Source organism: Allobosea eneae (genome assembly GCF_042657265.1).
Taxonomy (GTDB): domain Bacteria; phylum Pseudomonadota; class Alphaproteobacteria; order Rhizobiales; family Beijerinckiaceae; genus Allobosea; species Allobosea eneae.
In genome coordinates, this window is sequence record NZ_JBHSLW010000005.1 from 280,043 (window position 1) to 335,748 (window position 55,706).

General features: G+C 66.1%; 54 protein-coding genes and 2 tRNA genes (1 of these 56 cut by a window edge). 28 read left to right on the top strand and 28 right to left on the bottom strand.

The window, feature by feature from the left end; genetic code table 11:
- The 4 genes from ACFPOB_RS02680 to ACFPOB_RS02695 all read left to right on the top strand — a co-directional run.
- Positions 1-253: the 3' portion of a LuxR C-terminal-related transcriptional regulator gene (locus ACFPOB_RS02680; protein WP_377795706.1), read on the top strand. The gene continues 428 nt to the left of window position 1, outside the view; 253 of the gene's 681 nt are visible here — the last part of the coding sequence; the start codon falls outside the window, past its left edge; its stop codon occupies positions 251-253.
- Positions 254-575: 322 nt separating this feature from the next.
- Positions 576-1,304: a LuxR C-terminal-related transcriptional regulator gene (locus tag ACFPOB_RS02685; RefSeq protein ID WP_377795708.1), complete on the top strand. Its 729-nt coding sequence runs from the start codon at positions 576-578 to the stop codon at positions 1,302-1,304.
- Between the two features lie 29 nt (positions 1,305-1,333).
- Positions 1,334-2,146 carry a glycosyltransferase family 2 protein gene (locus ACFPOB_RS02690; RefSeq protein WP_377795710.1) on the top strand — a complete coding sequence of 271 codons (813 nt, stop codon included), beginning with the start codon at positions 1,334-1,336 and terminating at the stop codon, positions 2,144-2,146.
- 260 nt (positions 2,147-2,406) lie between these two features.
- Positions 2,407-2,856 carry an RrF2 family transcriptional regulator gene (locus ACFPOB_RS02695; protein ID WP_377795712.1) on the top strand — a complete coding sequence of 150 codons (450 nt, stop codon included), beginning with the start codon at positions 2,407-2,409 and terminating at the stop codon, positions 2,854-2,856.
- Positions 2,857-3,087: 231 nt separating this feature from the next.
- Here the strand turns inward: ACFPOB_RS02695 and ACFPOB_RS02700 are convergent, their stop codons facing one another.
- Positions 3,088-3,294: a hypothetical protein gene (locus tag ACFPOB_RS02700; RefSeq protein WP_377795714.1), complete on the bottom strand. Its 207-nt coding sequence runs from the start codon at positions 3,292-3,294 to the stop codon at positions 3,088-3,090.
- A 292-nt stretch (positions 3,295-3,586) separates the two neighbouring features.
- Here ACFPOB_RS02700 and ACFPOB_RS02705 point away from each other — a divergent pair, with 292 nt between their 5' ends.
- From ACFPOB_RS02705 to ACFPOB_RS02760, 12 genes are all read left to right on the top strand, one after another.
- Positions 3,587-4,741: a transporter substrate-binding domain-containing protein gene (locus tag ACFPOB_RS02705; RefSeq protein ID WP_377795716.1), complete on the top strand. Its 1,155-nt coding sequence runs from the start codon at positions 3,587-3,589 to the stop codon at positions 4,739-4,741.
- 55 nt (positions 4,742-4,796) lie between these two features.
- Positions 4,797-5,447, top strand: coding sequence for an ANTAR domain-containing response regulator (locus tag ACFPOB_RS02710; protein WP_377795717.1), 651 nt, complete (start codon positions 4,797-4,799; stop codon positions 5,445-5,447).
- 237 nt (positions 5,448-5,684) lie between these two features.
- The gene (locus ACFPOB_RS02715; RefSeq protein ID WP_377795719.1) at positions 5,685-6,932 is read left to right on the top strand and encodes a transporter substrate-binding domain-containing protein; all 1,248 of its coding nucleotides are present in this window, start codon (positions 5,685-5,687) and stop codon (positions 6,930-6,932) included.
- A 64-nt stretch (positions 6,933-6,996) separates the two neighbouring features.
- Positions 6,997-7,866 (top strand): urea ABC transporter permease subunit UrtB, encoded by an 870-nt coding sequence (gene urtB, locus ACFPOB_RS02720; RefSeq protein WP_377795720.1) that lies wholly within the window; start codon positions 6,997-6,999, stop codon positions 7,864-7,866.
- 25 nt (positions 7,867-7,891) lie between these two features.
- Positions 7,892-9,010 (top strand): urea ABC transporter permease subunit UrtC, encoded by a 1,119-nt coding sequence (gene urtC / locus ACFPOB_RS02725; RefSeq protein ID WP_377795722.1) that lies wholly within the window; start codon positions 7,892-7,894, stop codon positions 9,008-9,010.
- Positions 9,007-9,771: an urea ABC transporter ATP-binding protein UrtD gene (gene urtD / locus ACFPOB_RS02730; RefSeq protein WP_377795723.1), complete on the top strand. Its 765-nt coding sequence runs from the start codon at positions 9,007-9,009 to the stop codon at positions 9,769-9,771. The genes urtC and urtD overlap by 4 nt, the downstream gene beginning before the upstream one ends.
- Positions 9,764-10,459 carry an urea ABC transporter ATP-binding subunit UrtE gene (gene urtE / locus ACFPOB_RS02735; protein WP_377795725.1) on the top strand — a complete coding sequence of 232 codons (696 nt, stop codon included), beginning with the start codon at positions 9,764-9,766 and terminating at the stop codon, positions 10,457-10,459. Before urtD ends, urtE begins: the two co-directional genes overlap by 8 nt.
- Positions 10,460-10,485: 26 nt before the next feature.
- Positions 10,486-11,520: an aliphatic amidase gene (locus tag ACFPOB_RS02740; protein ID WP_377795727.1), complete on the top strand. Its 1,035-nt coding sequence runs from the start codon at positions 10,486-10,488 to the stop codon at positions 11,518-11,520.
- A 76-nt stretch (positions 11,521-11,596) separates the two neighbouring features.
- Complete coding sequence (locus ACFPOB_RS02745; RefSeq protein WP_377795728.1) at positions 11,597-12,928, top strand: purine-cytosine permease family protein; 1,332 nt, start codon at positions 11,597-11,599, stop codon at positions 12,926-12,928.
- A gap of 44 nt (positions 12,929-12,972) precedes the next feature.
- Positions 12,973-13,992: an alpha/beta fold hydrolase gene (locus ACFPOB_RS02750; RefSeq protein WP_377795729.1), complete on the top strand. Its 1,020-nt coding sequence runs from the start codon at positions 12,973-12,975 to the stop codon at positions 13,990-13,992.
- 59 nt (positions 13,993-14,051) lie between these two features.
- Positions 14,052-14,852, top strand: coding sequence for a CbbQ/NirQ/NorQ/GpvN family protein (locus ACFPOB_RS02755; protein WP_377795732.1), 801 nt, complete (start codon positions 14,052-14,054; stop codon positions 14,850-14,852).
- Between the two features lie 145 nt (positions 14,853-14,997).
- Entirely contained in the window at positions 14,998-17,070 is a 2,073-nt protein-coding gene (locus ACFPOB_RS02760; RefSeq protein ID WP_377795733.1) for a nitric oxide reductase activation protein NorD, read from the top strand.
- Between the two features lie 464 nt (positions 17,071-17,534).
- Here the strand turns inward: ACFPOB_RS02760 and guaA are convergent, their stop codons facing one another.
- Positions 17,535-19,112, bottom strand: a complete 1,578-nt coding sequence (gene guaA / locus ACFPOB_RS02765) for a glutamine-hydrolyzing GMP synthase (protein WP_377795734.1) — start codon at positions 19,110-19,112, stop codon at positions 17,535-17,537.
- Between the two features lie 51 nt (positions 19,113-19,163).
- Positions 19,164-20,462: an RsmB/NOP family class I SAM-dependent RNA methyltransferase gene (locus ACFPOB_RS02770; RefSeq protein ID WP_377795736.1), complete on the bottom strand. Its 1,299-nt coding sequence runs from the start codon at positions 20,460-20,462 to the stop codon at positions 19,164-19,166.
- 153 nt (positions 20,463-20,615) lie between these two features.
- Between ACFPOB_RS02770 and ACFPOB_RS02775 the strand changes: the two genes are divergently transcribed.
- On the top strand, positions 20,616-20,753 hold the full coding sequence (locus ACFPOB_RS02775) for a hypothetical protein (RefSeq protein WP_171019471.1): 138 nt from the start codon (positions 20,616-20,618) through the stop codon (positions 20,751-20,753).
- Between the two features lie 182 nt (positions 20,754-20,935).
- Positions 20,936-22,099: a glycerophosphodiester phosphodiesterase gene (locus tag ACFPOB_RS02780; protein ID WP_377010322.1), complete on the top strand. Its 1,164-nt coding sequence runs from the start codon at positions 20,936-20,938 to the stop codon at positions 22,097-22,099.
- A 79-nt stretch (positions 22,100-22,178) separates the two neighbouring features.
- On the opposite strand, the gene ACFPOB_RS02785 is transcribed toward ACFPOB_RS02780, so the two are convergent.
- The 7 genes from ACFPOB_RS02785 to ACFPOB_RS02815 form a co-directional block, all read right to left on the bottom strand.
- Positions 22,179-22,460 carry a hypothetical protein gene (locus tag ACFPOB_RS02785; RefSeq protein WP_175506957.1) on the bottom strand — a complete coding sequence of 94 codons (282 nt, stop codon included), beginning with the start codon at positions 22,458-22,460 and terminating at the stop codon, positions 22,179-22,181.
- Positions 22,461-22,598: 138 nt separating this feature from the next.
- Positions 22,599-23,387 (bottom strand): amino acid ABC transporter ATP-binding protein, encoded by a 789-nt coding sequence (locus ACFPOB_RS02790; protein WP_377796046.1) that lies wholly within the window; start codon positions 23,385-23,387, stop codon positions 22,599-22,601.
- Positions 23,388-23,405: 18 nt separating this feature from the next.
- On the bottom strand, positions 23,406-24,785 hold the full coding sequence (locus ACFPOB_RS02795; RefSeq protein ID WP_377795737.1) for an amino acid ABC transporter permease: 1,380 nt from the start codon (positions 24,783-24,785) through the stop codon (positions 23,406-23,408).
- 10 nt (positions 24,786-24,795) lie between these two features.
- Positions 24,796-25,986, bottom strand: coding sequence for an amino acid ABC transporter permease (locus ACFPOB_RS02800; protein WP_377795739.1), 1,191 nt, complete (start codon positions 25,984-25,986; stop codon positions 24,796-24,798).
- Positions 25,987-26,131: 145 nt separating this feature from the next.
- A complete protein-coding gene (locus ACFPOB_RS02805; RefSeq protein WP_377795741.1) occupies positions 26,132-27,154 on the bottom strand; it encodes an amino acid ABC transporter substrate-binding protein in 1,023 nt (340 codons plus the stop codon).
- Between the two features lie 145 nt (positions 27,155-27,299).
- Positions 27,300-28,319 (bottom strand): amino acid ABC transporter substrate-binding protein, encoded by a 1,020-nt coding sequence (locus tag ACFPOB_RS02810; RefSeq protein WP_377795743.1) that lies wholly within the window; start codon positions 28,317-28,319, stop codon positions 27,300-27,302.
- A gap of 147 nt (positions 28,320-28,466) precedes the next feature.
- Entirely contained in the window at positions 28,467-29,492 is a 1,026-nt protein-coding gene (locus tag ACFPOB_RS02815) for an amino acid ABC transporter substrate-binding protein (protein ID WP_377795744.1), read from the bottom strand.
- A 263-nt stretch (positions 29,493-29,755) separates the two neighbouring features.
- Here ACFPOB_RS02815 and metC point away from each other — a divergent pair, with 263 nt between their 5' ends.
- Positions 29,756-30,946 (top strand): cystathionine beta-lyase, encoded by a 1,191-nt coding sequence (gene metC / locus ACFPOB_RS02820; RefSeq protein ID WP_377795745.1) that lies wholly within the window; start codon positions 29,756-29,758, stop codon positions 30,944-30,946.
- A gap of 11 nt (positions 30,947-30,957) precedes the next feature.
- Positions 30,958-31,665: a transporter substrate-binding domain-containing protein gene (locus ACFPOB_RS02825; protein WP_377795747.1), complete on the top strand. Its 708-nt coding sequence runs from the start codon at positions 30,958-30,960 to the stop codon at positions 31,663-31,665.
- Positions 31,666-31,670: 5 nt separating this feature from the next.
- On the opposite strand, the gene ACFPOB_RS02830 is transcribed toward ACFPOB_RS02825, so the two are convergent.
- The 3 genes from ACFPOB_RS02830 to ACFPOB_RS02840 are packed head-to-tail and all read right to left on the bottom strand — an operon-like array spanning position 31,671 to position 34,523.
- The gene (locus ACFPOB_RS02830) at positions 31,671-32,015 is read right to left on the bottom strand and encodes a lipid-A-disaccharide synthase N-terminal domain-containing protein (RefSeq protein WP_092161808.1); all 345 of its coding nucleotides are present in this window, start codon (positions 32,013-32,015) and stop codon (positions 31,671-31,673) included.
- Entirely contained in the window at positions 32,015-32,788 is a 774-nt protein-coding gene (locus tag ACFPOB_RS02835) for a glycosyltransferase family 2 protein (protein ID WP_377795749.1), read from the bottom strand. The genes ACFPOB_RS02830 and ACFPOB_RS02835 overlap by 1 nt, the downstream gene beginning before the upstream one ends.
- A 46-nt stretch (positions 32,789-32,834) precedes the next feature.
- Complete coding sequence (locus tag ACFPOB_RS02840) at positions 32,835-34,523, bottom strand: ArnT family glycosyltransferase (RefSeq protein ID WP_377795750.1); 1,689 nt, start codon at positions 34,521-34,523, stop codon at positions 32,835-32,837.
- A 303-nt stretch (positions 34,524-34,826) separates the two neighbouring features.
- On the opposite strand from ACFPOB_RS02840, the gene ACFPOB_RS02845 reads away from it, so the two are divergent.
- On the top strand, positions 34,827-34,994 hold the full coding sequence (locus ACFPOB_RS02845) for a hypothetical protein (RefSeq protein WP_377795752.1): 168 nt from the start codon (positions 34,827-34,829) through the stop codon (positions 34,992-34,994).
- A gap of 7 nt (positions 34,995-35,001) precedes the next feature.
- On the opposite strand, the gene ACFPOB_RS02850 is transcribed toward ACFPOB_RS02845, so the two are convergent.
- The 5 genes from ACFPOB_RS02850 to ACFPOB_RS02870 form a co-directional block, all read right to left on the bottom strand.
- Positions 35,002-35,078: transfer RNA gene (locus ACFPOB_RS02850), tRNA-Arg, on the bottom strand.
- A gap of 42 nt (positions 35,079-35,120) precedes the next feature.
- A complete protein-coding gene (locus ACFPOB_RS02855; RefSeq protein WP_092161815.1) occupies positions 35,121-35,426 on the bottom strand; it encodes an ETC complex I subunit in 306 nt (101 codons plus the stop codon).
- A 31-nt stretch (positions 35,427-35,457) separates the two neighbouring features.
- A tRNA-Pro gene (locus ACFPOB_RS02860) sits at positions 35,458-35,534 on the bottom strand.
- Positions 35,535-35,656: 122 nt separating this feature from the next.
- Positions 35,657-35,833 (bottom strand): hypothetical protein, encoded by a 177-nt coding sequence (locus ACFPOB_RS02865; protein ID WP_377795753.1) that lies wholly within the window; start codon positions 35,831-35,833, stop codon positions 35,657-35,659.
- A gap of 458 nt (positions 35,834-36,291) precedes the next feature.
- Positions 36,292-36,780 carry a DUF192 domain-containing protein gene (locus ACFPOB_RS02870; protein WP_377795756.1) on the bottom strand — a complete coding sequence of 163 codons (489 nt, stop codon included), beginning with the start codon at positions 36,778-36,780 and terminating at the stop codon, positions 36,292-36,294.
- A gap of 281 nt (positions 36,781-37,061) precedes the next feature.
- Between ACFPOB_RS02870 and ACFPOB_RS02875 the strand changes: the two genes are divergently transcribed.
- Complete coding sequence (locus ACFPOB_RS02875; protein ID WP_377795757.1) at positions 37,062-38,966, top strand: hypothetical protein; 1,905 nt, start codon at positions 37,062-37,064, stop codon at positions 38,964-38,966.
- Positions 38,966-39,655 (top strand): CatB-related O-acetyltransferase, encoded by a 690-nt coding sequence (locus tag ACFPOB_RS02880; protein WP_377795759.1) that lies wholly within the window; start codon positions 38,966-38,968, stop codon positions 39,653-39,655. Before ACFPOB_RS02875 ends, ACFPOB_RS02880 begins: the two co-directional genes overlap by 1 nt.
- Here ACFPOB_RS02880 and ACFPOB_RS02885 read toward each other — a convergent pair.
- Genes ACFPOB_RS02885 through aspS form a run of 5 tightly spaced genes read right to left on the bottom strand, consistent with a single transcriptional unit; the run spans position 39,642 to position 44,099 of the window.
- Complete coding sequence (locus ACFPOB_RS02885; protein ID WP_377795761.1) at positions 39,642-40,700, bottom strand: acyltransferase family protein; 1,059 nt, start codon at positions 40,698-40,700, stop codon at positions 39,642-39,644. The genes ACFPOB_RS02880 and ACFPOB_RS02885 overlap by 14 nt on opposite strands.
- Positions 40,697-41,593 (bottom strand): glycosyltransferase, encoded by an 897-nt coding sequence (locus ACFPOB_RS02890; protein WP_377795762.1) that lies wholly within the window; start codon positions 41,591-41,593, stop codon positions 40,697-40,699. Before ACFPOB_RS02890 ends, ACFPOB_RS02885 begins: the two co-directional genes overlap by 4 nt.
- 43 nt (positions 41,594-41,636) lie before the next feature.
- Complete coding sequence (locus ACFPOB_RS02895; protein WP_377795763.1) at positions 41,637-41,936, bottom strand: hypothetical protein; 300 nt, start codon at positions 41,934-41,936, stop codon at positions 41,637-41,639.
- Between the two features lie 6 nt (positions 41,937-41,942).
- Positions 41,943-42,314: a hypothetical protein gene (locus ACFPOB_RS02900; RefSeq protein ID WP_377795765.1), complete on the bottom strand. Its 372-nt coding sequence runs from the start codon at positions 42,312-42,314 to the stop codon at positions 41,943-41,945.
- A 6-nt stretch (positions 42,315-42,320) separates the two neighbouring features.
- On the bottom strand, positions 42,321-44,099 hold the full coding sequence (aspS, locus tag ACFPOB_RS02905) for an aspartate--tRNA ligase (RefSeq protein WP_377796047.1): 1,779 nt from the start codon (positions 44,097-44,099) through the stop codon (positions 42,321-42,323).
- Positions 44,100-44,240: 141 nt separating this feature from the next.
- On the opposite strand from aspS, the gene rnd reads away from it, so the two are divergent.
- Positions 44,241-45,380, top strand: coding sequence for a ribonuclease D (rnd, locus tag ACFPOB_RS02910; RefSeq protein WP_377795766.1), 1,140 nt, complete (start codon positions 44,241-44,243; stop codon positions 45,378-45,380).
- 47 nt (positions 45,381-45,427) lie between these two features.
- Here rnd and ACFPOB_RS02915 read toward each other — a convergent pair whose 3' ends face one another.
- Complete coding sequence (locus ACFPOB_RS02915) at positions 45,428-46,141, bottom strand: DNA helicase (RefSeq protein WP_377795767.1); 714 nt, start codon at positions 46,139-46,141, stop codon at positions 45,428-45,430.
- Positions 46,142-46,279: 138 nt separating this feature from the next.
- Positions 46,280-47,212 carry a LysR family transcriptional regulator gene (locus ACFPOB_RS02920; protein ID WP_377795768.1) on the bottom strand — a complete coding sequence of 311 codons (933 nt, stop codon included), beginning with the start codon at positions 47,210-47,212 and terminating at the stop codon, positions 46,280-46,282.
- A gap of 119 nt (positions 47,213-47,331) precedes the next feature.
- Between ACFPOB_RS02920 and ACFPOB_RS02925 the strand changes: the two genes are divergently transcribed.
- The 4 genes from ACFPOB_RS02925 (at position 47,332) to ACFPOB_RS02940 (ending at position 50,534) form a co-directional block, all read left to right on the top strand.
- Positions 47,332-48,057: an SDR family oxidoreductase gene (locus ACFPOB_RS02925; protein WP_377795770.1), complete on the top strand. Its 726-nt coding sequence runs from the start codon at positions 47,332-47,334 to the stop codon at positions 48,055-48,057.
- Positions 48,058-48,067: 10 nt separating this feature from the next.
- A complete protein-coding gene (locus ACFPOB_RS02930; RefSeq protein WP_377795772.1) occupies positions 48,068-48,529 on the top strand; it encodes a carboxymuconolactone decarboxylase family protein in 462 nt (153 codons plus the stop codon).
- Between the two features lie 11 nt (positions 48,530-48,540).
- Positions 48,541-48,900 carry an Atu4866 domain-containing protein gene (locus tag ACFPOB_RS02935; RefSeq protein ID WP_377795773.1) on the top strand — a complete coding sequence of 120 codons (360 nt, stop codon included), beginning with the start codon at positions 48,541-48,543 and terminating at the stop codon, positions 48,898-48,900.
- A gap of 128 nt (positions 48,901-49,028) precedes the next feature.
- The gene (locus ACFPOB_RS02940; RefSeq protein WP_377795775.1) at positions 49,029-50,534 is read left to right on the top strand and encodes a helicase HerA domain-containing protein; all 1,506 of its coding nucleotides are present in this window, start codon (positions 49,029-49,031) and stop codon (positions 50,532-50,534) included.
- Positions 50,535-50,708: 174 nt separating this feature from the next.
- On the opposite strand, the gene ACFPOB_RS02945 is transcribed toward ACFPOB_RS02940, so the two are convergent.
- From ACFPOB_RS02945 to argS, 3 genes are all read right to left on the bottom strand, one after another.
- Positions 50,709-51,800 carry a TRAP transporter substrate-binding protein gene (locus ACFPOB_RS02945; protein ID WP_377795776.1) on the bottom strand — a complete coding sequence of 364 codons (1,092 nt, stop codon included), beginning with the start codon at positions 51,798-51,800 and terminating at the stop codon, positions 50,709-50,711.
- 183 nt (positions 51,801-51,983) lie between these two features.
- Positions 51,984-53,609, bottom strand: coding sequence for an SPOR domain-containing protein (locus ACFPOB_RS02950; RefSeq protein WP_377795777.1), 1,626 nt, complete (start codon positions 53,607-53,609; stop codon positions 51,984-51,986).
- A 187-nt stretch (positions 53,610-53,796) separates the two neighbouring features.
- Positions 53,797-55,563 (bottom strand): arginine--tRNA ligase, encoded by a 1,767-nt coding sequence (gene argS / locus ACFPOB_RS02955; protein WP_377796048.1) that lies wholly within the window; start codon positions 55,561-55,563, stop codon positions 53,797-53,799.
- Positions 55,564-55,706 lie beyond the last annotated feature (143 nt).

A 55,706-nucleotide genomic window follows, 5' to 3' on the forward strand; every position in this document is an offset into this window, starting at 1 on the left:
CGAGGCGCCGCAGCGACGCGCCGGCTCGCAGCAGGACCCGTTCGGCCTGACCCGCCGGCAGAAGGAGGTCCTGGCCTTGCTGGCCGACGGGCTTTCGAACCGGGAGATCGCCCAGGCCCTGCACATCGCCGAACCGACGGCGAAAATTCATGTCTCGGCGTTGATGCGGACGCTCAACGTACGCAACCGGACCGAGGCCGCAGTCCTGGCCAAGGACCTCATCCGCATCCTCAAGGTCGACCCTACAAGCTGAAGTAATACGTCTGGCCTAACCCGGCTTTTTTGCAATCATCGCATTTTCTTGCCTGTAAGGTTTCTCCTGACACGATCGTAATTTTCCTGACAAGACGAATACATCCGAATGAACTAATTATTAACCATCGAGCCTAGGGTGCGGCATCACTCATTGTCACCTGATGCCCACAAATGAGTAGCCAGCGCATATTTTGCGTCAAGGCTTACGAAAAACCAAAAAATTCACCCACAGCGCGAGCCTTTGCCTTCAGTTGCATCCGCGACATCAGTCTTGTTTTGAGTAAAGGGGAGTAACAATGGCTGACATCATCGAGACGGCCGTGCTGAGCGACAACGCCTTGCTCCGGGAGGGGATAACCCAGTTGCTGAATGGCGCTCGCTTCCGGGTGAGCCAGAGAAGCACGAGCCTCGACTTTCAAAGGCAGGGGGACAGCCAGGCGGCGCCCGATCTTTTCATTGTCGTGATCGACGATATGTCCTGCTCGATCGTCGGCGACATCCGGCGGCAGTTCAAGGGCGCCAAGATCGTAGCGCTCGCCTTGCGCGACAGCCGTGAGCTGATGCACCGCGCCATGCAGCTCGGGGCGGTGGGCTACCTCGTCGAGTCCGTTTCGGCGCAAGACCTCATCACCTCGCTGGAGGTCGTGATCGCCAACGGCGCCGTCTTCCCTCCCGATCTGCTCTCGCAGTTCTCCGAAGTCGCGGTCGAGCCGCAGCGGCTCCTCCAGGACGTGCAGCGCAGAGCGGACGGCTCGCCGTTCCAGGGTCTTTCCGCCCGGGAAGTGAGCATTCTGGAAGGTCTCATGCTGGGCGAATCCAACAAGGTGATCGCTCGCAAGCTCGATATCGCCGAAGCCACCGTGAAGGTTCACGTCAAGGCGATCCTGCGCAAGGTCCGCGTCAGGAACCGCACCCAGGCCGCCATGTGGGCGATGCAGAACTCGGTGACCCGCATCCCGGTGGTCGAAGAGGCGGACACGGTGGATGACACACCGCTGCCGATCATCGCCACGCGACCGGACATGATGAGCTCGCCTCGTCTCGTGTGATCGGATCCCCTCGGCGCCGGAGCCAGCCCATGATCGTGACAATCGTGACCCCGACGCTGAACGCCGTCGATTATCTGAAGGAATGCATCGAGTCGGCGCGCCGCAATGCGACGCGCGATGTCGAGATCGAGCATGTGATCGTCGACGGCGGCAGTACCGACGGTACCGTCGAGCTCGCCCACAGTTATGGGCTGCGGGTGATGCAAGGCAAGGACAGCGGCATCTTCGATGCCATCAACAAGGGCTCGTTCAACTCCTCCGGCGAATTGCTGGGCTTTCTCGGTGCCGACGACGTCATGCTGCCAGGCGCGGCTGCGGCCGTCGTCGACGCTTATAGCGAGAGCCATCGACGCTGGGTGGTCGGCGCCATCCGGTGGATCGATTCGCATGGGCACAGTCTCGGCGGCCTCGCAGCGCCTCCGAACTGGATGACGCCCGCCATGCTGGTCTGCCTGGGCTGGAACCCGATCATGCACATGGCGACCTATTTCTCCCGGACCTTCTTCGAAGAGCTCGGCGGCTTCGACATCGCCTACAAGGACGCCGGGGACTACGACATGTTCTGCCGGGCCCTGGCGAAGGAGCCCTATGGCCGGATCGACCGGCCGATCGCCTGCTTCCGCCGGACCGGCGTCAACAACAGCGCGATTCATGGGAGCCGTACGGCCGCCGAATGCGCGAAGGTCTACGCGCAGCACGGCCCCTCGTCGCAGGCTGAGCGTCAGTTCTGGCGTCTCCTGCTGAAGGCCTATTTCAATCTCGGCAACCCCGACTGGCTGCTGTCGAAAATGGCGGATTCGACGCGCACGACGCTGAGGCTACAGCCAAAGGCGCATTTCTGATCCTAGCTCGCCAAAAGCGGCCGTGACCACACCGCCCGTTCGTGACTTGGCAATCATCGGGGCGCCCCGTCCAGAACCACTCCACGCCGGTCTTGGAGCCGACGATCACGGCGGCGATCGAGGCGTGGATCGACGCGACCCGCCAGCTTCACGGCGGTCCGGTCCCCTGAGCTTTCGCCCCCGGACGTCCACCGGCGCTGATTCACTTGCAGTTCCCGCAAAATAGATCGATCTAGTATACTTCTCTGCGAGGGCGGGCAGTGCTGACCAACAAGGGCAAGTACGGCATCAAGGCGATGATCCACCTCGCCGGCCTCGATGCCGACGAGACCGCCCAGATCGCCGAAATCGCCCAGCGCAACAACATCTCCAAGAAGTTTCTCGACGCCATCCTGCTCGATCTGCGCAATGCCGGCATGCTGCGTAGCAAGAAAGGACCGGGCGGCGGCTACGCACTGGCAAAGCCGGCTCGCGCCATCACGGTCGGGGCAGTGATCCGGGCCCTGGACGGACCGATCGCGCCGATCGAGTGCGCCAGCCAGTCCGCCTTTCGGCCGTGCCAGGACTGCGACGATATCGAAGCCTGCGTCGTCCGCTCGCTCATGCGCGAGGCGCGCGACGCGATCGCAGCGGTGGTCGACAACACCACCATCGCCGATCTCGTGAGTCGCGCGGCGGCGTACAAGCCAGAGATTGACTTCGCCATATAAGCCGACTTCGGCACAAATGCTCGTCGGGGAGCGAAAACCGCATCCCCATGAGGGCTGAAGCCGTACTGTCCAATCTGGGCGCGGCGGATGATCGAGCAATGACCGCCTCCACCCGCCATGCCGTCCCCATTACCGCAATCGTGCGACCGAGCCGACGATCGGCTGCGACGGATTGGCGACCACCGATCTCAAACCGAGCTCAACGCGGCAGGAGCTACCGCCGGGTAGATGTCAGCCGAAGTGCCCGCTCCAACGCATCGACCAACTGGTCAGTATTCTCCTCGAAAAGATCATCGGCGGCCGGACCTTGAGCAGATTGCGACCGGCGCCAGTGATGCCGACGAGGACGCCCTGCTTCAGAAGCCCGTCGATGAGCGCGCGCGATGTCAGGCGCCCGCGCCTGGCTCGCGCGATCCCTGACGTCTCGACGCGGCCCACTGGTACGCCTGCACGTCGGATCGAGGTACAGCGAGCAGCAGGTCCCTCGTTGACATGCCCGGTATCCGGCAACTAGCATCTGCGTAATTACACGTTTCAGACGCGGCAATGACGCTGCGGAAACATAGCAGGCGATGCTGCCTCCATCGATCGGAACCGGTCCGGTCGTGGGGGCATTTTTGTTTTGCAGAGGAACGGCCGGAGGGGGCTGTATCGGGGGATTACTCAGGGCGAGCAAAAAGACACAGATGCCGTCCGACGCGTTGAGGGACGCGGGAGGAGAAAAGAATCGATGGGAAAAGCAATTCGTTGCGCAGAGCGGACCTCCGCTCCGTGGCGTGTGGGCGTGTTGTTTTCGCGGACCGGATTCATGTCGGTCATAGAAGAAACGCAGCTGCGCGGAACCTTGATCGCGATCGACGAGATCAACGATCGCGGTGGTATTCACGGCCGGCCCATCGAGCCGGTGATCTACGACCCGGGCTCGGATGCCCGCTCTTATGGGCAATATGCCAAGCGGCTGATGGTCGAGGACGGAGTCAGCACGATCTTCGGCTGCTACACCTCTTCAAGTCGCAAGGCCGTCCTGCCCGTGGTCGAGCGGCTCGACGGCTTGCTCTGGTATCCGACGCTCTACGAGGGCTTCGAGTTTTCGCCCAACGTCATCTATACGGGCGCGACGCCGAACCAGAATTCGGTGCAGCTCTGCCGCGCGCTGATGCAGCAATTCGGCACCCGCTTCTTCTTCATTGGCTCCGACTATATCTACCCGCGCGAATCCAATCGGGTGATGCGCGATCTCGTCCGCAACAATGGCGGCACGGTCGTCGGCGAGCAGTATCTGCGGCTGGAGGCGGACCGCAGCGAGTTCGTGCCCCTGCTGCGTGAGATCAAGCGCGCCCAGCCGGACGTCATCTTCTCGACCGTCGTCGGCGAGTCCACCACCTTCCTCTATCAGGCCTATCACGACCTCGGCCTGAACCCGAAGACAGTCCCGATCGCCAGCCTGACCACGACTGAGGCCGAGATCCGGGCGATGGGCCACGATGTCGGCGAGGGCCACTACACTGCGGCGGCCTATTTCCAATGCGTCGACAACGAGCGCAATTCGGATTTCGTCGCCCAGTATCACAAGCGCTATGGTGACGACGAGCCGACGAACATGTGCCTCGAAGCGTCCTATTTCCAGGTCAACGTCTTCGCGAAATCGCTGGAGGCGACGAACTCGCTGGATACGCGCTGCCTGCGCTCATGGGTGATGGGGGCCGAATTCGACGCGCCGCAAGGCTGTGTCTCGATCAATCCGGTCTGGGGGCATGCCGATGTCTGGACGCGGATCGGACGCGCCAACCGCAACGGGCAGTTCGATATCGTCTTCCAGTCCGCCACAAGTGTGAAGTCGGACCCCTATCTAATGGGGCAAGGCCGCGCGCTCGAGCTGTGCTGACCAGACGAGAATGGCCAAAGGCCGCGACGGGGAAGAGGCGACCAGCTTTATGGCGATGTCAGGATACGTATACGAACGCGCTGGCGGGCCCCATTCCGCCGAGCCCCGCACCGCCGTTTCCGAACGGCCGGCGCGGCAAGGTTCTGTCGAACCGGAGCTCAACATCGCCGTGATGGTGGAACGCGACGACCATGGCGAATTCCTCATCCGCGAACTGCAACGCCAGCGCGTCACGGTGCGGCATATCTGGCCGCTGCCGTCGCAGATTCCGTTGCAATACGACGCCATCTTCTGCGCGCTCTCTGCAGACCTGCCGCAGCGCATCCCCTGGGTTCCGGGCGAGCCCTCCTCGGCGCTGATCCTGGTCGATGACGGCAAGGCGCCGCTGAACCTCAAGCTCATTCACAACTGCGCCGCGCACGGCCTGCTGCATTATCCGGCCTCGTCGCGGGCGATCCAGTCGGTGCTGATGCTGGCGCGCGAGCATTTCCAGTACGAGCGGCGCCTGCGCGGCCGGATCGAGAAGCTCGACGAGAATCTGCGCACGATGCGGGTAGTCGAGCGCGCCAAGGTGCTGCTGATCCGGCTCAAGAACCTGACCGAGGACGAGGCCTATAACTTCCTGCGCAAGCAGGCGATGGAGAAGCGCGTCACGATCGCGGCCGTCGCCACGGCCGTGATTGACTCGCATGATCTGCTCAGCTAGCGTCACTAAAGTTTCACGACGGCAAGGACGCCGTCGGCACATAACGGGTGATGATGCCCCCACGCAGTCGCGGAAGCGAAGCGTGGGGTTTTTTGTTTTCTAGGCCCAGTTCGATACGCGTTTGCGCGGCGAAGCTGCCGCATTCCATATTCCGAGGCGAAGAAGCCCCGAACGACTCCGTCCCTCCGGACGGCGCCGCTCGGGGCTTTTTCTTTTGCAAGAAAAAAGGGGAAGAGTGTGAAAAACGACAGGCGCACATTCATCAAGCACGCTGCCGCGGCGGGCGCTTTCGGCGCAGCAGGATTTCCGCACATCTGGTCGAAGAACGCTTCGCTGGCCTACGCCCAGAGCGGGCAGATCAAGGTCGGCGTCCTCTTCTCGCTCACCGGCACCACCGCCATCATCGAGGAATCGCTGAACAAGGCGACGATCATGGCGATCGAGGAGATCAACGCCGCCGGCGGCGTCAACGGCATGAAGATCGTGCCGGTCGTCGAGGATCCGGCGTCCGATCCCGCCACCTTCGCCGAGAAGGCCCGCAAGCTCGTGCTCAGCGACAAATGCGTCTCGGTGTTCGGGTCCTACACCTCCGCCAGTCGCAAGGCGGTCCTGCCGGTCTTCGAGAGGCAGGCCAACCTCTATTTCTACCCGACGCTCTATGAGGGCCGCGAGTGCTCGAAGAACGTCATCTATACCGGCGCCGTCCCCAATCAGCAGCAGGACGACTTCGTGCCCTGGCTGGTCGAGAAGTTCGGCAAGCGCTGGTACATGATCGGCTCGAACTACATCTACCCGAAGGAAGAGAACAACTACTGCAAGAAATTGCTGAAGAGCCTCGGCGCCGAGGTGATCGCCGAGGAATACGTTCCGCTCGGACATTCCGAATTCTCGTCGGTGATCAACAAGTTCCGCTCCGAGAAGCCGAACGTGATCTTCTCCACCGTGGTGGGGGATTCGGTCGTGGCGCTGCATCGGCAATATCGCGCCGCCGGCCTCGACCCGGCGACGATGCCGATGGCGAGCCTGACCACCTCCGAAAACGAGGTCGCGGCGATGGGCGGTGACGCAGCCGCCGGCCACTTCACCTCGGCGCCCTATTTCATGGTGCACGAATCTCCCGAGAACAAGCGCTTCGTCGAGGCCTACCGGAAGCGCTGGGGCGCCGACAAGGTCACGCATTTCGTGTCGGAATCGTCCTATTTCCAAGTCTATCTGTTCAAGCAAGCCGTCGCGAAGCTGAAGGCGGGCGACATCAACCCGCTCACCATCCGCGAGGCCCTGAAGGGCGAGCAGTTCCAGGCGCCCCAGGGGCTGGTCAAGGTCGAGCCCGAGAACCTGCATTGCTGGCTGCATCCCAAGATCGGCCAGTGCCAGTCGGACGGGCAGTTCAAGATCCTGAAGCAGTCCGCGAACTGGCTGGAGCCGAACCCCTACAGCGCCTACCCGAACCAGAAGTGTACGGCCGAAGGGCTGAAGGAAATCTGATCCTTCGATTTCGCCGGCGGCCGCGCCAAGCGGCCGCCATGCACGCCTTTCGGACAGGTTCGTCATGGATTTCGTCGTTTCTCAGCTGCTGACCGGGCTCAGCCTGTCGTCCATCCTGCTGCTCGTCGCGCTCGGTCTCGCTATCATCTACGGCGTCACCGGCGTCATCAATCTCGCCCATGGCGAGTTCGTGATGCTCGGAGCCTATTGCGCCTGGCTCCTGCAGACCCAGCTCGGCTGGGGGCTGCTGCCGAGCCTGATCCCGATCTTCGTCGCGGTTGCACTGCTGGGCCTCGCCATCGAGTACCTGGTCATCCGCCATCTCTATGACCGGCCGCTCGACACCATCCTGGCCACCTGGGGGCTCGGCGTCATGGCCCAGCAGATCGTGCGCCTGCTGGCGGGCGGCGAACTGCGCTATGTCCAGATGCCGACGGCGCTCTCCGGCAGCGTCAACATTCTCGGCGCCACCGATTCCGCCTATCGCCTGTTCGTGCTGGCGTTCGCCCTCGGGCTGTTCGCCCTGACCTGGTACGTGTACCGCCACACCTCGATCGGCCTGCAGTTGCGGGCGATCACCCAGAACCGCCAGATCGCCTCGAGCTTCGGCATCAATGCCGGCCGCGCCTACCGGCTGACTTTCGCCTATGGCGCCGGCATCGCCGGGCTGGCGGGCGCGCTGATCTCGCCGCTCAAGAGCGTCTCGCCGGAAATGGGTACGGGCTACGTCGTCGACGCCTTCATGGTCGTCGTAGTCGGCGGCGTCCAGAGCCTGTTCGGCACGGTCGTCAGCTCGGGCCTGCTCGGAGAGCTCACCGGCGCCCTCGCCTATCTCAGCAACGACACCATCGCCAAGGCGCTCGTGCTCGCCGCGGTCGTCGTCATCATCCGCTTCCGGCCGCAGGGGCTCTTCACGCCCCGCATCCGCGCCTGACACCTCCATGAAACGAAGCTTGCCGATGTCAAACAAACCGATCCTGCAGCTGTCGATCTATGGGGCCGTCTGCCTGGCGCTCCTGCTGGTCCCGGCCTTCATCGACGACGCCTTCCTGCTCAACAAATTCGCGCGCTACCTGATCTTCGGCATGCTCGCCGTCGCGCTGAGCCTGTCCTGGGGCTATGCCGGCATCCTCAATCTCGGCCAGGCGACGACCTTCGGCCTTGGCTCCTATTGCATGGCGATGGCGCTGAAGCTGAAGACCGTGCCGATCCATACCGGCGCCGAGGGTCTGCCGGACTTCATGGTCTGGAACAACGTCACCGAACTCCCCTGGCTCTGGTGGCCGTTCCAGTCGCTGCCCTTCGCCGTCGCGGCCGGCATCCTCGTTCCCGCTGCCTTCGCCGCGCTGCTCGGCTGGTTCATGTTCGGAGGCCGTGTCGCCGGCGTCTATTCGGCAATCATCACGCTGGCCGCGATGGTCGTGGTCAACCTGATCATCGTCGATCAGCAGAGCTACACCGGCGGCTTCAACGGCATCACCGATCTCGCGCGCTTCGAGGTGCTGGGCATCACCTTCGACGCCTATGCGCGCTCCACCTATTTCCTGGTCGCCGGCAGCCTGACGCTGGCGCTCTTTGCCGCGCTCGCGCTGACGCGCTCGAAGACCGGGCTGATCCTGCAGGCAATCCGCGATCAGGAGGAGCGCGTCCGCTTCTTCGGCTACGATGTTGCCCGCTACAAGACCTTCGTCTTCGCAGCCTCGGCCGCCATCGCTGGCGTCGCCGGCATGCTCTACACGATCGTGATGGAGTTCGCCTCGCCGACCTTTCTCGGCGTGCCGCTCAGCCTGTCCATCGTCATCTGGGTTGCGGTCGGTGGCCGCCAGAGCCTGCTCGGCGCCATGCTCGGCGCGATGCTGGTGACGGGCGTGCAGGGCAGCCTGTCGGAATCGGAGACCTTCCTCAGCACCTGGACGCTGGTGATGGGCGGCTTGTTCGTCCTGATCGTGCTGTTCATGCCGCGCGGCCTGGCCGGCATCGTCTCCGGCCTGCGCCGCCGCGACACGGCCCGGAAGGCCGCGGCGCAGCGGTCCCGCCCCGTCGATGCAGCCGGTGCTCCCGCAGGGAGGACGGCATGACCGGCGCGGCAGAGGCGCAGCTCGCTCTGCGCGACGTCACCGTATCCTTCGGCGGCTTCGTCGCCGTGGACGGCCTCGACCTCACGGTCAACCGGGGCGAGCTGCGCTGCCTGATCGGCCCCAACGGCGCCGGCAAGACCACGACGCTCGACCTGATCTGCGGCCGCTCGCGGATTTCTTCCGGCGCGATCGTCTTCGACGGCAGGGAGATCCACCAGCTCAGCGAATTCGAGATCGCCCGGACCGGCATCGGCCGCAAGTTCCAGGTGCCGAGCGTCTTCCGCGAGCTCAGCGTGCGGGACAATCTCGAGATCGGCAGCTCGCGCCAGTACGGCGTCCTGCGCAATCTCGGCAAATTCGGCGGCGCCGCCGATCGCGAACGCCTCGAGCGCCTGGCCGAGCTCGTCGGCCTCTCCGACGATCTCGACAAGCTGGCGGCGCAGCTCTCGCACGGCCAGACGCAATGGCTCGAGATCGCGCTGATCCTGGCACAGGACCCGCAGCTCATCCTGATGGACGAGCCGACCGCGGGCATGACCGCCCACGAGACCGAGAAGACGGCCCAGCTCTTCAACACGCTGCGCGGCAAGCACACGCTGATCGTAGTCGAGCACGACATGGGCTTCGTGCGCGACATCGCCGAGACGATCTCGGTGATGCACCAGGGCAGGCTGCTGGCGCAGGGCACCGCCGACGAGGTCTCGGACGATCCGCTGGTTCGCGAGGCTTATCTGGGCTCGGGAGGCATCGGCCATGCTTGAGCTCAGCAATGTCGACGGCTTCTACGGCCGCAGCCGCGCCCTGCAATCGGTCTCGCTGAGCGTGGGCAAGGGCGAGTTCGTCAGCGTGCTGGGGCGCAACGGCGTCGGCAAGACGACGCTGCTGCGCACGATCCTCGGCCTGATGTCGAAAACCTCGGGCTCGATCCGGCTCGACGGCAGCGAGATCGGCGAATTGCCGACGCATCGCCGGGCCAAGGCCGGGCTGGGATATGTGCCGCAAGGCCGGGGCATCCTGCCCGACTTCACCGTGCGCGAGAACCTGCTGCTGGGCACCTACGCCGCCGAGACCTCGGAACGGCGGATCCAGGATTACGTCTTCGAGCTCTTCCCGATCCTGCGGGAGTTCCTGGGTCGGCGCGGTGGCAATCTGTCCGGCGGCCAGCAGCAGCAGCTCGCCATCGCCCGCGCGCTATTGTCCCAACCCAAGATCCTGCTGCTCGACGAGCCGACGGAGGGCATCCAGCCCAACATCGTCGAGCAGATCGAGGACATCCTGATCGACCTCAACCGCAAGCGCGGGCTGTCGATCATCCTCGTCGAGCAGAACATCACCTTCGCGCGTCGCGCATCGCATCGTTTCGCGATGCTCAACCGGGGCAGCGTCGCGGTCAGCGACCGCATCGAGGCGCTCTCCGACGATCTCATCCATCGCTACCTCGTCGTCTGAGACGAGCAATCCAGGGAGACCAGAGCATGTATCACGGCGATATTACGAGCAGTAAGGACACCGTCGGCGTCGCCGTCGTGAACTACAAGATGCCGCGCCTGCACACCAAGCAGGAGGTGCTCGCCAACGCGCGCAACATCGCCGCGATGGTCGAGGGCATGAAGGTCGGCTTGCCGGGCATGGACCTGGTGATCTTCCCGGAATATTCGACGCACGGAATCATGTACGATTCCAAGGAGATGTATGAGACCGCCTCGCAGATTCCGGGCGAGGAGACGGAGATTTTCGCCGCCGCCTGCAGGACAGCGAATGTCTGGGGCGTGTTCTCGCTAACCGGCGAGCGCCATGAGGAGCATCCCAACAAGGCGCCCTACAACACGCTCATCCTGATGAACAACAAGGGCGAGATCGTCCAGAAATACCGCAAGATCATGCCCTGGGTCCCGATCGAGGGCTGGTATCCCGGCGACTGCACCTATGTCTCGGACGGGCCGAAGGGCCTGAAGATCAGCCTGATCATCTGCGACGACGGCAACTATCCGGAGATCTGGCGTGACTGCGCCATGCGCGGCGCCGAGCTGATCATCCGCTGCCAGGGCTACATGTACCCGGCTAAGGAGCAGCAGGTGCAGATCTCGAAATCGATGGCCTGGGCGAACAACGTCTATGTCGCGGTTGCGAACGCCGCGGGCTTCGACGGCGTCTATTCCTATTTCGGCCATTCGGCGATCGTCGGCTTCGATGGCCGCACGCTCGGCGAGTGTGGCACCGAGGAGAATGGCATCCAGTACGCCCAGCTCTCGGTCTCGGCGATCCGCGATGCCCGTAAGAACGGCCAGTCGCAGAACCATCTCTTCAAGCTGCTGCACCGCGGCTACACCGGCATGATCAACTCCGGCGACGGCGATAAGGGCACGGCGGCCTGCCCCTACAATTTCTACGCCAAATGGATCAACGATCCCGAGGGCACGCGCGAGATGGTCGAGGCGATGACGCGCACGACCGTCGGCACCGACGAGTGCCCGATCGACGGCATTCCGAACAAGTCAGCCCATCGCTGAGCCGGACGAAACGCGCCCGGCGCGCCTGCGCCGGGCGGAGCCACCGAGCATCCGACAACAACAAGGGGGTATCGCGGTGTCCAAACATTCCGCAGGGTCGGGCGCGGCTGCGCCGGCCGATGCCGATCACGTGCTCGGCGAGGAATACGAGCACGAGCCGGTGCCGATGGCGGCGCGGCGCAGTCTATTCTCGATGGTGATGGTCTGGGCCGGGTTCCCGATGATCATCACCGGCGCCATGACCGGTTCCCTGCTGGTTCTGGGTATGGGCTTCTCCCGTGCGCTCGTCGCCATGATCGTCGGCAACCTGATCATGCTCGCCTATGTCGGCGCACTCGGCCTGTCGGCGACCCGCAGCGGCATGAACTTCGCGCTGATCGCGTCGCGTGTCTTCGGCACGAAGGGCTATGCGCTCGCCTCCGGCCTGCTTTCGACGCTGCTGCTCGGCTGGTTCGCGGTCCAGACCGGCATCACCGGCGCACTCGTCGCCAGCACTTACGGGCTGAACTATGTCGCGATGACCATCGTCGCGGGGCTGCTCTATATCGGGATCACCTTCGTCGGCGTGCGCGGCCTGCATTTGATCGGCCTGGTCTCCGTGCCGCTGTTCTTCGTGCTCGGCCTCGTCGTCGTCGTGCATTCGGCCGGCACGACCAGCTTCGAGGCGATCTGGACCTATGCCGGCAACAACGGCGTCGCGACGATGTCGATGGGCGTCGGCCTGACCGTCGTGATCGCGCTCTTCATCGACGCCGGCACCGTGACCGCCGACTTCAACAGATGGTCGAAGACCGGCACCCATTCGCTGATCGCGACCTTCTCGGCCTTCCCGGTCTCGAACCTCGTCGCAATGCTCGTCGGCGGCATCATGACGGCCGCGCTCGCCGTGCCGAACGCCAATCCGTTCGGCGCCGACAACATGTTCGGCTACATGAACAAGCTGCAGATCGGCTGGCTCGGCGTCCTCGCCTTCCTGTTCCTCTACATCAATCTCGGCTCGGTCTGCTCGCACTGCCTCTATAATGCGGCGACCGGCTGGTCGCGCATCCTGCGCTCGAAGATGCGCCTGATGGCCGTCATCCTCGGCCTCGTTGGCATCGCCATCGCCGCCGGCAATGTCTGGGCCTTCTTCATCCAATGGCTGTCGCTGCTCGGGATCATCGTGCCACCGATCGGCATGATCCTGCTCGTCGAGGCCTATGTGCTGAAGCACGGCTCAACCACGCAGAAGGAATGGCGCACGCTGCCGTTCGTCTCCTGGGCGATCGGCGCCGCGGTGGGCTTCATCGTCGAATTCCAGGCGCCGCAGCTCTCGACGGCGATCAGCGCCGGCGTCGTCGCCGCCATCGCCCATCTGGTTCTGACCTATGCGACGGCTGGACGTGCCGCGGACCGCGCTCCGGCCTGACTATCCGGACTCCATCGACATCCCCCGCTTGAGAGACCATCGCGATGACGACCGACTACGAGATCTTCGAACTGGGTGATTTCGCCCTTCAGCGCGGCGCGACGCTGCGCAATGCCAGCCTGGCCTACAAGACCTTCGGCACGCTCAACGCGGCCAAGGACAACGCCATCGTCTACCCGACCTGGTATTCCGGCCAACACTACGACAATGAATGGCTGGTCGGGCGCGGCATGGCGCTCGATCCCGACAAATACTTCATCATCATACCCAACATGTTCGGCAACGGGCTGTCCTCGTCGCCGAGCAACACGCCCGAGCCCTACAACGCCGCCCGTTTTCCGAAGGTGACGGCCTATGACAACGTCCGCGCGCAGCACCGGCTGGTGACCGAGCATTTTGGGATCGAGCATCTGCGGCTCGTCACCGGCTGGTCGATGGGCGGGCTGCAGACCTTCCATTGGGGCGCGCTCTATCCCGACATGATGGATCTGCTCGCGCCGTTCTGCGGCTCGGCGAAATGCTCCCGCCACAACTTCGTCTTCCTGGAAGGGGTGAAGGCGGCGCTGACCGCGGACGATGCCTTCCGCGACGGCTGGTATGTCGACAAGCCGCACAAGGGCCTGCGCGCCGCGGCCCGGGTCTATGCCGGCTGGGGCTTTTCGCAGGCCTTCTATCGCGAGGAGCTGGACATCAGGACGCTGGGATACAGCTCGCTCGAGGACTTTCTGGTCGCCTTCTGGGAGGGCTTCTTCCTCGACCGGGATCCCAACAATCTCTTGGCCATGCTGTGGACCTGGCAGAACGGCGATATCTCGGCCAACGAGCTTTACAACGGCGACTACAAGGCCGCGCTCGGCGCGATCAGGGCGAAAACCTACGTCATGCCCGGCCAGACGGACCTGTATTTCCCGCCGGAAGACAGCCGCAACGAGGTCGACAACATGCCGAATGCGCGCTTCGTCCCGATCCCCTCGATCTGGGGGCATTTCGCCGGCGGGCCGGGCACCAACCCGGTCGACATCAAGTTCCTCGACGACCAGCTCAAGGAACTCCTCGCATCCTGACGCAGCGCGCGCGGCGGCGCCTGTGACAGCCGCCGCGCGACCATCAAGGGCCTGACGACGTGACGAACCTGGACGCCTACCGCATCGCCAAGGAACCTTTCTACCGCTCGGTCGGAGGAGAAGTGGGGCTGTTCGAGGCCGCCTATCGCAGCCGGATGCCGGTGATGCTGAAAGGGCCGACCGGCTGCGGCAAGACTCGCTTCGTCGAGCACATGGCCTGGCGCCTGGGCCGGCCGCTGATCACCGTGTCGTGCCATGAGGACATGACCGCCTCGGACCTCGTCGGGCGCTATCTGCTCGATGCCGAGGGTACGGTCTGGCACGACGGGCCGCTGACCTTGGCGGTGCGCCAGGGCGCGATCTGCTATCTCGACGAGATCGTCGAGGCCCGGCAGGACACCACCGTGGTCATCCACTCGCTCACGGACGACCGGCGCATCCTGCCGCTGGAGAAGAAGAACGAGGTGGTGAAGGCCCACCCCGACTTCCAGGTCGTGATTTCCTACAACCCGGGCTACCAGAGCGTTCTCAAGGACCTGAAGGAATCGACCAAGCAGCGCTTCGCAGCCATTCCTTTCGACTATCCCGAAGCGGCGGGCGAGGCCGAGATCGTGATGCGGGAGGCCGGCGCCGACAAACGCACCGCCGAGGCGCTGGTGCGCATCGGCGCGCGTTCGCGCAACCTCAAGGGCCGCGGGCTCGAAGAAGGCGCCTCGACAAGGATGCTCGTCAACGCCGCCTTGCTCGTCGCCGCTGGCGTCCCGATCGCGGAGGCCTGCCAGGTCGCGCTCGTGATACCGATCACCGATGACGACGATCTGCGCGATGCGTTGACGGGTGCCATCGCGGCCTGTGTCTGATGCCATGACGACGACCGAGAGTCGGCAGGAGGCGGTCCTAGAATTTCCGGCCGAATGGCAGGGGCGCTGGCGCGCGGCCCACGCGCGCATCGACCAGGCCGGCTATGGCGACCTCGTGGCCAGTGCCTATCGCAGCGCCGGGCCGATGGTCGCCGCGATATCGGGGCCGGCCGAGGCGATCCGGCTCGGCGAATCCGTCTCGCTTGTCGCAATTCGCGCCGGCCGCCGGGCGGCCTGCCTGCTGAGCGAAGCGGCCGTGCATGCGGCCGAGGCCGCGCATCACCCGTCCGAGCTCATATCGTGGCTCGAGCTGATCGATGACATCGCCAAGCGCGCGCCTAAGGTGTTGAGCGCCTTCCTGCAGGACGGCTCGCCGGCTCTCGATAGACTCGGCTTCGTCGGTCTTGCGGTCTTTGTGCGCATGGGGCTCGATCTCGGCCGCGACGACGCTCGCCAAATGGCGTTTTTTTCGTTGCAGAGCCCGGAAGCGCGCCAACTGCTCGAACGGCAGCATGCCTCCGCTTCGTTGCCAGGCTTGCTGCCCGGGCTGAAGCCCTATCTCCGCGCGCTTTGGGCCATCTCGCCATCGATCGTCGAAACGCCGGGCGATGCGCCCGAAGCGATGCGCCGCCGCGCCGGCTTCGGCGGGGGCGGCGTCCGTCTGCCGCCATCCTATGCCGGTTTCCCGCCCAGCGATCAGAAACAGCTCCATCGCGCGACGCTGGCCCATATCGGCGCGCATCACCGCTTTACCCGCACGAACTTCCCGGCCACGGGCCTGAAGCCGCTGCAGCTCGCGCTGGTTTCTCTGATCGAGGATGCGCGGGTCGAGCGGTTGGCCCTGTGCGAGATGCCGGGATTGTTCGCCCTCTGGCGGGGCTTCCATGTGGCGCGTCCTGAAGGTGCACCGGTTGCGATCTCGCTGATGGCGCGGCTGGCGCGGGCCCTGCTCGATCCATCCTACCAGGACCCGCATGGCTGGGTGAGCAAGGGCCGGGCCCTGTTCGAAGAGGCTGCCGCAGCCGACATCGGCTCCCAGCAGCTCAGCCGCCATATCGGCGGGCTGCTGGGCAACGACATCGGCCAGATGCGGCTGCAGTTCGACGCCAAGAGCTATGTCGTGCAGCCGGCCTATCGCGACGACAACATAGGTATCTGGGATTTTGGCGATGATAATCCCGCGGTTCCCTATGAGATGCAGGCGCCTGCCGAGGGAGCGCGCCTTGAGCAACGCGACGGCGATGACGGCTGTCCCGAGCCCGACACCCTTTCCAGCGATCCGAGCGGCCGCGCAACCATGGTCGAGGCGGGCAAGGATGTCGTCATCGCGCGTTATCCGGAGTTCGACTATGTGACCGGGCGCGAGCGGCCCGACTGGTGCACAGTCCGCGAACCGGCTGTTCCCATGGCATCGCCTGCCGCGCTGCATCGCGCCATCGAGCAACGCGGGGATCTCGTCAATCGCCTGACCGCCATCATCAGGTCTTCCAAGGTCAGCCGCCAGCAGCGGATTCGCCGGCAGGCCGAAGGCGAATTCCTGGACATGGACGCGGCGATCGAGGCGGTGATCGCGCGGCGCTTAGGCCAGGTGCCGGAGGATCGTCTCTATGGGCGCTATGAGCGCCGCCATCGCGATCTCGCCACTCTCGTGCTCATCGATAGCTCCGCATCCACCGGAGAGCGCATCAGCAGTCGCGGCGAAACGGTGCTGGAGACTGAACGCCTTTCCGTGGCCCTGCTGGCGCGGGCGATGACGGAGCTGGGCGATCATTTCGCCCTTGCGGCATTCTCCTCCAACACCCGCGATGATATCGGCTATCAGCGGATCAAGGATTTCGCGGGCCGCTATGATACGGCGGCAGAGGGCCGGCTGGCGGGCTTGCAAAGCCGCCACTCCACGCGGCTCGGAGCGGTTATTCGACATGCCGGCAAGGATCTGAAACGGCAGCCGAACTACCGCCGGCTTCTTCTGATCATCACCGATGGCGAGCCGCACGACATTGACGTTGATGACCGCCGCTATCTTGTCGAGGATGCGCGCGCGGCCGTCCACCAATTACGCAATGACGGGATCGATGTGTTCTCCATCATCCTCGATTCGGACGCCGAATCCTATGCAACCCACATTTTCAGGTGCCAAAATTGCGTTCAGTTGAAGTCGATCGAGACCTTGCCCGAAAAACTGCCGGGCTTGCTGCTCCGGCTGGCGCTACACTGAGATCATGGGCGATAGGTCGCCGAAGCTGTACGTCTGGAGCGAGCGCTCACTTTGGGATCGACGCTGGTGCAGCGAGCGTCGCGGTCGTCGTTTCCAAGCTGTATCGTCAGACAACCATCTGAAGCTGGATTTCGCTGGAAGCTGAAAGCAAAGCGTCGACACGTCGATCATAGTTTAGCCGGGTTGTCCAAGAGTGGATCTTCTTGGAGTCCGTTAGGGGCGCCCTAGGGAAACGCCGCCTGCGCAGAACAGCCGCGATGGCGCAAAGCCGACCCGCCGCTTTGCACACCATGAGCTCCAGCCCTATGCATGGATGAAGGCACTTTATAACGCCCGCACCCCGCGGTTCGGATCGGCCAAACGGTTTGGAAGGAACAAAAAAGGGCAAGCGGCGACTGGCGCGTACTGATCAGCGAAGGGCAAACAGCCCGCAGAACCTACGCTATTGCTGCCGCTTGTATCCGTTATTCCCACTCAATCGTGCCGGGGGGCTTGCTGGTTACGTCGTAGACCACCCTGTTGATGCCCTTGACCTCGTTGATGATGCGGGTCGCGGTGCGGCCGAGGAAGGCCATGTCGTAGGGGTAGAAGTCGGCGGTCATGCCATCGACCGAGGTCACGGCGCGCAAGGCGCAGACATGGTCGTAGGTACGATAGTCGCCCATCACGCCGACGGTGCGCACCGGCAGCAGCACGGCGAAAGCCTGCCAGATAACGTCGTAGAGGCCGGCCTTGCGGATCTCCTCGAGATAGATCGCATCCGCCTTGCGCAGGATGTCGAGCTTCTCCTTGGTGATCTCGCCGGGGCAGCGTATGGCGAGGCCCGGCCCCGGGAACGGATGGCGGCCGACGAAGGCTTCGGGCAGGCCGAGCTCGCGGCCAAGCACGCGGACCTCGTCCTTGAAGAGCTCGCGCAGCGGCTCGACGAGCTTCATCTTCATGCGCTCGGGCAGGCCGCCGACATTGTGGTGGCTCTTGATCGTCACCGAGGGACCGCCGCTGAACGAGACGCTCTCGATCACGTCGGGATAGAGCGTGCCCTGGGCGAGGAAATCGGCGCCGCCCAGTTTGGCCGCCTCGGCATCGAAGACATCGATGAAGAGCCGGCCGATCGTCTTGCGCTTGGCCTCCGGATCGGCACCGCATTTGGCGAGCTCGGCCAGGAAAAGCTCCTCAGCCTCAACATGGACCAGCGGGATGTTATAGTGGTCCCTGAAGAGACGTACGACCTCATCGGCCTCGTTCATCCGCATCAGGCCATGGTCGACGAAGACGCAGGTGAGCTGGTCGCCGATCGCCTCGTGGATCAGCACGGCCGCGACGGCCGAATCGACGCCGCCAGAGAGCCCGCAGATCACCCGGCCCGTGCCGACCTGGTCCCGGATCTTCTTGATCATCTCGGCGCGATAGGCCGACATGCTCCAGTCGGGTTTGCAACCGCAGATGTCGACGACGAAGTTGCGCAGCAGCTTGGCGCCATCGGGCGTATGGACCACCTCGGGGTGGAACATGGTCGAGTAGAAGCGCCTTTGCTCGTCGCTCGCCACCGCATAGGGGGCGTTCTCCGAGGTCGCCTTGACGCTGAAGCCGGCCGGCAGCTGTGTGACCCGGTCGCCATGGCTCATCCAGACCGGATAGCGCCCGCCCTGCTCCCAGACGCCCGCGAACAGGGCCGAGGGGGTGACGATCTCGACATCGGCGCGGCCGAATTCGGCGGCATGGCCACCCTCGACCTTGCCGCCGAGCTGATGGGCCATGGTCTGCTGGCCATAGCAGATGCCGAGCAGCGGCAGCCCCGCGGAGAACACCTCCTGCGGTGCGCGCGGCGAGTTGCCGTCGGGCACCGAGGCCGGGCCGCCGGAGAAGATCACCCCCTTCGGCTTCAGCCGCTGGAACGCCTCGGAGGCCGACTGGAACGGGGCGATCTCGCAATAGACCCCGATCTCGCGGATCCGGCGCGCGATCAGCTGCGTCACCTGACTGCCGAAGTCGATGATCAGGATGGAGTCGTGAAGGGCGGGGTTCTGGGGCTGGGCGCTCATCGCGCCCGGTTACGCCATCGCGGGCAAGCGCGCAACGGCGCTGAGAGCGGATCAGGCCGGCGCCCTAAGACAGCTGAGGTAAAACCCATCCGTCCCGGTCCGGCGCGGCGAGAGCTGCAGGCCGAAGCGGGTGGCGAAACGGGCGAGCAGGCCGAAATCGACCTCCCCGGTATCGAGCAGCGAGCGCGTCGCGACCGGCTCGAAGCCGGCATGCCGCGCCAGGAAGGCCTCGACCGCGCCGTCATTCTCTTCGGGCAGCATCGAGCAGGTGATGTAGGCGATGCGCCCGCCGGGCTTGACCAGGCTGGCAGCACGGCCCAGCACCTGCGCCTGGTCCTTGACGCGCTCTGCCAAGGCGCCCGGCCGCACCCGCCATTTCGCATCCGGGTTGCGCCGCCAGGTGCCGGAACCGGTACAGGGCGCATCGACGAGCACGAGGTCGATGGTGCCGGCGAGATCGGCGAGCGCATCATGGCCGCGACTCTTGGGCACGCGGACCTCGACATTGCTGGCTCCCGAGCGGGTGAGCCGGTCATGCAGCGGCGCCAGCCGGCGGCTGTCGAGGTCGGTGGCGAAGATGCGGCCCTTGCCGCCGAGCACAGCGGCGAGCGCCAGCGTCTTGCCGCCGGCGCCGGCGCAGAGATCGACGACGGACATGGCGGGCTCTGCACCAGCGAGCAGGGTGACGAGCTGCGAGCCCTCGTCCTGGATCTCGAACTCGCCATTGAAGAAGCTCGGCTCGCTCTGCAGCGAAGGGCCGCGGCCGTCCGGTCCGGGCAGGAAGCGCAGCGCGTCGGGCGACCAGGCGCCCGGCTCGGGCTGAAGATGAGCCAGCGCGGCGCGCAGCTTGTCGCGATCGGTCTTCAGCCGATTGGCGCGGATATCGGCCGGCGCCCTGCCCGCCAGAGCCTGCCCTTCCGAGACCGCGTCATCGCCGAAGCCGGCCATGAACGAAGGCCAGAGCCAGTCAGGCACATCCGCCCGCGCCCAACCCGGCGAGGCGTTGAGGTCGAAGGCGGCGAGCCCCGCGACCTCGAACTCGGTCAACGGCGCCGGCGCATGATTTTGCCCGTTAAAGAGCTCCGAGATCTCCTCGACGCCCATCCCGCGCTGGCTGACCAGCATGCCGAGCACGAGCGCCCGCGGTGTCTCCTCGCCGAGCGCATGGGCCGAGGAAGCACGCCGGCGCAACGCGTCATAGACCAGCGAAGCGATGGCGGCGCGATCCTTCGAACCGGCGAAACGGCGCGACAGCCCCCAGTCCTTCAGCGCATCGGCCGCCGGGCGCCGGCGCTCGATCAGGTCCGTCAGGACCTCGATGGCGGCGCTGATCCGGGCGGCTGGCGTCATGTCCTGTGATTCCTGTCACTGCGCTGCAATACTGTCGGTGCGGGCGCGATCTGGAACGACTCCGAAGCGCGAGAGCAGCCTTGACGCCCTCGTCCCACAGGGCGCAAGACGATACAACTCCTTCCGCAACGCCAACCGCTTGGGATCCCTGCAATGACCGCCCTCTCCCGCCTCGCGCTCGCCGGCCTGTTCTGCCTGTCGCTCGCCGCCTGCGCCACCCAGCCGGTCGACACCACGCCGCCGCCGGCCAAGCGGCTCGACGCTAAGACCACCCTGGAAGGCCGCCGCTGAGATTTCCGGAAGGCGCTCGCAGCCATAAGGCATCGGGCGCCTCGCCAATCTCCGATAGTCTCCTTCGTGGCGTTCATAACCGCCCCGTCGCAGCGCCACGCAGGAGCACGACGCCCTTCAACGGCCTGTCATATCCGCCGAGCAGTTTCGCCGCCTTCCGCAGGAAACGAGGATCGGACGAGATGAAGCCCCTGTTGCAGCCGGCGACCATGCTGGCGACCCTTGCCCTCGCACTGGCCGCGCCGGCCCTAGCGCAGAGTCCGGTGCCGACGCTGGACGGGAAGCCCGCGCTGATCGTCGCGCATCGCGGCGCCAGTGGCTACCTGCCCGAGCACACGCTCGAAGCCTACAAGCTCGCGATCGAGCACGGCGTCGACTTCATCGAGCCGGATCTGGTCTCGACCAAGGATGGTCATCTCGTGGTTCGCCACGAGCCGATGCTGTCGGGCACCACCGATGTCTCGACCCGGCCGGAATTCGCCGCGCGCAAGACCACCCGCAAGGTCGACGGCGTGGACACCACCGACTGGTTCGCCTCAGACTTCACCCTCGCCGAGCTCAAGACGCTGCGGGCCAAGCAGGCCTTCGCCGACCGCGACCAGTCGCATAACGGCAAATACGAGATCCCGACGCTGCAGCAGGTCATCGATCTCGCCAAGGCCGAAAGCAGCCGCACCGGCCGTACGATCGGCATCTATCCCGAGATCAAGCACTCGACCTTCCACTCGGCCCTGGGCCTGGCGATCGAGGACAAGCTGCTCGATCAGCTCAAGGCCGCCGGCTGGACCGAAAAGACCTCGCCTGTCTTTATCCAGAGCTTCGAGACCGCGAACCTCAAATATCTGCGCGGCAAGACGCAGCTGCGCCTGATCCAGCTCGTCGACGCCGACGATGTCGACAAGGATGGCGGCATCGTGCTCGCCGCGCCGTTCGACAAGCCCTACGACTTCGTCGTTACCGGCGACAAGCGCAGCTTCAAGGACCTCGTCACCGCCGAGGGGCTGAAGGAGATCAAGACCTATGCCGACGGCGTCGGCCCATGGAAGCCCTATCTGATGCCGGCCAAGCAGGTGCTCGGCGACGATGGCAAGCCACGCGACCTCAATGGCGACGGCGCCATCGACGAGCGCGACCGCGTGCTGCTGCCGCCGACCGACGTCGTGAAGAACGCCCATGCGGTCGGCCTCTTCGTCCACACCTGGACCTTCCGCAGCGAGCCCAAGCGCCTCGCCTCGGACTTCAAGAACGACCCGGTGGCCGAGTACAAGGCGTTTCTGGCGCTCGGCATCGACGGGCTGTTCTCCGACTTCCCCGATCAGGCCGTGAAGGCGCGGAACGCCAAGTAACCGCCAGACGAAACAAGACCGCCGCACCGACTGGGTGCGGCGGTCTCACATGCGCGACTTAACTGAACGCAACTCACGGTCAGTCGCAGACGCGTGTGGTGCGACGCACCTCTCCGCGCGGGGTCTCGCGGACCTGCGTCACGGTGCGGCAATCACGCTCGGCGCGATACGCCCTGCGACGCTCCCAGCGGTCACGCTCGCGCCAGCGCTCCTCGCGCCGGATTTCCCGATCGACAGCGCGCTCACGCGGCGAGCGCGGGTCGACCGAAACGCCGCCGGGACCGATATTGATCGACTGGGCATAGGCCCCGGCACTGCCGAGCAGCAGACCGGCCACAAGAGTCGAAGCAAGCAGTTTCATCGGCTTTTCCTCCATTGTCGGGACAAGCAACGATAAGGGCCGGCAAAGGTTCCCTGCCGATACCGCCGCGAAATTCAGCCCGCCAACGAGAACGGCGCCCGCAAGGGGCGCCGTCGCAGGAGGAACCGAGCTGCCGGATCAGTGCAGGATCTGGCTGAGGAAGAGCTTGGTACGCTCGTGCTGCGGGTTCTTGAAGAACTCGTTGGGCTCGTTCATCTCGACGATCTGGCCGGCGTCCATGAAGATCACCCGGTCGGCGACCTGGCGGGCGAAGCCCATCTCGTGGGTGACGCAGAGCATGGTCATGCCTTCGTCGGCGAGCGAGACCATGGTGTCGAGCACCTCCTTGACCATTTCGGGGTCGAGCGCCGAGGTCGGCTCGTCGAACAGCATGATCTTCGGGCTCATGCACAGCGAGCGGGCAATCGCCACGCGCTGCTGCTGGCCGCCCGAGAGCTGGCCCGGATACTTGCCCGCCTGCTCCGGGATCTTGACGCGCTTGAGATAGTGCATCGCGATCTCCTCGGCGTCCTTCTTGGGCATCTTGCGAACCCAGATCGGCGCCAGCGTCAGGTTCTCGAGGATCGTCAGATGCGGGAACAGGTTGAAGTGCTGGAAGACCATGCCGACGTCGCGGCGGATCTCGTCGATCTTCTTGAGGTCGTTGGTCAGCTCGGTGCCGTCGACGATGATCTGGCCCTTCTGGTGCTCTTCCAGCCGGTTGATGCAGCGGATCATCGTCGACTTGCCGGAGCCCGACGGGCCGCAGATCACGAGCTTTTCGCCGCGCGACACCTTCAGGTTGATGTCGCGCAGCACGTGGAACTCGCCATACCACTTGTTGACGCCGATCATCTCGACCGCCGTCGCGGTGTTGAGCGCGGTCGGCTTCAGCGCGGACGGGCGCGAGCTGGTGGTTTCTGCCATAGCCATGATTTGATCCCCTCAACGCTTCTGGCCGGCGGCGAGCCGCTTCTCGACCGCGATCGAGTAGCGAGACATGCCCCAGCAACACAGGAAATAGAAAACAGCAGCGAATGCATAGCCCGTCGCGCGGGTGGTCGGCGTCGCCCAGGTCGGGTCGACCAGGGTCGCCTCGATGGTGCGCAGGAAGTCGAAGATACCAACGATGGTGACCAGCGTCGTATCCTTGAACAGCCCGATGAAGGTATTGACGATGCCCGGGATCACGATCCGCAGCGCCTGCGGCAGGATGATCAGCCGCATCATGCTCCAATAGCCGAGGCCGAGCGACATCGCGCCCTCGTACTGGCCCTTGGGCATGGCCTGCAGGCCGCCGCGCACCACCTCTGCCATATAGGCGGCGGCAAAGAGCGCGACGCCGACCAGCGGCCGCAGCAGCCGGTCCGGCGAATATTCCTGCGGCACGAACAGCGGCAGCATGGTGTTGGCCATGAACAGCACGGTGATCAGCGGCACGCCGCGGACGAACTCGATGAAGATCACCGAGAGCAGCTGGATGATCGGCAGCTTCGAGCGCCGGCCGAGCGCCAACACGACGCCGAGCGGCAACGAGAAGACGATGCCGACCGCCGCGATCAGGAAGGTCACGGTCATGCCGCCCCAGAGGCCGGTGTCGACCCTGGGCAAGCCGGGACTGCTCGCCAGCACACTCAGGAAGCCCAAGATGACGAGCGCGAACAGCACGAGTTGCTTCGGTCCGAAGAAGCGCTTCCAGATCGGCAGCTGCTCGACCACCGCCAGAGCGGCGTCGCCGATGTAGAAGCGGACGATCTGCGGCACGAAGGACAGGATGACGTAGAGCGCGGCGAGCGCCAGGGTGACAATCATGCAGGTGCGCAGGAAATTTTCCGCGCCGGGACCGCCGAGCAGCAGCACATAGGCCGAGATCGGCATCAGCACGAAGAAGAAGAAGATGCCGAGCTTCTTCTTGGGCGCACTCGTCCAGAGCAGCCAGGCCACGCCGAGCGCGAACATCACGAAGACGATGTTCACGCGCCAGCGCTGGTTGATCGGGTAGGAGCCGTAGATGAAGTACTGGAAGCGGTCGGCGATATAGGCCCAGCAGGCGCCGACCGGCCGGCCGACCTTGTCGGCAAGGCAGGCGTCGCGATTGGTGCCGGACCAGACCGCATCGAGGAAGTAGAAGCGGATCAGCCCCGGAACCGCGTCGATGACGAGATAGAGGCAAAGCAGCGTCAGCGCGATGTTGAGCGGGCTGGAGAGCAGGTGCTGCCTGATCCAGGCGAGCGGGCCGGCGACGGAGAGCGGCGCTGGTTGCTGCTCCAGCGTCTCATTGCGGACGAAGGCGTAGGGAGCCATTTCGGTGGTTGCGTCGGTCATAGGGGCGCCCTCACCGTTCCACCAGCGCCATGCGCTTGTTGTAGATGTTCATGAACAGAGAGGTCACCAGCGAGATGGTCAGATAGACCGCCATGGTGATGGCGACGACCTCGACCGCCTGCCCTGTCTGGTTCAGCACCGTGCCGGTGAAGACCTGGACGAGATCGGGATAGCCGATCGCCACTGCGAGCGAGGAGTTCTTGGTCAGGTTGAGATAGTTCGAGGTCAAAGGCGGTATGATCACGCGCATCGCCTGTGGAATGACCACGAGCTTCAGCGTTGGTCCGGCCCTCAGGCCGAGTGCATTGGCGGCCTCGGTCTGCCCCTTCGAGACGGCGAGGATGCCGGCGCGGACTACTTCGGCGATGAAGCCGGCGGTATAGGTCGTGAGACCGACCAGCAGCGCAACGAACTCGGGGAAGATCTGGATGCCGCCACGCAGGTTGAAGCCGGCGAGCTCGGGATAGACGAAAGTGATCGGCCGGCCGGTGATTAAATAGACCAGCACTGGCAAAACGACGATCAGGCCGAGGCCAACCCAGCCGGTCGGATACTGCTTGCCGGTCGCGGCCTGCTGTTTGCGGGCCCAGGACCGGAAGAGGAAGGTCGCGACCAGGCCGATCAGGAAGGCCCAGATGATCAGGCTGCCGCCCGGCCCGAGTTGCGGATCGGGGATGTAGAGGCCGCGATTGTTGAGCAGCGCGCCGGCCGGCAGCTCGATCGACTGTCGCGGATTAGGCAGCGGCTTCAGCACCGCATTGTACCAGAAAAACAGCTGCAGCAGCAGCGGCAGGTTGCGGATGACCTCGACATAGATCATCGCGAGCTTGGAGACGATCCAGTTGCTCGACAATCTGGCGACGCCGACGAAGAAACCGAGGAAGGTTGAGAGCACGATGCCGATCGAGGCGACGAGCAGCGTGTTGAGCAGGCCGACCCAGAAGGCCTGGCCATAGGTGCTGCCCGATGCGCTGAAGGGGATCAGCTTCTGGTTGACGTCGAAGCCGGCCGCGTTGTTCCAGAAGCCAAAGCCTGAGGCGATCTTCTGGGCCCGGAGATTCTCGATCGCGTTCGAAGCGGCGGACCAGATCAGGAAGCCGACCACGGCGAGCAGGGCGAACTGATAGACATAACCCCTGATCTTGGGGTCGTAGAAAAACGAGGCTTTGCCCGGTTTGATCTCGGCGGAAGTAGTCGACACGTCTGACGCCCTTCTCAAATGTTGGCGACCGAGGGTCCGGCGGCGACCCTGAGCGGATCACTGCCGGCCGGTATTGTTATCCGGTTCGCTGGAACAAGACAGCTTCAATGAGCGATGCGCGGCGAGAGCCGCGCATCGGTGGTTCTCAGCGGATCGGCGGCGCGTATTGCAGCCCGCCTTTGCTCCAGAGCGCGTTCTGGCCCCGCGCGATCTTGAGCAGCGAGCCCGCGCCGACATTGCGCTCGAAGCTCTCGCCGTAATTTCCGACGTGCTTGACGATCCGATAGGCCCAATCATTCGTCAGGCCCATCGGCTCGCCGAACTTGCCTTCGGTCCCGACGAAACGCTTAATCTCCGGGTTGTCGGATTTGAGCATTTCGTCGGCATTCGCCTTGGTGATGCCCAGCTCCTCGGCATTCACCATGGCGAAGAGCGACCATTTGACGATATCGAGCCAGACATCGTCGCCATGGCGCACGACCGGACCGAGCGGCTCCTTCGAGATGATCTCCGGCAACACCATGTGCTCCTCCGGATTCGAGAGCGTCAGACGCTCTGCATAAAGGCCCGAGGCGTCGGTGGTGAAGGCGTCACAGCGGCCGGACTCATAAGCCTTGACCGTCTCCTGGTTGGAGGCGAAGGCGACAACCTCGTACTTGATCTTGTTGCTGCGGAAATAGTCCGCGAGGTTGAGTTCGGTCGTCGTGCCCTGCTGGGTGCAGATCGAGGCACCGGCGAGCTTCAGCACGGAATCGATGCCGAGCTTCTTGCGAACCATGAAGCCCTGGCCGTCATAGTAGTTGACGCCGGCGAAGTTCAGGCCGAGCGCGGTGTCGCGCGAGAGCGTCCAGGTCGTGGTGCGCGACAGCAGATCCACCTCACCCGACTGCAGCGAGGTGAAGCGGTCCTTGGCCGAGAGCGGGATGAACTTGACCTTGGCCGGATCGTTGAAGATGGCAGAGGCGACGGCGCGGCAGACGTCCACGTCCATGCCAGTCCAATTGCCCTGCTGATCGGGGATACCGAAACCGGCGAGACCGGTTCCCGAGCCGCAGTGCAGGATGCCGCGATTCTTGACCTGCGCCAGAGTAGCCGACTGGGCGAGTGCTCCGCTCGCGCATATGGCGGCGGAAACGGCGATGAGCGCCGCGCCAAAGATCTGTTTCATTATTGTTCTGTCCCCTGTTTCACGGAACGGGTTTTCCCGCTCTCGATTAGCTAGCAAGCCCCAGGCCAGCCCATGCCGGCCATCATCTCCTTTTCACTTCGTCCAACCGAACGGCTTGAACCCCGAAACGGACCCCCTCGAACAATCACCGGATCGGCGGCGCGTACTGCAATCCCCCCTTGGTCCAGAGCGCGTTCTGGCCGCGCGACATCCTCAGCACCGAGCGGCTGCCGACGGTGCGCTCGAAGCTCTCGCCGTAATTGCCGACATGCTTGACGATCCGGTAGGCCCAGTCGGCGGTCAGGCCGAGGCCCTCGCCGAACTTGCCGTCGATCCCGAGCAGACGCCTGATCTCGGGATTGGTCGAGCCTCGCATCTGGTCGACATTCGCCTTTGTGACGCCGAGTTCCTCGGCGTTCAGCATGGCGAAATGGACCCAGCGCACGATCTTGAACCATTGCGAGTCGTTGTCCCGGGTCAGCGGGCCGAGCGGCTCCTTGGAGATGATCTCGACGAGAACCATGTGGTCGTCCGGCGTCGTCAGCTTGAGGCGCTCGGAATAGAGCGACGAAGCGTCCGTCGTGAACGCGTCGCAGCGCCCGGCATCATAGGCCTTGAGCGTCTCGGGGCCGGTGTCGAAGGCGACGATGCTGTGCCTGAGATTGTTGATCTTGAAATAGTCGACGACGTTGAGCTCGGTCGTGGTGCCCCGCTGGACGCAGATCGATGCGCCGGCCAGCTGCATCGCCGACATGACGCCGAGCTTGCGGCGCACCATGAGGCCTTGGCCGTCATAATAGTTGACATTGGTGAAGAGCAGGCCGGGCGGCGTGTCGTTCGAGATCGTCCAGGTCGAGTTGCGCACCAGCACGTCGACGTCGCCGGCCAGGAGCGCCTTGAAGCGATCATTGGCGGAGAGCGGAATGAACTTGACCTTGGCTGGATCGTTGAAGATCGTCGCGGCGATGGCCCGGCAATATTCGACGTCGAGCCCGCTCCAGTTGCCCTGCGGATCGGGCGCACCGAAGCCGATCAGGCCGGTATTCGAGCCGCAGTTCAGGACGCCGCGGCTCTTGATCTGAGCCAGAGTCTGCTGCGCCTGCGCACTCGCGGAGCCGAGCAGCGCCGCGACGACGAACAGCGCCGCGCTGATGATCCTGATCATGCCTGTCCCCTGTCCGGCGGAACGGGTTCGTCCCGTTCTCTGTCAGTGCCGCATTCCGGACCGCGCCGGTCCGGCAACCCACTGCTTTCCTGGAGCCTTGGAAAGAATCGGGGCGGGCACCGGAAGTGCCCGCCCCGCATGGATCACTCAGCGAACCGGCGGCGCGTATTGCAGTCCGCCCTTGGTCCAGAGCGCGTTCTGGCCACGGGCGATCTTCAGCAGCGAGCCCTGACCGACGTTCTTCTCGAAGCTCTCGCCGTAATTGCCGACATGCTTGATGATCCGGTAAGCCCAATCGGCGGTCAGGCCGATGCTCTCGCCGAACTTGCCCTCGGTGCCGAGCAGGCGCTTGATCTCGGGGTTGCTCGACTTCAGCATCTCGTCGACGTTCGCCTTGGTCACGCCGAGTTCCTCGGCGTTGATCATGGCGTAGTGGACCCACTTCACCAGGCCGAACCACTGGCTGTCATTGTTGCGGGTGGACGGACCGAGCGGCTCCTTCGAGATGATCTCGGGCAGGACCATGTGATCGTCCGGCGCGGTCAGCTTCAGACGCTCGGCGTAGAGGCCCGAGGCGTCGGTGGTGAAGGCGTCGCAACGGCCAGAATCATAGGCCTTGACCGTCTCGTCGGCGCTCGCGAAGGCGACGACTTCGTATTTCAGGTTATTAGCGCGGAAGAAGTCGGCGAGGTTGAGCTCGGTCGTGGTGCCCTGCTGGGTGCAGACCGAGGCGCCGTTGAGCTGCAGCGCCGAGTTCACGCCGAGCTTCTTGCGGATCATGAAGCCCTGGCCGTCATAGTAGTTTACGCCGGTGAACTGCAGGCCGAGCGCGGTGTCGCGCGACATCGTCCAGGTCGAGTTGCGGACGAGCACGTCGACCTCGCCCGACTGCAGGGCCGTGAAACGGTCCTTGGCCGAAAGCGGGATGAACTTCACCTTGGTCGGGTCGTTGAAGATCGTCGCCGCGATGGCACGGCAGAAATCGACGTCGAGACCGGTCCAATTGCCTTGCCCGTCCGGCACGCCGAAGCCGGCGAGACCGGTGTTGGAACCGCAGTTCAGAATGCCGCGGCTCTTGACCTGCGCCAGAGTCTGCGGCGCCTGCGCCTGCGCGCTCGCCGCCGCCAGCGCAAGGCCGAGCCCGGCGACCGCGGCTGCCATGAATTTCTTCATCGTAATGTCTCCCATGAATGGCCCCGCCGGCGCCTGCCGGCCGGAACGTGCCGATCCCCCCGCATCGTCGCGACTTTTCATCCCGTTCGATGCCTAAACCTTAGTCGAAGTGCGGCGCAGGCCGATTGCCAGAGCCGCGTATGACCGTCAAGCAGAGCGCCTAGTATATCTGCCCTTTTCACCATCGGCATCACATGCGACTTTCCGGAGGTGGTCAAGTGCGGCCACAACCCATCTCCCATCCAGCGCTCAGGCTCCGGCCCATGAAAAAGCTGTCCAAGCCCGAATTCGCGCGCCTGCGCGAAAAAACCCGCCTTGCTCTTGCCGGCCGCGACCCATCCGACAGCTACGGCTTCGTCAATCCGCCGATCGTGCGCGGCTCGACCGTCATCTACCCGAACACCGAGGATTTCCTCGTCCGCAAGGCGCGTTACAGCTACGGCACCTCGGGCAGCCCGACGATCGACGCGCTGCTCGCCGCGGTCAACACCATGGAGGGCGGCGCCGGCGTGCTCGCCTGCTCGTCCGGCCTGCTCGCCTGCACCTTGCCCACCCTCGCCTTCCTGAGGTCCGGCGACCACTTTCTCGTGACCGACAGCGTCTACCACCCGATGCGCAATTTCTGCGAGCGGATGCTGCCGCGCTACGGGGTCGAGGTCACCTATTACGACCCGCTGATCGGCGAAGGCATCGCCGAGCTGTTCAAGCCGAACACCAGGGCGGTCTGGACCGAGTCCCCAGGTTCTCAGACCCTGGAGGTCCAGGACATTCCGGCGATCGTCACCGCGGCCCATGCGCGCGATATCATGGTGATGATGGACAACACCTGGGCAACGCCGCTCTTCTTCGACGCACACGCATTCGGCGTCGACGTCTCGGTCCAGGCCGGGACGAAATATTATGCCGGCCATTCCGACGTATTGATCGGCACGGTGTCGGCCCGCACGCCGGAACTCTACGCCCAGCTCAAGCTGACCTGGGACGCGCTCGGCGTCATCATCGCCGCCGAGGACGCCTATCTCACGCTGCGCGGCATCCGCACGCTCGCGGTCAGGCTCAAGGAGCAGCAACCGGCGGGGCTGGAGATGGCGAACTGGCTGGCGGAACGGCCGGAGGTCGCGCGCGTGATCCATCCGGCGCTTCCCACGGATCCCGGCCATGCCCTCTGGAAGCGCGACTTCACCGGTGCCTGCTCGCTGTTCTCGATCGAACTCGAGCCCGTCTCGATGACGGCGGTCGCAGCCATGCTCGACGGGCTCGCCCTATTCGGCATGGGCGCATCCTGGGGCGGCTACGAGAGCCTGGTGCTGCCCTTCGACTGCAAGCGCTATCGCACCGCGACCAAGCCCGGCTTCAAGGGACCGACGATCCGCTTCCATATCGGACTCGAGGATCTCGAAGACCTGAAGGAGGACCTCGATGCGGGTTTTGCGCGGCTGAGGGCAGCAAGCTGAATCTCGCCGCGATGCCGGACACACCGGTCGTCTTTGCCTATCTGGACGAGCCGCCCTTCTGCTGGCCGGGAGCCGACGGCGCCGCGCAGGGCTGCGATGTCGAGCTGGTCACCGCGGCCTTGCAGGCGCTCGGCATCACGCAGTTCGAGCAGCAGCTGACGAGTTTCGCCGAATTGCTGCCCGGCCTCGCCCATGGGCGCTGGACGATCACCACCCCGCTCTTCGTCACGGCCGAACGACAAAGGCTGGTCGATTTCAGCCGGCCGGTCTGGGCGCTGACGGACGGGCTGCTGGTGCGAGCCGCCGATCGCGGGCGACTGACCGGCTATCGCGCCGTCGCCGAGACCGGCGCGCGACTCGTGATCGTCGGCGGCCAGGTGCAGGAACAGGCCGGAATCGCAGCCGGCATCGCTCTGGATTGTATCCTCAGCGTTGCGACGCAGGAGGACGCCGTCACTGCGGTCGCCGATGGCCGCGCCGACGCCTATGCCAGCGTCGCCATGGCGCATCGCGGCTATCTCGCCCGCGAGCCTGATCCGGCGCTGGCGATCGTGAATGTGCCCGCGAGCGAGAGCGTGCCGGCTGCCGGGGCCTTCGCCTTCGGCAAGCAGCACGCTGCTCTGCGGGAGCGCTTCAACACGGCGCTCGACGGCCTGATTGGCACGGACTGGCACCGCGCCATGATGGCGCGCCACGGCTTCCCCTCTGGAGAATACTGACGGCCTCAGCCCGGCCCGGAATTCGTGTCCTCGCCGCGGGCCTTGGCTCGCAGGACGAATTGCAGGTTGCGCAGGTAGACGAACAGGCCAAAGCCCTGGCCGAGGATGAAGACCGGGTCGCGGCGGTAGAGCGCATAGACGAAGAGCAGCGCGCCGCCGCCGATCGAGAACCACCAGAAGGTCATCGGCACGACGGAGCGCTGCGCCTTCTCGCTGGCGAGCCACTGCACCACGAAGCGCATGGTGAAGAGGCCCTGCGCGACCACGCCGAGCAGGACCCACCAATCGACATTGTTGACGAAGACGTCGTGGAAATAGTCCCCGATCATGTTCTGCAGGTCGACGAGCATCAGCGCGCCTCCGTCACGATCTGCGGCACGCGCTTACGGCGCCGGATCAGCCACCAGACGCCGGCGAGGTCGAGAATCCCGACCCAGAGCCGATCGAAGAAGCCGTAATTGGAGACGCCGGTCAGGCGCTGGCGGTCGCGCACGTCGTGATGCAGCACGTCGTACCCCTCGCGCACGACGAGCGCCGGCATGAAGCGGTGCAGCGCGTCGAAATAGGGCAGCGCCAGATAGGTCTCGCGCCGGAAGCATTTCAAGCCGCAGCCGGTGTCGCGCGTGGCGTCCCGAAGGATCGCGCCCCGCACCTTGTTGGCGATGCGCGACTGCATGCGCTTGAAGCCGGTATCCTTGCGGCCGAAGCGCTGGCCCTGGACCAGGCCGGCGGACGGCCCGGCGGCTTCTAGCTGCGCCAGCATCGCCGGGATGAAGGCGGGATCGTTCTGGCCATCGCCGTCGAGGGTCGCGACGATTGGGGCTGTCGCCGCCCTGACCCCGCTGCGCACCGCCGCAGACTGGCCGCAGGACTGGGCATGGCGGACGACCCGCAGCCAGGGCCGCGTCGCGGAGAGGCCGGCGAGCGCGGCGGCGGTGCCGTCGCTGGAGCCGTCGTCGACATAGATCAGCTCGAAGGCGCCGAGGTCGGTGCAGGCATTCTCGATGTCGCGGACGAGCGGGGCGATGTTGCCCTCTTCATTGCGCACCGGCACGACGATGCTGATGCGGAGCTGGCCGGCGGGAGGCACGGGGTCGGTCACGGATTCCAAGTCTTTCTGCATTGCGGCGCGCAAACTGCGTCAAGCGCCGCGACGGGGCAAGCGCCGATCACTCGCGGACATAGACGCTCATCTCGATGCGCTTGCCACCATTGAGATTGAAGCCGGAGATGGTGGTCAGCAGCCGCGGCGCCACGCCCGAGGCGGCGAGCCCCTGCCGGAAGCCGTCGAGGAAGCGACCTTCGACCAGTGCAACGCGGCAGCCGGGCTCGCGCAGGAAGCTCGCCGCCGCGCCGCCGTCGACCCCCATGCGCAGGTTCGTGCCGACCAGGAAGACCAGGCTCGGCTCGCGATAGCCGACGGTCATGACCTGCGGGCTCGGACAGCTCACCGCCTGCACCGCTTCCGCCAGCCGCGGCGACAGCTTGAGACCGCGCAGGCTGGGCGAAGCGAGGCCGAAGACGCCGGCGCTGAGCAGCAGGCTCGCGACCACGCCGCGCCAGAGCGCCCCCTCGAAGGCGCCCTCGCGGAAAGCCGGGAAGCCGCGGAAGGCCACGATCAGCGCCAGCGCCAGGACCGGCAGAGCCAGCCAGGGCAAGGTCCTGTCAAGCGTCCAGGTGCCGACGAGCAGCACGCCGACCAGCGCCGCCGGCACCAGCACGACGAGAAGGGCCGTCAGGGTCGAGCCGCGGCGGAAGCGGTTGATGCCGCCATTGACCAGGGCGAGCAGCAGCAATGCTGTGATCGCCGGATAGAGCGGCAGCACATAATGCGGCAGCTTGGTCGGCACCGCCTCGAAGACGAGCCAGGACGGCACGATCCAGGCGAGCAGGAACAGGATCTGCGGCTCGCGCCGCTTCACCCAGGCGAAGGGGATCGCCATCGAGGCGAGCGCAGCCGAGGGCCAGTAGGTGCCGAAGAACAGCAGGAGATAGAGGCCGGGTGGGCCCCAATGCTTCTCCTGGCCCTCGCCGACCTTGGCGAGCATGTCCTTGCCGACGCTTTCGGCGAAGAAGTCGCCGCCGGTCTTGACCGCGATGGCGACGAACCAGGGCAGCACGACGATCAGGCAGAGCAACAGGCCGGGCCCGGGACGCAGCGAAACGAACCAGCGCAGCGAACGCTCGCGAAGGCTGAGCACGAGCACCGCCAGGCCCCAGACCATCGGCACGATCGGGCCCTTGAGCAGCAGGCCGAGCGCGGTCGCCGACCAGAACACCAGCCAGTTGTGACGGCTCGGCACGAAGGCGAGCGAGCGCGTCCAGTCGAGCCAGGCTCGGGCGAGCGCGCCCATGGTGGCGACTGCGCAGGCGGCGAGCATGGCGTCGGTCTTGGCGAAGCGGGCCTCGACACCGAGCAGCACGGCCGCAGCCATCAGGGCTCCGCCGAGCAAGGCCAGGCGCGCGCCGACGAAGGCGAGCAGTGCCCAATAGGTCAAAAGCACGGTCGCGATCGCGCCGAGGAGCGAGGGCAGCCGGTAGAGCCACATCGTGGTCCGGGCCTGTGGCACGCCAAGCGCCTCGCCGGCAGCAACGCTCGCAGCCTGCAGCCAATAGATGCCGACCGGCTTCTTGTGCCTGGCCTCGTCCTGAAAGCGGATGTCGACGAAATCGCGCGTCTCCAGCATCTGCTTGCTGGCCTGGGCGAAGCGCGGCTCGTCGCGGTCGAAGGGCTGCAGGCTGGCGAAGCCCGGCAGGAAGGCGGCGAGCGACAGCAGGACCAGCAACAGGCAGGCGCGCCGGTGGCTCGCGGACGCGAAGCTTGCGAGCCGGTCGAGACCGGAGCCGAGCGAGAACATCGACACTCCTTGTGGCCGAACCTTGCCGAGCCCGCGCTTTGCGGGCTCGGCTGGTGGGCAGGCGATCGGGTGGACCGCCGCGGCGTTTACGGCGTCGGACCGCTCGCGGCAAGCATGCAGATGCGATCCCAGACGACGCCGGCATGGCTCAAAAGCGGGCCTGTCCGGGCAGTTGAGACCTGTTTGCGTCTCAATGATGGCAGCGGGACGCTTGGAACCCGACATCCTCGACAAAGGTTGCCTGTGTGGGTCGCGTGTCGGCGTAGGACAGCGACGGACCAGTACTTGGAAAGGCAGGACACGATGAAGATGCCGATCGCCGTTCATACCGACGAAGATTACGAGCGGGCCCAGCAGCGCTTGGCCGAGCTCAATGCCACCCCTGACAGCAAGGACAAGGACCGCGAGCTGGAGGCTCTAGCTGAAGCGATGCTCGCTTTCGAGCTGCGCCGCGACGAAGCGCAGGAGTGAGGCAAAGTGGCGAGCCCGGCAGGATTCGAACCTGCGACCAGCAGCTTAGAAGGCTGCTGCTCTATCCAGCTGAGCTACGGGCCCTGAAGGAAACGGCGGGCTTGGTATCCGCCGTTCACTTGAACTTCAATGCGTCCACTGGCCGACGCGGTTGAACTTGAAATTGTCGGCATAAGCCATGCCGCGGCGCTTGGGCGCGTGTGGCTGTTCCAGCCGATAGGCGATGCCATTGCGCGTCGCATAGGCGACAGCTTCCTCGGCGGTGTCGAACCAGAGCCGAAGCTGACTCTTCATGTCGCCCGACGAGGTCCAGCCCATGAGCGGCTCGATCTCGCGCGGCCGCTCCGGCTCGTATTCGAGCAGCCAGCGGCCGGTCTTGGCCGTGCCGGACTGCATCGCGTTGCGGGCCGGCGAATAGATCCGTGCCGTCATGCTCCCCCTCGCCTTCCGGCAAAGCCCAAAATGGTCGGGGCACCAGGATTCGAACCTGGGACCCTCTGCTCCCAAAGCAGATGCGCTACCGGGCTGCGCTATACCCCGAATATTCTGCAAGTGCATGGAATCACTCGCCGAACCGTCACCGCGCCTCAATGAGGCGAAGCAACGCGCTACGCCATAGCATCGAACTGGCGGGATGGGAACAGCTCGCGCTGCCGCAGTGCCTAGACGACGATGAGATCACGTGAGCTTCGCCATCGCGATTTACAGCCGTTGCGGCTGACGAGCACAATGTCGATGATGCTTGCGCCGAGCCGCTCCTCGTGCAGGACAACCGGCGGCTCGATGCCGACGGCGATGCCGGCCCGCAGCGTGCAGCGGCTGCCTCCGATCATGTGCATCGGCTCGCTCCAGTTCGGCGGGAATCCGGCGCCAGCCCATAGCCGGAGGTGTGGAAGCGGCCATGTTCGGGGCCAAGGCTGAAACCGTGGTGATCGGCGCTGTCGCCGGCCCGGGCGACATCAATTTCGCGCTTAGGCTGGGCTATCGCCGGCCGCTTCCGCCTCGACCTCCGGCCAGGTCATCCTCGCCTTCCGGGATGGGGCCGATTCGGACTCTGCTCTGAAGGCCATCGCGGCGGCGGGCTTCCTGATCGCCGACAGCCACGACGTCGTCGGCGTGACCGACATCAGCGCGCCGATCCTCGACCGCAAGGGCCAGGCGATCGCTAGCGTCGTCGTCCCCTATCTGAACCGGCGCGAAGCGCGCGCAGCATCGCGAGGCCCTGGCGGCGCTGCTCGCTTGCTCTGGCGGCGTTTCGAGAGAGCGGGGCTGAGCCGGCAATCCGGCCCAAAAGCTCTCAGCGTTTGAACAGCGGATGCTCGACCTTGTCGCCCGGCTTGATGCCGAGCTTCTCGGCGATGCCGGCATTGACCTCGAGAACCGAGAGCACCGGCTCGCCGGAGGGGATGGTGCGGGTCGAGAGCGGCTCGGCCCGCTCGGCGATCCGCGCGACCGTGCCGTCGGCGCGGATGAACAGCATGTCGAGCGAGATGTAGGTGTTCTGCATCCACATCGCGACCGGCTCGACCTGCTTGAAGTCGAACAGCATGCCGCGATCGGCCGGCATGAACTGACGGTGCATCAGCCCGCGCGCGCGCTGGTCAGGCGTCCGCATGACCTCGACCTGGAAGGCGTGGCGGCCGGAGGCCGTGACGATGGTGAGCGGCTCCAGCCCGGCAGCGGCGGGGGGGCTCTGCGCGTCGGCGGAATTTGGCAGCATGGCGAAGGCGACGACGACCAGCATGGCGGCGAAGACGCCTCGCAGCAAACGTTCCACAAAAGACATCATCGCGCCTCGCGCCCGACAGGCCATCCCGCCACAGCCTTGCCGCGGCCTCGTGGCGGTTCTGGGGCCAATGGCACGAAGCTGCGCCCCGTCGTCAAGCTTTTCGCCGATCCAGCCCGCTCGCATCTTCCTTTCGTCATCGCCTTGCGGCAGGGTCTGCGCCGACTTCCCATCGGAAGCGACTTCGCCGCGCCGCCGGCGAATCCGCCTCTGACGCCGCCAATCGGAGCTTGACCCGGGTTATGCGCCCGCGGGCCTAGACGATGCTTCAGGAGACCATCATGACGATTTTGCCCGGCCGACGCCTCGCCAGCTCCCGGCCGCTGACCACGGCGGGGCTCCTGCTGCTCCTCCTGGCCAATCCCGCCGCCGCGGCCGACTTCCAGCTCGACAATCTGAAGCTCGACTTCGGCAAGTTCGTCGTGTCGATCCCGAAGCTCGACGTGAAGGGCACGCCGCTCGACCGCGACAGCTTCCGCGCGCTGCTTCTGTCGAGCGCGAGCGCTGCTCCGGCGGGCGGCGTCGCCGGCGCGATCGCCGGAGCGAGCCAGGCGGTGCAGCCCGGCGAGAGCGTGATCACACGCCTCGGCAAGCTCAACGCCAGCGAGATCAGCGCTCCAACCCTGGTGATGGAGCAGACGTTCGGCCCGCAGAAGCAGGTCACCACCTATCGCAACATCAAGTTCTCCGACATCCGCGAAGGCCGGATCGGGCGCGGCGAATCGAGCGACGGCACGATCAAGGTCGAGGGTGCGGCCACCGGGCCGATGAACGGCGAGATCAAGCGCACCAGCTTCGAAGTGCTCGACCTGATGCAGATCGCCCGCATCTTCGGCGAGAAGGCCAAGCCCGGCGAGACCGCGCCGCTGCAGCCGATCATCGGCAAAATCGACCAGGACGGCTATGTCCTCGACCTCGGCGAGCAGGGCAAGATCACCGCCGGCAAGGCTTCCCTACGCGGCTTCAAGGCACGCGTCGCCTCCGAGCCGATGGGCGAGCTCCTGACCCGCATCGCCGAGTTGAGCGATGAATCGGAGAAGGCCGCGCACAACCTCAACAGCAAGGAAGACCCGGCGGTCAGCGACGCGCGCGACCGCAAGCTCCTCGTCGCCATGGCCGAGATCTTCGACGCCGTCGACTATGGCAGCGGCGAGATCCGCGACATCGTGATGTCGCTGAAAACGCCGCCCAAGCCCGGCGCCAAGGCGGAGCCGGTCGACATGCGCTTCTCGCGCATCGCCTTCGGCGAGGACGCGCCCGAAAAGTCGGGCGTTTCCATCGAGGGCCTGCAGTTCGAGGGAGGCGGCGCCAAGGGCGTCGTCGGCCTCATCGGCTATTCCGGCTTCTCGCTGGAAGGCGTCATCCGCGAGGTCAAGGCCGTCGCAGCCTCTGCGGTCGACATCAAGGCGCTCGACTTCCGCCGCTTCATCCCGAAGCTCGGCACGGTCAAGATGAGCGGCGTGCAGATGACCGTGCCGCAGGAGGGCAAGCGCGGCCGCCCGGCCGGCCCGCCGATGCAGGTCGGCCTCGGGAATTTCGAGCTCAAGACTGGCGAGCAGCTCAACGGCATCCCGACCGACATGACGCTGAGCCTCGACCAGATCACCTTCCCGATCGTCGAAAGCGCCGACAATCCCGCCGCCAAGGACCTTTTGGCGATGGGCTATCGCACTCTCGACCTTTCGGCGAAGCTCTCCCTCGCCTGGCAGGAGGCGAGCAAGGAATTCGCCATTCGCACGCTCTCGCTCGGCGGCGTCGGCATGGCCAAGCTCGACGCCACCGGCACGCTCGGCAATATCGGCAAGGAAATCTTCACCGGCGATCTTGCTCTGGCGCAGGTCGCACTGCTCGGCGCCACTGCCAAGACCGTCGAGCTCAAGCTGCAGAATCTCGGCCTCGCCGAGAAGCTGATCGAGAACGAGGCGAAGAAGTCGAAGCGCAATGTCGAGGACGTCCGGCGCGAATACGGCATGATGGCGAGCCTCGGCCTCGCCGCCATCCTCGGCCCGTCGGATGGCGCCAAGACGCTGGCGAACGCGGTCGCCCGCTTCGTCGCCAAGCCGGGCACGCTGACGGTGAAAGCCACCGCGAAAACGCCGACTGGCCTCGGCCTCGCCGATGTGATCGCGCTCGGCGAGCCGACCGAGATCTTCGAGAAGATCGACGTCGACGCCACGGCGGAGTGATGACCCAATACCCGACCAACAGCCCGGACGCCGATTGGCGTCCGGGTCCCCTCGCCGTCTGGTGGGCTGGTCTCCCGACCGGCCCGCGCGGTTTTTTCAAACGGTGGGTCAATCCCTACAACCAGACGCGCATCCATCTGGCGAAGCTGCTGGCCCGACGCCCCGGGCAGGTCGTGGTCGGCGCCTTCACCTATGGCCGCCCGAAGGTTCGCTTCCCGGAAAGCGGAGCGCGGCTGTCGATCGGCCGCTACGGCTCGATCGCCGACGGCGTCGAGATCCTGCTCGGCGGCAATCATCGCACCGATTGGGGAACGACCTATCCCTTCCCTGCCCTGGCCGATCTCTGGCCGTCCGCCCGCGGCATGAGGGGCTACGACGCGACGCGCGGCGACGTCGCCATCGGCCATGATGTCTGGCTCGGTTCGCAGGCGATGATCATGTCGGGGATCACGATCGGCCACGGCGCCGTCGTCGCGGCGCGCGCCGTGGTGACGCGCGATGTGCCGCCCTATGCGATCGTCGCCGGCAATCCGGCCAGGGTCGTGCGCCTGCGCCTGCCGGAGGCGCAGGTCGAGGCGCTGCTGGCGAGCCGCTGGTGGGAGCTGCCGCCCGAGAAGGTCTCGCAGCTGCTGCCGCTGTTGATGTCGGAGCGCGTCGACGAGCTCGTGGCGGCGATCAGGCCGGCTTGAGCAGCCGGCGCTTGAGTCCGAGCGCCGGCTTCTCGACGAGATACCAGGACGCCGCGGCGACCAGCAGCGTCACGATCAGCGAGGGCGCGAACAGGGTCAGCGCCCCGACGGTCGGAAACAACGCGACGAAGGCCTGCTGCACCGGCCAGCCATAGAGGTAGACGCCGTAGGACAGGTCCGCCCCTGGCTCGCTGCGCCAGCGAGTGAGCGGCGGCGCCAGCGCCAGCACCAGCACGCCCCAGGCGGTGACGAGATAGAGCAGCGCCTTGTAGGCCGGCGTCGCCTGCGACAGGGCAACGACGACAAGCGCGACGGCAAGCCCAGGCAGCGACAGCGGCACTTTCTCGCGCCAGAGATAGATGAGGCCGCCGCTCGCGAAGATCAGCGGCAGGCGCAGCGCGGTCTCGATGCCCTTCGGCCCGTCCGGTGTGAGGATCTCGCGCAGGACCGTCGCGACGACCAACGCCGCCCAGAGGCCGAGCACGAGCCGACGATGCGCCAGCAGGCCAACCAGCCCGGCGACGAGCACCCCGAGATAGCAGAGCGTCTCGTATTTCAGTGTCCAGACCGTCCCCATCGGAAAGCGCAGCGGGTTGTCGGAGAAGACGCCGGGCAGCGGCGCCGAGCTCTTGAAGCTGGTCAATGTGCCGTTGATGAAGCGCCAGAGCTGCGGGTCGGTAAGGTAGGCGGACAGGCTGAGCTTGGTCAGCGCGCTGCCCATCAGCAGCGCGACCACCAGCGTCGCCGCGATCAGCCCCGGTGCGATGCGCAAGGCCCGGGCGACGACATAGTCGCGCCAGCCGCGCTGCTCATAGCTCATCGTCACCAGAAATCCGGAAATGGCGAAGAAGCCGTTGACCGCGTGCTCGCCGAGCGTGAAGCCGGTCGAATGCGCCAGTAGCTCGTCCTCGACCTTGCCGGTGGTGACGCTGAGCGCATGCGAGACGACAACGGCGAGCGCCAGCAACAGCCGCAGCAAGCCGAAATGGTTGTGCGGCAGGCCCAGCCCGTCGGCAGCGCTGGCGGCGCGAAGGAAGCCCGTCACGCGATGATCTCCGCCTCGTTCAGTCCCTGCCGGGACAGCGCGCTACGGCCGGCGCGCGCAGCGAGCGCACCGGCGACCGAGCCGGCATGGGCATACATCTTGTCCTGACGCAGGATCAGGCCGTAACCGATTGCCTTGGCGGCATTTTCGATGGTCTTGACCCGGCCCGGCACAGGCAACCCCCATTTGCGCGCGACGTGATGCTCCGACCAGGCGAGATGCCAGCGCGCCGTGAAGCGGCGCTGCGGCGACGGCGCGCTCGACTTTCCGCGGCCGTGCCTGGCGGCGGCACCCTCGACATGAACCAGCGCATGTCCCGCCTCGCGCAGGCGGCGGCAGAGGTCGTCGTCCTCGTAGAACAGGAAGATCGCCGGGTCGAAGCCGCCGAGGCCGAGAAAGACCTCGCGCCGCAGCAACAGGCAGGCGCCCGACAGGAATGGCAGGCAGGCATCGCCCTCCGGCAGCGTGATCCTCACCGCCTGGTTGAGATGGTCGGGCGAGAGCAGCGAGCGCGGCTGCAGGAAGACACGCCCCGACGGCTCGACCAGACGTGGCGCAAAGGCAGCGGCATCGGGATAGGCCTCAGCGGCCGCCAGCAGGGCCGCTACCGCGCCCGGCTGCACTTCGAGATCGGGATTGACGATCAGGATAAAGGGCGTCGCCGCCGCCCGCGCGCCGCGGTTGTTGGCGCGGCCATAGCCTTCGTTGCGCGCATTGCGCAGCACCTGCGCCCCGTGCCGCTCGGCGATCTCGACCGAGGCATCGCCGCTGGCATTGTCGACGACGATGGCTTCGATCCCCTCGCCCGCCAGCGCGGACAGGCAAGCGGGCAGCACCTGCGCGCTGTCGAAGCTGACGACGATGGCGGTGACGTCGGCGGAAGAAGGGCTCATGGCCAGCATCTGCACGGGACGAGCAGCTTTCGGCAAGTGCCGATCAGCGCTTAGCCCCAAGACGCAGCTCCGCCTGCAGCCGTTCGCGCTCGGGTGCCTCGCAGCGGCGCGGCGCATTGTAGGACTTCACCGCATAGCTCGCATTGGCGGCGACGAAGCGGCCGCGGTGCTCGGCCGGCAGGCGCGCGATGATCCGGCCCCGGTCGACCCTCAGCCCGCAATCATAGGCGCGTGAGACCTGCACTGCAGAGAATTCGGGCGTGCCCGGCATCGGCCCCGCGGCGACGCAGCCCGCAAGGCTCGCGGCTGCGAGGGCGACGAGGCAGGGCTTGAGGGCGACCATCGACAGTCAGAGCGCCTCGAAGCGACCGGCGCGGACATCCTGCATCTTCCCGCGTAGCGTCGCCCGCTCCTCGCTGGTGCAGGGTTGCGGGCGGACGTCCTGGTTGATCGTTTCGGCCTCGGAGACCGAGACATAGGCCGAGCGCGCCGCAGCGAGCTGCTCGTCGCTCGCCCCGCGCGCCTTCTCGGCGGCGAGGAAGCGATCCAGCGTCGTGCGCTGCGGCGAGCCGGCCTTGCAGGCGACGGCGCGCGAGACGGTCGTCGCCAGGGTCGAGGCGCGCCCGGAGGCAGTGTCGGCAGAACCGGCGACGCAGGCGGCGAGCGGCAGCGCGACGAAACAGGCGAGCAGCAGAGCTCGCCCGGCAGGCAGGAAGGCCATGGTCGCTCAGCCTTCCTTCTCGGGCAGGTTCACGCGCAGATGCGCTTCGCGCAGCTGCTTCGGCGTCGCCGGCGAAGGCGCGCCCATCAGGAGGTCGACGGCCTGCTGGTTCATCGGGAACAGCGCGACCTCGCGCAGGTTCGTCGCCCCCGCGAGCAGCATGATGATGCGGTCGACGCCCGCAGCCATGCCGCCATGCGGCGGCGCGCCGTACTGGAAAGCCCGGTACATGCCGCCGAAGCGCTCGATCACCGTCTCCTCGCCATAGCCGGCGATCTCGAAGGCCTTGACCATCGCTTCCGGGCGGTGGTTGCGGATGCCGCCCGAAGCGAGCTCATAGCCGTTGCAGGCGATGTCGTACTGGAAGGCCTTGATCGAGAGCGGATCGTCCTCGACCAGCGACTTCAGGCCGCCCTGCGGCATCGAGAACGGGTTGTGGGAGAAATCGACCTTCTTCTCGTCCTCGTTGTACTCGAACATCGGGAAGTCGACGATCCAGGCGAAGGCGAAAGCGTTCTCGTCGATCAGCCCGAGCTCGGAGCCGACCTTGTTCCGGGCGCTGCCGGCGAACTTGTAGAACTTGTCGGGATCGCCGGCGGCGAAGAAGCAGGCGTCGCCGGCCTTCAGGCCCATCTGGGCGACGATTCCTGCGACGCGCTCGGGGCCGATGTTGTTGGCGATCGGGCCCTGCCCTTCGCCGCCCTCCTTGACCATCAGATAGCCGAGGCCGGGCTGGCCCTCGCCCTGGGCCCAGGAGTTCATCCGGTCGCAGAAGGCGCGGCTGCCGCCGCCCGGCGCGGGGATCGCCCAGACGCGGTTCTTCTCGCCCTCGAGAATGCGGGCAAAGACCTTGAAGCCCGAGCCGCGGAAATGATCCGAGACGTCCTGCATCTCGATCGGGTTGCGAAGATCCGGCTTGTCGGACCCGTATTTGCGCAGCGCCTCGGCATAGGGGATGCGCGGCCAGTTGCGGGTGACGGACTTGCCCTCGCCGAACTCCTCAAACACGCCGGCGATCACCGGCTCCATCGTGGCGAACACGTCTTCCTGCTCGACGAAGCTCATCTCGACGTCGAGCTGGTAGAACTCGCCCGGCAGGCGGTCGGCGCGCGGGTCCTCGTCGCGGAAGCAGGGCGCGATCTGGAAGTATCGGTCGAACCCCGCCATCATCAGCAGCTGCTTGTACTGCTGCGGCGCCTGCGGCAGGGCGTAGAACTTGCCGGGATGCAGGCGGCTCGGCACCAGGAAGTCGCGCGCGCCTTCCGGCGAGGACGCGGTCAGGATCGGCGTCTGGAACTCGGAGAAGCCCGAAGCCTGCATGCGCCGGCGCAGCGAGTCGATCACCCTGGTGCGCAGCATGATGTTGCTGTGCAGCTTGTCGCGGCGCAGGTCGAGGAAACGGTATTTGAGGCGGGTGTCCTCAGGATATTCGAGGTCGCCGAACACCGGCAGCGGCAATTCGGCCGACGGGCCCAGCACTTCGAGCCCGGTGGCGAAGACCTCGACCGCGCCGGTGGCGAGGTTGGCGTTCTCGGTGCCGGCAAGGCGCGGCTTGACCTTGCCGTCGATGCGGATGACCCATTCCGAGCGAACCTTCTCGGCGTCGGCGAAGGCCGGCGAATCCGGATCGACCACGACCTGCGTCAGGCCATAATGGTCCCGCAGGTCGATGAAGAGCACGCCACCATGGTCGCGGATGCGATGGCACCAGCCGGAGAGACGCACGGAGGCGCCGATGTCGCTCTCGCGGAGCGCGCCGCAGGTGTGGGAACGGTAGCGATGCAGGGTCACGGGTTCAGCTTTCCGGGCGTCCATGCGGCCATGGTCGGGCGCGCAAGCGGTTTGGCGCCGTAACCACACGCGCGCGGCGCAGTTGTCAAGAACGCCCGCGACATGGCGCGCTTTCATCTGCTAAGAGCGCCGTCCATGAACCTGATCTCCACGACCGACGAGCTGGCTTCCGCCTGCTCCCGCCTCGCCCAGCACCCGTTCGTCACCGTCGACACCGAATTCCTGCGCGAGACCACCTATTACCCGAAGCTCTGCCTGATCCAGATGGCTTCGCCGGAGGAGGCCGTGATGGTCGATCCGCTGGCGGAGGGGATCGATCTTGCCCCGTTCATGGCGCTGATGACCGACCAGAACGTGGTCAAGGTCTTCCATGCCGCCCGGCAGGACCTCGAAATCGTCTGGATGCTCGGCCGCGTGCTGCCGACGCCGCTGTTCGACACGCAGGTCGCCGCCATGGTCTGCGGCTATGGCGACTCGGTCGGCTACGAGCAGCTGGTCAACGACCTCGCCAAGGCGCGCATCGACAAGTCCTCGCGCTTCACCGACTGGTCGCGCCGCCCACTCAGCGAGGCGCAACTGGTCTATGCCGAATCGGACGTCACCCATCTGCGCGACATCTATCTGGCGCTGCAGGCCGATCTCGCTGCCAGCGGCCGCGAAAGCTGGGTCGCCGAGGAGATGGCGGTGCTCAACTCGCCGGGAACCTACGAGGTCAAGCCGGAGAATGCCTGGCAGCGCCTGAAGGGCCGCCTGCGCAAGCCGAAGGAACTGGCGGTGCTGATGGAGCTCGCCGCCTGGCGCGAGCGCGAGGCTCAAGCTCGCGACGTGCCGCGCCAGCGCGTGCTCAAGGACGATGCGCTGATGGACATCGTCCAGCGTGCGCCCCGCTCGGTCGAGGCGCTCGGCGAGTTGCGCTCGGTGCCGAACGGCTTCGAGCGCTCGCGGGCCGGCGGCGAGGTGCTGGCTGCAGTCGGACGGGCCCTGGCACTCGACCCGCATAGCCTGCCGCGGCTGGAGCGCGAGCGCGGCCGGCCGAGCAACGGCGCCGTGCTCGACCTGCTCAAGGTGCTGCTCAAGGCGACCGCCGACGCCGAGCGCGTCGCGCCGAAGATCATCGCCTCCAGCGACGACCTGGAGGAGATCGCCGGTGACGATGAGGCCGACGTGCCGGCCCTGCATGGCTGGCGCCGCGAGCTCTTCGGCGAAAAGGCGCTGGCGCTGAAGAATGGCGCGCTGGCGCTCCGAATCGTGCGCGGGCGGGTGACGGTCGGATAGACCAGCCATCGCACAGATTGGATTTGCGTCCGGATGAGCGCCCGCCGCTAATCCGCCGCCTGGAAACGCACCTCGCCCTCGTTCAGGAAGCAGGTCTTGCTGAAGAGCGAGAGGTCGAGTGGGTTCGGCAAACGGATGTCGTCGAGGTCCGGGCACGGCTTTGCCGCCGGATCATAGGAGCGATCGATCTGAGAGATGAAGGCCAGGATCAGGCCCCTCTCCTGCGCGAAGGCCTTGAGCGCACGGATTTGCACCATCAACGCGGGATTGCCGCGCTTCTGGTCGAGCAGCTGCAGATAATCGACGATCGCCAATGTGCCCCGTGGCGCATCAGCCAGCGCCGATATGATGTGATCGGCGCTCATCGCATCCGAATCGTCGAAGGTGAACAGCGCCTCGAATTGGGCGGGATCGATGCCGAGCGCCCGGAAACGGCCGAGCACGTCTTTCGCCGTGTACTCGAGCGTGAAGAAGACCGCGCGGCGGCCGGCCTTCATCGCGGCCTCGGCGAGCTGGAGACTGAGCAGCGTCTTGCCCTGCCCGGGCCTTGCGGCGATCAGCAACAGATCGCCCGGTGCAAGGCGCTCCAGCAGCCCCTCGGCGGATAGGGCGCCGGCTGATTTGGCGGCCAGCAGGCTCCAGGCTCCGAACCCCTCGCCACTGGCGACCTGATCGAGCGCGAGATGGAGCGGGATGGCGTCCTTGCGCGCCAAGTCGCGGGCTTTGCGCTTCAAACGATAGACCGGTGCGGAAAGCTTCATCGATGGACCTCCTGATGCGAGCGACGTCTGCAACCCCTCCTTATGCGCAGCGCTCGAACAGTCGGTTCGGTGATGGAGATACCCTGCACGGCAGCGTGCTTCCCGGTCGGAGGGAGGAGGCGCGGGCCGCGCCTGGAATCAGATCTTAGCCGATTCCGCCCGCGCCGTCGCGTTGCCCTCCCATGCGAACCGCCGCAGATAGTCGACGAGCGCGCGCAGCTTCGGCGCCATGGCGCGGCGGCTGGGATAATAGAGATGGAAGCCCGCGAAATACGGGCAGAACTCCTCAAGCAGCGGCTCCAGCTCGCCGCGCGCGATCGCAGGGCGAAAGCTCTCCTCCATGCCGAAGGTGATGCCGGCGCCGGCCACGGCGAGCTTGATCATCAATGCCATGTCGCTGGTCGTGATCTCGGGCGCGACATTGACGCTGAACTCCTTGCCACCTTCCGCAAACTCCCAGCGATAGGGCGGGAGCTTGGGCCCTGGCCGCCAGCCGATGCAGCGATGCGCTGCCAGTTCCCGGGGATGGGCCGGCATGCCGCAGCGCTCGCGATAGCTTGGCGCGCAGACAGCGAGCTGGCGCTCATCGCCGCCGATCGAGACGGCGATCATGTCCTGCTCGATCACTTCGCCGAGCCTGACGCCGGCATCGTAACCGGCGGCGACAATGTCGAACTCCTCGTCGGTCACGGTGATGTCGAGCTCGACCTCCGGGTTCGCCGCCACGAAGCCTGCCAGGAACGGCCCCGAGAGGAAGCGCTCGGCGATCGACGACACGGCGAGGCGCAGGCGCCCGCGCGCACCGGCACGCAGGTCGCGCGTCGCCTCGACGGCGGCGCGCACCTCGGACAGTGCGGGCGAGAGATCGGCGAGCAGGCGCTCGCCTGCCTCGGTCAGGCTGACGCTGCGCGTCGTGCGCTGGATCAATGCGATACCCAGCCGCTCCTCCAGTTTGCGGATCGTCTGGCTCACCGCCGAGCGTGTCACGCCGACCCGGTCGGCAGCGCCGCGAAAACTCCTCTCCTCGGCGACCAGCGCGAACACCGCGAGAGCGTTGAGGTCCATCTCCATTGGTTAGAAAAACTCTCCATACTGGGAAACAATCGGCGGCTTATCGCGACAATGCCCTGCCCCTAGCTTTCGGGCAACCGCAACGTCGCGGTGCCCCGAAACAACCAGACGGAGCAGACATGGCCATGGACAAGGTCGTTCTCATCACCGGCGCCTCCAGCGGGATCGGCGTCGGCATCGCCCGCGAGCTCGCGGCGGCCGGAGCAAAACTGATGCTCGGCGCGAGGCGCACCGACCGCCTCGATGCACTCGCTGAAGAGCTCAACGCGAGAGGTGGCAAAGTCCGCACCCGTCGGCTCGACGTCACCGACCGCACCGATGTCGCGGCCTTCGCCGAGGCGGCGCGCGAGGCCTTCGGCCGTGTCGATGTCATCGTCAACAATGCCGGCGTCATGCCGCTCTCGCTGATGGCCTCGCTCAAGGTCGACGAGTGGGACCGGATGATCGACGTCAACATCAAGGGCGTGCTGTACGGCATCGCCGCCGTGTTGCCGCAGATGCTGGGGCGTGGCTCCGGCCAGATCATCAACATCGCCTCGATCGGCGCCCTCGCCGTCTCGCCGACCGCGGCCGTCTACTGCGCGACGAAATACGCTGTGCGCGCCATCTCGGACGGTCTGCGCCAGGAGCATTCTGAGCTGCGCGTCACCTGCATCCATCCCGGCGTGGTCGAGAGCGAGCTTGCGAGCACCATCACCGATCCCGCGGCAGCCGAGCTGATGAGAACGTACCGCGCCGTCGCGCTCCAGCCCGATGCGATCGGCCGCGCCGTGCGCTTCGCGATCGAGCAGCCGGACGATGTCGACGTCAACGAGATCGTCGTCCGTCCCACCGCCACCCGTTGAGGAGGAAACCATGACCCTATCCATGCCAGCTCCGCTGCGCGCCGCCGCCGCCGCCTTCGCCATCGCGGCGATGCCCGCCCCCGCCATCGCCGAACCGAGCGAAGAGCGGCGCAAGCGCGGCGAAGCCGTCATCCGCAGCCTGAACAAGGGCGAGCCTCAGCCGGCGCTGGAGCGCATGCGGCAGGAGTTTCCCTTCCTCGCCGAGGCGACCGAGGCCTATGCGCTGGGCGATGTCTGGTCCCGGACCGGCCTTGACAGCCGCACGCGCCAGCTCGCAGCGGTGGCGGCCTTCGCCGCGACCGGGCAGACCGCCTTCATGAAGGTTCATGCCGGCTACGCGCTGAACATCGGCGTGCCCGAGGAAGAGCTTAAGGAGATCGTCTACCTGATCACCGTGCCGGCCGGCATCTCGCGCGCGATTGCGGCGTCGCAGGTGCTGTCGGAGCTCTTCGCCGAACGCCGCAAGCAGTGAAGGGAACCGCGATGAACACCCTGCTCGTAAACGCCTCGCTCTTGCTGGCCGCCGGCGTCGGCCTCGCCACCACCATCCAGACCGGACCGGAAGGATCCACCCGCATGACCATCACCAAGGCAGCCGCTGCCGAGAACCACCCCTATGTCGGGATGTGGGTCACCGCCGACAATCATGTCCGGCACAACCTCCTTCCGAATGGCCGCTATGACGAGGCGCGCGGCAATCGCGAAAGCGCCTATCGCGGCCGCTACAAAGTGACAGGCAACTATATCGAGTACTGGGACGACACCGGCTTTACCGCCGACGGAACCTTTGTCGATCCCGACACGCTCCATCATGGCGGCATGATCCTGCGCCGCCGCCCCTGACAGGGGCCGTCACCTCCATCGCGCAAAGCTGTGGAACGCGGGCCGGGCCTTGCCTCACTTGCCGGCGGGCGTGCTAGAAGCGCCGCCTTGCGTTTCCCGCCATGGCAAGGAGCGGCCTGGATTCCGGCATGAAGACTGGCATCGACATGGGGTCGACGCGCGGCGGCGAGCCCGCCGAGCTCGACCTTGCCGAATTGCTGGCAACGCGCCTGCTGGTCCAGGGCAATTCCGGCTCGGGCAAGTCGCATCTGCTGCGCCGCCTGCTCGAACAGAGCGCGCCCCTCGTGCAGCAGGCCATCGTCGATCCCGAGGGCGACTTCGTCTCGCTGGCCGACCAGTTCGGCCATGTCGTGGTCGACGGCACCGCGAGCCCGGTCGAATTGCAGAAGATCGCCCTGCGCGTGCGCCAGCACCGGGTCTCGGTGGTGCTCAACCTCGAAGAGCTCGACGCCGACGAGCAGTTGCGCGCCACCGCCGCCTTCCTCGGCGGGCTTTTCGATATCGACCGCGCCCATTGGTATCCGATGCTGGTCGTGGTCGACGAGGCCCAGCTCTTCGCGCCGGTGATGGCGGGCGAGGCCTCCGACGAGGCGCGCCGGCTCTCGCTCGGCGCGATGACCAATCTGATGTGCCGCGGCCGCAAGCGCGGCCTCGCCGGCGTGATCGCGACGCAACGCCTCGCCAAGCTCGCCAAGAACGTCGCGGCCGAGGCCTCCAACTTCCTGATGGGCCGTACTTTCCTCGACATCGACATGCAGCGCGCCGCCGACCTGCTCGGCATGGACCGGCGCCAGGCCGAGATGTTCCGCGATCTCGAGCGCGGCCAGTTCGTCGCGCTCGGCCCGGCCCTGTCCAAGAAGCCGCTGCCGGTGCGGATCGGTCCGGTCGCTTCGATCGATCGCGGCGGCGCGCCTGGCCTGCTGCCTTTGCCCGAGCAGGCTCCGGAAGACGCCAGCAAGCTGATCTTCACCGCCGGCGAGGACGAGGTCGCGCCCGCGCCCTGGCCCAAGCAGCCGCGGCCGCGGCCGGTGGTGGCGCCCGAGATCATCCGCCGCATCGAGACGCATCAGCCGGTGCCGCCGCCCGAGCCTGAGATCGAGATGGATCCGGCCGAGCGCGCCGCGGCGCTGGTCGAGATCCTCAACGAATTGCTCGACGATCCCGAGGCGCGCGACCGGCCGGTCGCCGTGCTCTACCAGGACTTCACCGTGCGCTGCCGGATGCGCCGGGTCACCGGGCCGGAGACGAGCCTGGACGCCTTCCGCAAGCGCCTCGCGGTCGCTCGCGCCGGTGCGAGCGAGGCGGTCTTGTCGTCCGAGGCGTGGGACAAGGCGCTCGCGGCGGCCGAAACCCTGCCGGAGGACCTGCACGGGCTCTTCCTGTTCATCGCCCGCAGCGCCATCGAGGGCGCACCCTGCCCGTCCGATGCCGAGTTGGCCGAGGCCTATGGCAGCCATTCACCGAGCCGGGCACGCCGGCTGATCGGCTATATCGAGGAGCGCGGGCTGCTCGTCTGCCATGTCGATTTCCGCGGCCAGCGCACGCTCGCCCTGCCCTCGCTCGGCGTCGAGACCGCGCCAGGCCTGGCCTCCCCGCTGGTCAAGGGCCTGCCGCCGCGGCGGGCGCGGGGATAAGCCGCGGCTGTCTTTCCGGTACGGGTCGCGGCCAAACCTCGAACCGCCGCGCCTACCCGTCATGGTCGGGCTTGTCCCGACCAACCACGTCGACCTCGTTCGCATGCACAGTTCAGGACGTCAGGCCCGCCACAGGGCAAGCATGACGCGCTGGATCAGTCGACTACGCTGGGATTACCGCAGCGATTGCGACGCCTGCGCGTTGAACGCATCGAACGGCAATTCGGCGACGCGGAACCAGAGCTGCTCCTTCTTCCAGTACGGCAGGAAGGAATCCCACAGCGTCTTGAAGTTCGGGTTTTTCGCCGCCTGGTCCGCGTAGAGCGCAAAAGCCTCCTTGAAGGCGGCCTGCATCACGTCCTGTGGGAAGGCGCGCAGCTCGGCGCCGGCCGCAATCAGACGCAGGAGCGCATCGGGGTTGCCGTGGTCGTATTTGGCCATGCAGAGCGCGTTCGCCTCGGCGCAGGCCGCCTCGACGATGGCGCGGTAATGCGCCGGCAGCCCGTTCCACTTCTCCTGGTTGGCAATGAAGCTGACATTGGCGCAGCCTTCCCAGAAGCCGGGATAGTAATAGTACTTCGCCACCTTCACGAAGCCGAGCTTCTCGTCGTCATAGGGGCCGGAGAACTCGGCCGCGTCGATCGTGCCGCGCTCCAGCGCCGGGTAGATGTCGCCGCCGCCGAGCGTCTGGGGCACGACACCGAGCTTGGCCATGATCTGGCCGCCGAGGCCGGCGATGCGGAACTTCAAGCCTTGCAGATCCGCCGCGCTCTTGATCTCTTTGCGGAACCAGCCGCCCATCTGGGCGCCGGTGTTGCCCGAGGGAATGGTGTGCACGCCGAACTTCTTCATCAGATCGCGGCAGAGCTCGAGCCCGCCGCCGTGATAGAGCCAGGCGTTCTGCTGGCGGGTGTTGAGGCCGAAGGGCAAAGAGGTCTCGAAGGCGAAGGCGGTGTCCTTGCCGATATAGAAGCTCGCCAGCGTATGGCTGCATTCGACCGTGCCGTTCTGGACCGCATCGAGAGCCTGCAGCGCCGGCACGATCTCGCCGGCGGCGAAGGTCTGGATCTGGAAATTGCCGTCGGTCGCCTCGGCGACGCGCTTGGCGACCTGGGTCGAGATGCCGAACAGTGTGTCGAGGCTCTTCGGATAGCTCGAGGTCAGGCGCCAGTTGATCTTCGGATTGGTCTGCGCGACCGCCGGCGCTGCGATGGTCGCGGCGGCGGCCCCGGCGGCCGAGGTCTTGAGAAGCTTGCGGCGGTCCATGGTGGTTCCTCACACGCTATCGCGCCGGATCGGTCCGGCGACATCTTGCGGTCAGGCTAGCGACAGCAAGGCACCGGCGGAACTGCGTTCATTGCGCTCCGGCATGCGCAAACGGCGGGGCCGCACCAAAAAAGCCCGCCGCTCCAAGGAGCGGCGGGCTGTATCGACGAGTTTGGCGTTCGATCAGTTCTTGGCGATGAAGCACTGCCCGCCGGCCGCTTGCAGCGCCGAGCACATCGAGCTCGCATCCTCGCGGGCATAGGGACCGACGCGCAGGCGATAGACCGTCTTGCCGCCGGCCAGCTCGGTCTTGCGGATGATCGGGCTTTGGCCGGAGAGCTGATCGGGATACTTGCGCTGCAGCGCCGCGAAAGTGGCGCGCGCCTCGGCTTCGCTGCCCGGCGCGCCGAGCTGCACGGCGAAGCCGCCGTTCGGATCGGTACGCGGACCGGCGGCGGCCGGCTGCGTCTGCTGCTGCGGCGCGAGCGCGGCGGTGCGGGTCGCGGCGGCAGGCGGGGTTTGCGAAGCCGGCGGGGTCGCCGGCGCCGCGGCGCGCTCCTGCGTCTTGGGCGCGGCAGCCGGGGTCGCGCTCGGCTGCTGCGGCCGGGAAGCGGCCTGCGCCTGCGTGGCCGGCGCCGGGGTGGTCGGGCGGCTCGCCGGAGCCGAGCCGGTCACGATACCCTGCCCCGCCCCGTTCGCGGTGGTGTCGCTGACCGCAGGGGTACCATCAGGGCGGATCGCGACGGTGCGGACCTTGCGCGGCTCGCCGAGACCGGGCACGGCCGGGATCGGCACCAGGCCCGGCTCGGTCGGAGCGAGAGCCGCTGCCGCGGTATCGGTCGGCGTGATGCTGCCATTGGACGGCTGGGTCGGGCGCGGCGCCATCGAGCGCGCCGCCTGCTCCACGTCGACCGGCTGCTCCTCGCGGCTGACCACCTTGGTCCTGTCGGCCGAGGCATCGCCGCTGCGCTCGTAGATCTGCTTGTTTTGGTTCGGAATCTCGGCGCCGCCCGGATTGACCGGAGCGACCTTGGACGGGCCGGTATCGGCGGCGATCACCGGCGGCTGGCCGTTGACCCCAGCCGGCTTGCCATTGCGGAAGACCATGGCGGCACCGACGCCGCCGACCGCGACGATGACCAGCGCCGCCGCGGTCAGCATGCCTTTGCGCGAGCGCGAGCGCCTGAAATCGCGTGGCTCGTCATCGAGACCCTGCTGCTGCGCATCATAATCGGGTTCGGCCTGCTGATAGCTCGGCGCAGGCTGGGGCTGATAGGCGTGCACCTGTCCGGCCGCTTCGTCGAGATCGCGCGGCTGCTCCGGGACGTAGGCGTGCGCCCCCTCCGCCTGCATCGCATAAGGCTGCGCATGTGATGGCGCAGGCAGCGGCTCATCGTAATCGTGCGCAGGCGGCACCGGCGCCTTTGCGACGGGCGGCGGCGCGGTCCGCACCGGCTCGGTGCGGCGCAGCAGCGCCTCGAACTCGTCGAGCGCACCGCGGACATCGGCCGGGGGCGGAGCCGACTGCACCGGCGGCGTCGTGACCAACGTCGGCTGGAAGCTCGGCTCGGTCCGGTTGCCGGCGGCCCAGGACACGGGCTGCGGCGCTGCCGGGGCCGCGGGACGCGCCTGCTCGGACGAGCGACCGGCGAAGAGCTCCTTCAACGGATCGTCCTGACTGACGAGACGGGTCAGCTCCATCAGCGGATCGGAGGCCGCGCCGGGTTTCTGCGGCTGGGCCGCCCCGCGCAGCTGACGCTCCAGATCGTCGAGATCGAGGGCGAAACGGTTCCTAGCTGGCTCGCTCATGACATGATCCATTCCAGCGCATGCCAGCCCCCATCAAAGGACGCCGCCACAGCGCGGTCAATCTGACGAAAGCTCTAGCCGACCCGCCTTCCGGCATATCGGCCGACGCCGCCTTCGTATCGGACCCGGCGGGCGCTGGCCGGATCATCCTGATCCGCAAAGCACCCGATGCGCCGGGATGGACCCGTCAGCGCATCTCCTCCGGCGCCGTCACCCCAACGACCGCCAGACCGGAAGCAAGGACGCTGCGCACGGCATGCACGAACGCCAATCTTGCTGAGGTCGAGTTTCGATCAGTTTGATTAACGAACCGTAATTGCGGCGAGTCTTTGCCCTTGTTCCACAGCGAGTGGAAGGCGCTCGCCAGATCGTGCACGAAGAAGGCGACACGATGGGGCTCGTGCGACGAAGCCGCGGCGTCGATCATCCTGGGATATGCAGCGATCATCTTGACGATACCGATCTCCGACTCGTCGGTCAGCAAACCAAGATCCGACTGCGCCAGCGCCTGCGGCGAAAGGTCGAGATCCGGAAAAGCCTCGGCTGCCTGGCGGAAGATCGAGGTGCAGCGCGCATGCGCGTACTGGACGTAGAAGACCGGGTTGTCCTTCGACTGCTCGACCACCTTGGCGAGGTCGAAGTCGAGCGTCGCGTCGTTCTTGCGGAAGATCATCATGAAGCGCACCGCATCGCGGCCGACCTCGTCGATGACCTCGCGCAGCGTGACGAAGTCGCCGGAGCGCTTCGACATCCGGACCTGCTCGCCATTGCGCAGCAGGCGGACCAGCTGGCAGAGCTTGACGTCGAGCGCCCCCTCGCCGTTCGTCACCGCCTTCACTGCCGCCTGCATGCGCTTGACATAGCCGCCGTGGTCGGCGCCCCAGACGTCGATCATCTCGGCGAAGCCGCGGGTGAACTTCGAGCGGTGATAGGCGATGTCGTTGGCGAAATAGGTATAGCTGCCGTCCGACTTCAGCAGCGGCCGATCGACGTCGTCGCCGAACTTGGTGGCACGGAACAGGGTCTGCTCGCGGTCCTCCCAATCCTCGTCCTTCTGGCCCTTGGGCGGCGGCAGCCGGCCCTCATAGACCAGATCGCGCTCGCGCAGATCCTCGATGGTCTGGTGCACGGCGTTGGCATTGCCGTCCCGGCCCTGCAGCGAGCGCTCGGAGAAGAACAGGTCGTGGACGACGCCGAGCGCCGCGAGATCATCGCGGATCATCGCCATCATCCCGTCGATCGCCGCCTGGCGCACCAGCGGCAGCCAGTCCCATTCGGGCTTGTCGCGCAGCGAGGGGCCGTGGTCCTTCGCCAGCGTCTGCCCGACCGAGATCAGGTAGTCGCCAGGATAGAGCCCTTCCGGAATCGCGCCGATATCCTCGCCCAGCGCCTCGCGATAGCGCAGGAAGGCGGAGCGGGCGAGCACGTCGACCTGCGCCCCGGCATCGTTGATATAGTATTCGCGGGTGACGTCGTGCCCGGCGAAGGCGAGCAGGCTCGCCAGCGCATCGCCAAACACCGCGCCGCGGCCATGGCCGACATGCATCGGCCCGGTCGGATTGGCCGAGACATATTCGACATTGATCTTCGGGGAGGCCTTGGTCGTGCCACGGCCATGCTCCGTCCCGGCAAGTACCGCCGACTTCAGAACCTCAGTGAAAACAGCAGGTTGCAGCGTCAGGTTGATGAAGCCGGGACCGGCGATCTCGGCCTTGAGCACATCGCCGTCCTTGGCTAGCTCGGCCAAGATCAGCTCGGCCAGCGCGCGCGGCGCCATGCCGGCTTCCTTCGCCAGCACCATGGCGGCGTTGATGGCGAGGTCGCCATGCGCCGGATCCTTGGTCGGCTCGACCACGACGCGCGCCAGCGACAGCCCGGCGGGGATCGCGCCTCGCTCGGCGAGCCCTGCGAGGATGGCATGGAGACGAGTAGAGTGAATCTCGAACAGGTTCATCGTGGTCACATCTTCGCGCTGCACCGAGGGTGATCCCGCGTGTAAGCTGGGACCGCCTCAGCCCTCATCCTGAGGAGCGAGCCGGCTCGCGTCTCGAACGGTGCTCCAGATGGTTCCGGAGCATTCTGAAGCATCCTTCGAGA

Excerpts from the sequence above, each read along its gene's own strand:
- ACFPOB_RS02690 (WP_377795710.1), top strand. The coding sequence starts at position 1,334 with ATGATCGTGACAATCGTGACCCCGACGCTGAACGCCGTCGATTATCTG.
- ACFPOB_RS02705 (WP_377795716.1), top strand. The coding sequence starts at position 3,587 with ATGGGAAAAGCAATTCGTTGCGCAGAGCGGACCTCCGCTCCGTGGCGT.
- ACFPOB_RS02710 (WP_377795717.1), top strand. The coding sequence starts at position 4,797 with ATGTCAGGATACGTATACGAACGCGCTGGCGGGCCCCATTCCGCCGAG.
- urtB (WP_377795720.1), top strand. The coding sequence starts at position 6,997 with ATGGATTTCGTCGTTTCTCAGCTGCTGACCGGGCTCAGCCTGTCGTCC.
- urtC (WP_377795722.1), top strand. The coding sequence starts at position 7,892 with ATGTCAAACAAACCGATCCTGCAGCTGTCGATCTATGGGGCCGTCTGC.
- urtD (WP_377795723.1), top strand. The coding sequence starts at position 9,007 with ATGACCGGCGCGGCAGAGGCGCAGCTCGCTCTGCGCGACGTCACCGTA.
- urtE (WP_377795725.1), top strand. The coding sequence starts at position 9,764 with ATGCTTGAGCTCAGCAATGTCGACGGCTTCTACGGCCGCAGCCGCGCC.
- ACFPOB_RS02740 (WP_377795727.1), top strand. The coding sequence starts at position 10,486 with ATGTATCACGGCGATATTACGAGCAGTAAGGACACCGTCGGCGTCGCC.
- ACFPOB_RS02750 (WP_377795729.1), top strand. The coding sequence starts at position 12,973 with ATGACGACCGACTACGAGATCTTCGAACTGGGTGATTTCGCCCTTCAG.
- ACFPOB_RS02760 (WP_377795733.1), top strand. The coding sequence starts at position 14,998 with ATGGTCGCCGCGATATCGGGGCCGGCCGAGGCGATCCGGCTCGGCGAA.
- guaA (WP_377795734.1), bottom strand. The coding sequence starts at position 19,112 with ATGAGCGCCCAGCCCCAGAACCCCGCCCTTCACGACTCCATCCTGATC.
- ACFPOB_RS02770 (WP_377795736.1), bottom strand. The coding sequence starts at position 20,462 with ATGACGCCAGCCGCCCGGATCAGCGCCGCCATCGAGGTCCTGACGGAC.
- ACFPOB_RS02775 (WP_171019471.1), top strand. The coding sequence starts at position 20,616 with ATGACCGCCCTCTCCCGCCTCGCGCTCGCCGGCCTGTTCTGCCTGTCG.
- ACFPOB_RS02780 (WP_377010322.1), top strand. The coding sequence starts at position 20,936 with ATGAAGCCCCTGTTGCAGCCGGCGACCATGCTGGCGACCCTTGCCCTC.
- ACFPOB_RS02785 (WP_175506957.1), bottom strand. The coding sequence starts at position 22,460 with ATGAAACTGCTTGCTTCGACTCTTGTGGCCGGTCTGCTGCTCGGCAGT.
- ACFPOB_RS02790 (WP_377796046.1), bottom strand. The coding sequence starts at position 23,387 with ATGGCAGAAACCACCAGCTCGCGCCCGTCCGCGCTGAAGCCGACCGCG.
- ACFPOB_RS02795 (WP_377795737.1), bottom strand. The coding sequence starts at position 24,785 with ATGACCGACGCAACCACCGAAATGGCTCCCTACGCCTTCGTCCGCAAT.
- ACFPOB_RS02805 (WP_377795741.1), bottom strand. The coding sequence starts at position 27,154 with ATGAAACAGATCTTTGGCGCGGCGCTCATCGCCGTTTCCGCCGCCATA.
- ACFPOB_RS02810 (WP_377795743.1), bottom strand. The coding sequence starts at position 28,319 with ATGATCAGGATCATCAGCGCGGCGCTGTTCGTCGTCGCGGCGCTGCTC.
- ACFPOB_RS02815 (WP_377795744.1), bottom strand. The coding sequence starts at position 29,492 with ATGAAGAAATTCATGGCAGCCGCGGTCGCCGGGCTCGGCCTTGCGCTG.
- metC (WP_377795745.1), top strand. The coding sequence starts at position 29,756 with ATGAAAAAGCTGTCCAAGCCCGAATTCGCGCGCCTGCGCGAAAAAACC.
- ACFPOB_RS02825 (WP_377795747.1), top strand. The coding sequence starts at position 30,958 with ATGCCGGACACACCGGTCGTCTTTGCCTATCTGGACGAGCCGCCCTTC.
- ACFPOB_RS02830 (WP_092161808.1), bottom strand. The coding sequence starts at position 32,015 with ATGCTCGTCGACCTGCAGAACATGATCGGGGACTATTTCCACGACGTC.
- ACFPOB_RS02835 (WP_377795749.1), bottom strand. The coding sequence starts at position 32,788 with ATGCAGAAAGACTTGGAATCCGTGACCGACCCCGTGCCTCCCGCCGGC.
- ACFPOB_RS02840 (WP_377795750.1), bottom strand. The coding sequence starts at position 34,523 with ATGTTCTCGCTCGGCTCCGGTCTCGACCGGCTCGCAAGCTTCGCGTCC.
- ACFPOB_RS02845 (WP_377795752.1), top strand. The coding sequence starts at position 34,827 with ATGAAGATGCCGATCGCCGTTCATACCGACGAAGATTACGAGCGGGCC.
- ACFPOB_RS02855 (WP_092161815.1), bottom strand. The coding sequence starts at position 35,426 with ATGACGGCACGGATCTATTCGCCGGCCCGCAACGCGATGCAGTCCGGC.
- ACFPOB_RS02865 (WP_377795753.1), bottom strand. The coding sequence starts at position 35,833 with ATGCACATGATCGGAGGCAGCCGCTGCACGCTGCGGGCCGGCATCGCC.
- ACFPOB_RS02870 (WP_377795756.1), bottom strand. The coding sequence starts at position 36,780 with ATGTCTTTTGTGGAACGTTTGCTGCGAGGCGTCTTCGCCGCCATGCTG.
- ACFPOB_RS02875 (WP_377795757.1), top strand. The coding sequence starts at position 37,062 with ATGACGATTTTGCCCGGCCGACGCCTCGCCAGCTCCCGGCCGCTGACC.
- ACFPOB_RS02880 (WP_377795759.1), top strand. The coding sequence starts at position 38,966 with ATGACCCAATACCCGACCAACAGCCCGGACGCCGATTGGCGTCCGGGT.
- ACFPOB_RS02890 (WP_377795762.1), bottom strand. The coding sequence starts at position 41,593 with ATGAGCCCTTCTTCCGCCGACGTCACCGCCATCGTCGTCAGCTTCGAC.
- ACFPOB_RS02895 (WP_377795763.1), bottom strand. The coding sequence starts at position 41,936 with ATGGTCGCCCTCAAGCCCTGCCTCGTCGCCCTCGCAGCCGCGAGCCTT.
- ACFPOB_RS02900 (WP_377795765.1), bottom strand. The coding sequence starts at position 42,314 with ATGGCCTTCCTGCCTGCCGGGCGAGCTCTGCTGCTCGCCTGTTTCGTC.
- rnd (WP_377795766.1), top strand. The coding sequence starts at position 44,241 with ATGAACCTGATCTCCACGACCGACGAGCTGGCTTCCGCCTGCTCCCGC.
- ACFPOB_RS02915 (WP_377795767.1), bottom strand. The coding sequence starts at position 46,141 with ATGAAGCTTTCCGCACCGGTCTATCGTTTGAAGCGCAAAGCCCGCGAC.
- ACFPOB_RS02920 (WP_377795768.1), bottom strand. The coding sequence starts at position 47,212 with ATGGAGATGGACCTCAACGCTCTCGCGGTGTTCGCGCTGGTCGCCGAG.
- ACFPOB_RS02925 (WP_377795770.1), top strand. The coding sequence starts at position 47,332 with ATGGCCATGGACAAGGTCGTTCTCATCACCGGCGCCTCCAGCGGGATC.
- ACFPOB_RS02930 (WP_377795772.1), top strand. The coding sequence starts at position 48,068 with ATGACCCTATCCATGCCAGCTCCGCTGCGCGCCGCCGCCGCCGCCTTC.
- ACFPOB_RS02935 (WP_377795773.1), top strand. The coding sequence starts at position 48,541 with ATGAACACCCTGCTCGTAAACGCCTCGCTCTTGCTGGCCGCCGGCGTC.
- ACFPOB_RS02940 (WP_377795775.1), top strand. The coding sequence starts at position 49,029 with ATGAAGACTGGCATCGACATGGGGTCGACGCGCGGCGGCGAGCCCGCC.
- ACFPOB_RS02945 (WP_377795776.1), bottom strand. The coding sequence starts at position 51,800 with ATGGACCGCCGCAAGCTTCTCAAGACCTCGGCCGCCGGGGCCGCCGCC.
- ACFPOB_RS02950 (WP_377795777.1), bottom strand. The coding sequence starts at position 53,609 with ATGAGCGAGCCAGCTAGGAACCGTTTCGCCCTCGATCTCGACGATCTG.
- argS (WP_377796048.1), bottom strand. The coding sequence starts at position 55,563 with ATGAACCTGTTCGAGATTCACTCTACTCGTCTCCATGCCATCCTCGCA.